The organism is Yersinia aldovae ATCC 35236, assembly GCF_000173735.1.
Classification (GTDB): domain Bacteria; phylum Pseudomonadota; class Gammaproteobacteria; order Enterobacterales; family Enterobacteriaceae; genus Yersinia; species Yersinia aldovae.
This window is the reverse complement of the sequence record NZ_ACCB01000013.1, coordinates 1-57,671: the sequence shown is the minus strand read 5'-3', so window position 1 is coordinate 57,671 and position 57,671 is coordinate 1. Positions and strand designations below refer to the sequence as shown.

Below are 57,671 nucleotides of genomic sequence, written 5' to 3'. Positions count from 1 at the left end.
CAATTAAAAATGGAATGATAATCAATAATATCCCAACAGACTTAGGATATTCATGGCGACCAGATAAAAAACATTTTTTCCCTAATGGTAGCCCGACATCTCATTATCCAGGCTGGATGAACGTCAACTCAATTAAGTCTGCCTGGCAAAATGATACCGACCATGAGAATAGATTGATGGATATCAAACACAAGGTTGCCAAGTATGACTCATTGAGTAAGAGTGAAATAGAAGATGTTAAAGAAGATATTATTGCAGTTGCTGATTTTTATGAATCATACTTTCTTAATTGGTTTGAAGAGAACGCTATTGATTGGGTCTTTGCTTTAAATATAACCATTTCCGATGCTGTCCCGGTGAGTCTGGCGCTTCATCGTGCAGCAAAGAAATTCTGGGGTAATAAAAATCATGGAGGGATCATTTTTTGGGATCATGACCTGTTTGGCAGTTATGGCATTTATGAGAGAAAAGAAAGGCTCTACCCGAAAGTGCCTAATACATTGACGCCAATACCACAGGAGAATCACTATACTAAATGGATCGTTGCATCCGATATCTTAGCAAATGAAACCAAAAATTACCCCACTAAGCTTATCGCTAATATGATCCCGAATATATTACCTTCGATTGATATGTTGGACTTCAATGAAACCCATAGTTCTTTTTTGACGCAACACGGAATACCTGCTGGCTCCTCTATCGTACTTGTACCTGTAAGAGTATTTAGAGTGAAAGGGATAGAGATAGCTATCAATGTCTTTCATACACTACTAAATATCTACAAAGAAAAAAGTTAAATACACCTAAACTACTTATTTTTGGTAATATGCATGAAGATCCTGAGTATGCTCACGAATTAAAAGAACAGGTGAAAAATCTTAACTTAGAAATAGATGTCATATTTCTAGATGAGGTTCCATTAAAAACATATAGAAATGAAAGCAATCAATGGTGTTTAGATGAAATAGATCTACTCGTCATTTGCTATGCGTTATCCGGGGCGATTTTATTTACTCCAAGTGTCGAAAATGTCGAAAGTGTCGGTTTGGGGCCTGCGCTGGCAGCGATTGCCGGCCTGCCTTGCGCAGTCACCCAATATTCAGCATTTACCGAGTTCTATGGTGATGAATATCATCATATAAAAGTAACACCTGAACGCCCTACTGAAGCTGCACAGGAGCTATTTGAGTGGATGCGGCTTCATGCCCTGGGAGATGCGGAAATAAGAATGCTATTAGCTAATAATAAGTTATTTATTCAATCAAAATTCCCCAAAGAACCTTGGCAGAATTTTATATGTAAGTTGCAATAAATATTTACACATCCCATAAATAACAATTTTTTAGTTACATATAAGTATTATCAGAGGGTACAAAAATGAATGTACTGAATAATAACACCACTAAGAAAATGAGCGAGTTACCTTCTCAGATTCATATTTTAATATTGGGGGGCGGCATGTCAGGTTTGGAGCTAGCCAAACATTTAGACTATAGGGATATTAACAATATTGTGGTGATGGAAGCTGGCCCAGCTGATGACTGTCGCCATATAAATGCGGGAGACGAATATCAACATGCCGATAAGTTATGGAAGAATGAAGAGACTGACAAATTCGCTTACCGCTCATGGCATTCATTGACTGAACCCCATTTTTCAAACGGAAGCTGTATACGCCGCAGGTTGGGTGGCCGGTCACTCTATTGGCACGGCGTTATTCTGCCTATTGAAACAGAAATCCTTAAAGAGTGGCCCGTAAGCATTGCTCGTGACCTTGAAGAAAGCTGGTTAGGCGGCCCATCACTCTACACTCTTGTACAATCTGAAATATTAGCATGGGCAAAAAAAAGACGATGAAAGTGATTACTCTTTCACACTTGCCAATTTAAATTTTAAAATAGCACCTCAAGTCGTCAAAGATATTGATTCAGCAGGTCGCTGGGAAGCCTACTCACCATTATCCTATTGGAAAGAGGATAACCAGTCACACACAGATACCACATTTATTATTGGATATGAAGCTATAGCACTTATTATTAAAAATGGAGAATGCATCGGGGTAAAGGTAAAGAATACACAATCAAATGAAGTTTTCCCGATATTTGCAGATATTTGTGTTCTGGCGTTAGGGACTATTGAGAATACACGGCTGGCGGCCCAAGCACTTTATGACACCGGCTACCTGGTAGAAAAAAGGCTCTATGGCCTTGTCGACCATATTGTACAAGGGTTTAATGTAACGCTTGAGTACGACAAAGTGCCTGAAATAATTATTCAGTTAATGAAAAATAAACCTAATACTATTTTCTACTGTGGCAGCCAATCTGGTGAGAGATTTAATCTATTCTTTATTGTCAGTTCCTCTGATGTTGGTATTGAACTGGAGGCTTGGGCTATGGGGGAACAGATCCCATCGGATAAAGGATATATTGCGCTAAGCGCAGATGATGAAAATATGCCGTTACAGCTTGCGTGCAGCTTCACTCATATTGACAAGATATTAGTCCAACAAGAACAATACGAATTAAATGATTTCTGGCAGCACATATGCCTCAGTATGGGGATCACATTTTCGCCTTTAACTTTTGACGATGGGTTTACTGTACATGCCAGAACAATGAGCGATGTTTATAGTGAGTTTCATTCTCCATCAAGAATGGTGAACTATAATACCCCGGTGACATGGATAAGTCCTCTTGGTACCGAGAATCATGAAAGTAGTACACTCCCTCTGGGGGGGATATTGAATGATAATCAGGAATTTGTTCATATAAATAACTTATTTTCTGTTGGCCCGAGTACATTCCCACGGCCTGGAGCGGCTAATCCATCGTTAACAACACTCGCATTATCTCGTCGACTTGCTTATATTCTGAATTAAGAACGTAATAGATTAATAAGGATATTAACTATGCAAAAACCTACTTATATTTTAGGTACTGCTTTATCACATGATGGTTCGACCAGCCTAATGAAAGATGGGCGAATTATAGTTTCGATAGAAAAAGAGAGACTTTCACGTATTAAACATGATGGTTTCAATGATAACGAAACCATTCAGTATTGCTTAGATACCGCTGACATTAAATATAGTGATCTTGCATTAATCGTTGAACAATGCTCTTATAATCCATTACTAAAAGAACAATTAGATTATCGAAAGAACAGAGTGTTACCACCCCTGGTACCTATTATTACGCTATCACATCACTTAGCCCATGCTTACAGTGCTATAGGTACCTCGCCGTTTGATGAGATGGGCGTAGTGGTTATTGATGGACACGGCGATAGCTTCGATAATTGTCATGACATTACCGGTAATGTGTTGGTACCAAGCATCCACAACAATAACAGGTACCGTTACTGGGAGACGTGTAGTTATTATATTTTTCAAAATGGTCAGTTAAAACCGATATTGAAAGACTTTTCCCGATGGGTTAACCATAAAAATAGAGATGATTATCCCGCATCAACTTGGGAAATAGAGAACTCTATTGGCGAGTTTTATGAAGGTATCGCGTTGTATATTTTTGGCGAACTGGACTGTGCTGGCAAGTTGATGGGGCTAGCCCCCTATGGAATACCCCATGTTATTGATTGGCAACCTTTCTTTTTCGATGCTGGTAGAGTGATCCTGCGTAATGACTGGTGGGCAAATATTGATCCACTGCGGGATGCCCGCCATGTAAAATTTAAAGATAACTTTCAATATTATTCAGATTTAGCTTATTGGGCACAAACCAAGCTTGAACAAGCCCTTATTTACCTCTTTAATTATTATTATCAGCTTCATCCAATGAAGGATTTTGCTTATGTGGGAGGTGTCGCATTGAATGCCACGGCAAATGAAAAACTCCTCAAAGAGTGTGAGTTTGATAACCTCTACATTCAACCCGCAGCGGGTGACAATGGGCTGTCTATCGGTTGTTGCTACTATGGTTGGTTGGAGGTGCTTAAAAAAGAAAGAGTAAAACACAATGGTTCAACCTATTTTGGCAAAGTCTATGATGATATTTTGATTATCGAAGAATTGGAGAAAAATAGCGATAAGATTGAGTTTACTTACTATGACGATATCGAAATGGTAGCGGCTAAATCAATTGCTCAGGGTAATGTCATTGCCTGGTTCCAAGGAGCGTCAGAATTTGGTCCGCGAGCTTTAGGGAATAGAAGCATTCTGGCTGATCCTCGTCGTCAGCAAATGAAAGATCACATTAATGCTAATGTTAAATATCGTGAAGATTTTCGGCCTTTCGCTCCCGCCGTTTTGTATGAAAAAGCATATGACTATTTCGATTTAAATCATGATAGTGATTACATGTTATTTATTGCTCCCGTAAAAGAGCAATTCCGCGCGGAGCTTCCAGCCGTTGTTCATATCGATGGTACCGCCAGAGTACAAACAGTTAAAAAAGATATCAATAAAAAATTCCATAAACTGATCATGGCCTTTGACCATGAGACATCAATACCTATTCTGTTAAATACATCATTAAACACCAAAGGTATGCCGATAGTCGAAACCCCCAATGATGCGATCCATTTATTTCTGAGTTGCGGTTTAGACTTGCTTTTCATCAATAATTATAAAATTTCCAAGAAATAAATAAACTGAGAAATACAAACAGATGATCTAATAAAAAATCCTGAGAGGTCTTATGAGAGATAAAATAATACCTGACAATACTAAAAAAAACCTGAAGATTGCCATTATTCATTTAGCAGCAGAAGGGGTTAAAATTTTTGCCGGTGGTGTAGGCTCCTATATAAGAGGTCAAATTCAGACGTTACCCGAAATAATTCATTTTTTATTTGATAATGATATTATTCTTGAACCTCACTTTATTGAGATTTCTTACAGTAAAGAAAATCCTTACTTTGATGCTGAGGGTTATTCTCACTATATGAATCAGATTAATATGATGGGTGGCACATATTCTGCCGTCCCCGATATGACATTAGGTAAAGGAGCAAAATGCTCCTGGCCGCATGGCGACATTTTTCTTGGCAATTTGCAAAACTGGCAAATATCATCCGCAGCCAGTGCCGCAAGAGTTATCGAACTGAGCAAAAACTATGACATTACCCTCGCCTTCTGCCATGAACTGCCCTTCTCATTAGTGCCGTTAATTACCAGCCTCCATACTTCTATTGAGAAGAGTAATTTGAAAGTCATCTATACTTCTCATGGCACCGCGTTTAATCATGAAATGCCGTTACCTAACCCCGACCGCCTTATGGCTGAATCATTACCGATTCACTGGGCCAAGATTGATCCCAATATTAAACTCGGCACCATAAGCCACTTTCTGGCTCATCATTTAATGACACAATACGGTGCAGATCCAAATACATTTATCCCCGTTCCTGCTGGCATAAATATTAATGACCCTTGGTTTAGAATTCGCAGTGATCAAGAAATTAGTAGCATGTTGTCCTTACACGGTATTCCATTAGAACAACCGTTAGCAATCACTCTTGGCCGGGGAGCCAGCTATAAACGCCATGATCTGTTACTCAAAGCGGCAAGCTATCTGGGCGGGGTAATCCACCCGGTTATTATCAGCGAACCTGCAATACCAGAGTTAAACGCATTAACGCGTCAGCTAAATATTAAGGCATCGATTATACATTCGTTCGATAGAGAACTGATGGCATGTCTTATTCAGTGGCGTAATACTCGTGTTTGTGTGCTCTCTGCTGAAAATGAACCTAATGGGTTGATTCCTATGGAGTCACGTTGGCTGGCAAGGCAACAAGGTGCATTGTTGATCGTCGCAGATTCAGGCGGGCTAGCTGAACAAGTCAATCACGGTATTGATGGATTCTTACATATACCTGGGGATCCGGCTGATCTGGCTGCCATTATTAATGAGGTAAATCAACTGACTCACAATGAAATCGTTAAAATACGGCAGGCGGGGGCGACATTAATCAAAGAGCATTATCAATGGAGAAACCAGATTCTGTCTCCACTTGGCGCTTTAATTCCTAAGATAGCAGCCCTTATTTAACGCCGGGCTGCTCATTTAAGCCGTCTGTCTATTTAGTTAGATAAGTCATTAGTGCAAATATAGCGTACCTATTGCGGTATCTATCACAGCTATTTGCCCATTGTGACTGGCTTCCAAACAGCCTGTGGCATTGACCAACATCGGGATATCCAATGCCTTGGCCAGAATGGCGCTATGAGACAGAATATGCCCCTGACTCAGGCAGATTGCTTTAATCTGCTGTGAAGATAACCCTACCATCTGTGAAGGAAATAACTCTTGCGCCAGTAATATGATGTCGCTGCTGAGAGAAAGCGGAACAGGTGGTAATCCGGTCAAATGGCCCAGCGTGCGGTTGAGAATATCGCGAATATCCAGTTCGCGAACTCGCAGATACTCATCATCTAGCGCCAGATAATCGGCCACCATCGCCATCAGTTCATCTTGCAAAGCAGATTCTGCGCAGATGAGCTGACGCTGGATGCGTTCAGCTATCGATTGCTGCAATTCTTCATCGTCAGTCAACATCATATGAGCGCTGAAAATAGCTGCGGCTTCGGCCCCCATCTGTTGCTCAGCCTTTTCTGCCAATCGCTGTAAGTCAGCGATCGTTTGGGCCACGGCCTGCCGTAAACGCTGTTGCTCTTCAGGCACCTGTCCTGGGCTAATTGCTCGCGGCAAAAAGACCGGAATAGCCGGTAACCACTGCAATACAGGTGCGCTAATCTTCCCACGGGGTACCATCACCCCAGAAAATCCGCTATCACTGACATTACTAACTGATTCACCGAAATGTTGTTGAGCCAATTGCATAAAAGCATCCAGCGCTTCACCGGCTTGCTGACCGCTGGCGAGCAAACGGATGGTATCGCCTTTGCGAACCTGCAAAATGGCTAACTGATTGAGACTGCGCGGATTAATGCATTGACCATTTTTTTCCAACAATAAATCTGCGGCGAACGGTGACAAAACCTCAACCAGTTTAGCCGCAGGCCGTACATGTAACCCATTCGGATTACGCACCACCCAACTGACACTTTGTGCATCAGGAGCGACTCTAGTCACAACATGACTGGCAGGAACGGGGGCATCCTCACCGAGCTGACTGGCTTTTGCCATCAGTGCGCCCATCGCTTCAGCACGTACCTCCGCCAGAGAAGCGCCGGATGAGGCGGCCACCACTGCGGCCAGCGTCCCTTCGACCAGCGGAGCCGCACACAGTTGTACGTTCTGCGCCATGTCGGGGTCCAATAGCTCCAAGGCGGTTTCAGCACTGAGTAATGCACTGCCTAAATCCATCAATACCAGAACACCGGATGGACAATAAACCGATTCAATGGCTGCCATCACTTTAATGGCATCCGTGCCAATAGGATGATCCACATCGTCCACGCCGGCGGCAACCGCGAGCTGGCAGCCCCCTTGTGTCATTTGCTGTGCCAGTTCGGCCACACCCTGAGCCAGCAGCGCGCTATGAGAAACTACAACGAGATTGACCATCTTCACTCCTGATATTCTTTCCTGTTCGGCCAGATTAGTGGCTAACAACCTGCCACAACGCCTGCATCATCAGCATTGCCGATGTCGCCCCTGGATCCTGATGGCCAATACTGCGCTCACCCAGATAACTGGCCCGGCCTTTACGGGCCTGCATGGTAATGGTTCCTGCCAGTGCCTGCTGCGCACGTTCTACTGTTTGCTGCAACGCCTCGTTCAGCGGCACATTTTGCTGGGTTGCCAGTTCAAGTTGTGCAACCACGGCCCACCATACATCGCACATGGTTTTATCACCGGGTTCAGCCTTGCCGCGCATCACCACCCCCTCCACGCCGTCTTTAAACATCTGACAGACTGCGGCCAGATCCAGACTTTGTTTAGCATTGGTACTTTGTGCCGCGCGAATGAAGAACGTGCCAAACAGTGGCCCACTGGCCCCACCGACACTGGATAGCAAGGTCATACCGGTGTTTTTCAGGATGAAACCAATATCTTTGTCGGCGAATGTCGGTAACTTCTCGACCACCTTATTAAAGCCACGATTCATATTCAGGCCGTGGTCGCCATCACCGATTTCAGTATCCAACTGCGTCAGGAAATCCCTCTGTTCGCTGAAAATTTCAGCACAGAGCTGTAACCAACTGACAATTTGCTGTTTGGTGAGTCCCATGATCTTCTCCGGTTTTATTATTTTTTAAACAACGCAGGGGTACTGACTGGCGCATCCCACAATTTCAGCAGCTCGTCATCCACTTTCAATACTGTGATAGACATGCCTTGCATATCCAGCGAGGTGCAATAAGAACCAATCAGTTTACGTTCAACTATCAAACCAAATTCAGCGCAACGGGCAGCCAGACAATGCCAAACACCGTACAGTTCAGAAAGTGGGGTTGCGCCTAAATTGTTGACTAAAACAATCACTCGATCGCCCTTCGTCAGTGGCTGCTTACTTTGACGTAGCTCGCGCCAGTCGCCAATTTGTCGATCCCAATGACGCAAAGTGCGTTCATAATGACCGTGATCGATCAGCGTCTGGAACATGGCCTCAACCGTGTTATCCAGCGAGGTAAATGACCGACGCTCAATACCCGGTTCACCATGAATACCCACGCCGAATTCCATCTCGTTCTCAGCCAAAGTAAACGACGGCTTACCCGCCGCAGGCACCGTACAAGCCCCCAGTGCGATACCAATTGAGTGCCCTTGATTGTTAATTTTCTGCCCAAGCGCTACACATTGATCCAGTGAATCACCACGCACCGCAGCAGCACCCAGCAACTTCTCAATCAATACGGTATTCGCCACTCCGCGCCGCCCGGCAGTATATAAGCTATCTTTTACGGCAACATCATCATCGATCACCAATGTCGCTACTGCCGTACCACCGGCATGGAGCAACTCGGCGGCAGTCTCAAAATTAAGAATGTCACCGGTGTAATTCTTGATAAGCATTAGCACGCCCTGCCCGCCGTCAATGGCCTGACCGCACTCATACATTTGATCTGGGGTTGGCGAGGTAAAAATCTCGCCAGGGCAAGCGCCGTCCAGCATACCTTCACCGATAAAACCGCAATGCATCGGCTCGTGACCACTGCCACCACCGGACAGTAGCGCCACCTTCCCCTTCACCGGCGCATCCGCTCGGGTGATAAAAAGCGGCTCCTGATGCAATACCAGCTCAGAATGGGCCTCAACCAGCCCCTGAATTTGTTCCTGTAAAACACGTTCAACGCTGTTAATTAACTTTTTCATCTTGGCTCCGAGAACGGGAATAGCTGACCAACAGAGCTGCCGATAATGAATGCATCGGCAGGCTCAATCGGTTGTCTGTTAAATCGATTAGTTTAGAAACGCCTGACCCAAGCGGTCTGCCACGATAATAGCGGCGTAAACGCTATCCGCTGTAACCTTAAACGGCATGTTGTGGATGGTTTCACCCTCGGCACAACTCGCTTGTGCTACTGCACGGATTTTACATTCGAGATCTTGCGTGACCCCCATTTCCGCCAATGTGATCGGTAAACCCAATTGCTGGCAGAATGAGAGCACCGTTTCAATCTCTTCCATGCTGCTATTTTGCAGTACAAGCTGTGTCAGAGTGCCGAATGCCACTTTCTCGCCGTGATACAGATGATGACACTCTTCCAGTACGGTAAAACCGTTATGGATCGCATGAGCGGCAGCCAGGCCACTACTTTCGAATCCAATACCACTTAGATAAGTATTAGCTTCAATGATACGTTCCACCGCCTCGGTAACGACCCCCGCCTCCACCGCCAGTTTAGCTTTGTAGCCCTCTGCCAGCAGCGTTTCGTAACACAAGCGCGCCAGCGTGATAGCTGCCAATGTTGATGCTCCCCCCGCCATACTGATAGCTTTGGCATCAAAACAGGCTTGAGCTTCAAAGTAAGTCGATAGCGCATCCCCCATCCCCGCCACCAATAAACGTACCGGCGCTTTAGCGATGATTGTGGTATCCATCAGTACGATATCGGGGTTTTTCGGGTAAATCAGGTATTCGGCGAACTCGCCCTGTTCAGTATAAATCACCGACAATGCGCTGGTCGGCGCATCAGTAGAGGCGATAGTTGGCACCACAACAACCGGTATATGTTGATAGTGAGCAATTGCTTTGGCGGTATCGAGTGTTTTACCACCACCAATACCGATCACACCATTACAACCGTATTTCTTCAGCTCAACCGTTAGGCGCTCAATTTCCTGGCGTGAACATTCCCCATTAAAACGGCTGAAATGGCTTTTCAATTCACAAGTTTGTAGGCTGGTACCTACTGTGTCGGCAGTCAGCTTCATAACGAAATCATCAGCAATAATAAAATAGTTATTTGCCAGTAACTTAGCAAACTCACCGATAGATTGTAGCGCGTTAGCACCTTGAATATATTTGGACGGAGATTGAATGACTTTCAGCATATCTTGCTCCTGTAGCGTAAGAGATAACGTAAGAGTGAATAGTTTTTAGGATTAATTTAGTGAAACTGGAACCACTATAAGCGCAAAAAACAGACTGAGAACGAGCAGCAAAAACGTTTCATAATGGAACGTAGATATCCAATAAGCGTTCCATAATGGAACGTCATGATGATTATAAAGCTACGCTAAGGGAGGTGGCGCACAGTTTGTTTTCGGGAAGATCCCTTTTTATGCTAGTGCTCAGCGATAATAGTGTTCAGTCGTGCGAAAAATTATTTTTCTATTTTTAATATTATGTTGAATAAAAAACTTAAAAATAGAGATAACTAAAAGAAAGTCTTAAAACACAAATATCACATTGAATAAATTTATTTTATTACCTAATCTACTTGAGTCATTTTCTTAAGATGACTAATACCGTTTATTAATTAAATTTAACCTAATAAAATGAGGAGATATTATTTATGAAAAAGATATCTATAGAGCCAACTCTATCATATCAATCTAATGATGCTTATACTGGCCCCGTCAATCCTGTTTAACTATTATATTATTTTTCATATCAATAGGCAGTCAGCCTTGCTGACTGCCTCAAATACAGACAAATGGAATTGGCAATGAAGATAATTGATCCTTTTATTTTTATAACACTCATTAATGGAAAGTTAATTCCATGGGATTATAGAAACCATAATCAATATGAGATAGACGATGACTATATGAAAAGAATTAAAGATCTTGTTAATGGTGATAAGTTTACAGATTCACTGATAGATAAAACCATTATAGATAGTGGAATATTAGATTGCGATGATAGAAATATGTGCAGTTGGGGATGGGACTGCTTATCAAAAATATTTCATATTGGGACCCAAGTCGTTTTGGATAAAAATATGAGTTTACCAATTGATGATAGCTATGAAGGCTATGTAAATTATTGTGCCTCAATAGTAAAGGATATTCCTGATCTAGATTACCAGCATTCAGGGGAGAAATTTAACTTACCCAAGCCCAACAAGCATTTTTTAGCTAAAAGTAAATTTATTGATACTTTATTTGCGCATAAAACAAGCAGAGAATTCAAGATAGAAGCCGTTTCACTGCAAGAAGTGGCCGAGGTTTTATATTGGACGTTTGGTACACCTCATGGCTCAACGCGAACAGAAATGGAAGCTGCTGGGCTAAGATCTGTAGGTTATCGTCGAACCTCCCCATCAGGTGGTTCTCTACAGACCAGCGAGGCTTATCTAGTCGCTTTAAATGTCACTGGGTTAGTATCCGGTATATATCACTACCATTCTCAAAAACATAAATTAACACTCGTCAGCACTGACATTAACGGTGAGAAACTGGGAAGCCTCTTATGTGCTCAGATGTTTGCCAAGGACTTGGCTTTTGGTATTTTTATCACCTCATGTTTTAAAAAATGTGGTGGAAGTATCCTCACTCCAGAGCATATCACGTAGCCTTATTTGATATTGGTTGTTTAATTCAAACATTTCAGCTAATTACTACAGCTATGCAATTAGGATCTTGGCCAACAGGCTACTTTTTGGATCGAGAAATAAATAAGTTACTCGACGTAAATGAAGCAGAAGAGGCTGTTTTATTTTTTCTCGGTGCAGAACCAAGCTCTGGTTCCCCTTTTGCACCTAATTTACTGAAAACTATAAAGCGAAAAATAAATAATAAAGGAAATAATAAATGAAAATATTATCGTTTAAGCCAGGGCATGATGGCAGTATTTGTTATATTAAAAATAATAAATTAATCTTCTGCCATGAGGCGGAAAAAGACTCTGGAACTCATTATTCTCCTGTCACAACTGAATGCACCATTGAGGCCCTAACAACTCTAAATGATGCTCCAGATATAATTGCTCTCAGCGGCTGGTCATCAGGCAATAACCCACATGGAAGTAATATTGGTGCCGGTTATTTTGGATTAGAAATAACCGAACCGGTGAGGAGAGGTTTTCTACAAAATAATGTGTTTTTTTTCATCTCATCTCATGAGCGTTCTCATTTATTATGTGCTTATGGGATGTCACCTTTTCTTCAGGGAAAACCCTGTTATGTTATGCTCTGCTATGGGAAGGACATATCGGTTACTTCTATCATATTGACCAACAGCTAAATATTAACAAACTTGCTGATATCATGCCTGATGTAGGTGTACGCTATGCATTTTCATATGGTATTGCTGATAAAACCTTTCCATTTGTGAGAGGCCAGGTAAGGTTGGGTGATGCGGGTAAAATTATGGCTTTGGCTGCCTACTGTAATAGAGATAAAAAACAATACAAGATGAGGAACTAATATCCCGTCTAATGTGTATACCCTTAGATCATCAAAACCTATGTAAAACTCAATTTTCACAATCACACTTATATAATATTGGAGTAGATAGTGATGCTTTTAAGCAGTTCGCAGGACACTTTACTGATGCAATATTTAAAAATTTTATCGTGAAGTTAAAAAATACGTTAAGCAGAAACTGCCATTACTGATAAGCGGTGGCTGTGATTTAAATTGTGATTGGAATAGTAAGTGGCTAAATTGTGGTTTATTCGATGATACTTTTATTTCTCCGTGTGTAAATGACTCAGGTTCTGCAATCGGAACGGCTATTGATGCACAGTATTATTTTACAGGTAATGCAAAAATAGATTGGGATGTTTACTGCGGCCAAAACTTCAATGATGATATTATTGATATTTATGGCCTGAAATATGAGAAACTAAACTATTATAATATCGCATCTGCTCTTGCCAGTGGAGATATTATCGGATGGGCCAATGGTGAAGCGGAGCTAGGCCCCAGAGCGTTAGGTAACCGTTCAATATTAGCAGCACCTTTTAATAAGGCCACATTGACACGTTTAAATACCCTAAAAAATCGGGGATCCTTTAGACCCATAGCCCCAATCTGTTTACAAAGCGATGCACCTGATATTTTTGATATAAATAATCCTAGCCCTTACATGCTATTTTTTGCTCATGTTTTAGATAAAAACCTTTAAGCTATCACTCATATTGATGGTTCATCCCGTCCACAGACTATTAATAATTTTCAAAATAGCAACATTTATCGGTTACTATTAATATTTAAGGAAATAACAGGCTATGGCGTACTATGTAATACTTCACTAAATTTTAATGGGAAAGGTTTTATTAATCGAACGAGTGACTTAGCAAACTATATGCTGCAACACGGTCTTGATGGTTTTGTTGTAATGACCGTTTTTATACAAAAAACACTTCACATTAATCGAACGAGAAAAAATCTTAATGTTAAGCCTCTTTAAAATAGCTGGGTACCTTTCTCTATTTGCATCTAGAATATTCAATTCCATTGCTGTTTGGATCGACTTCACACTTATCTTTACTGTAATGAGTTTTCATTTTAATGCTTCTGCTTATCTGTTAGGGATAGCGGCAGCACTATATGGTTTCCCCGGATTATTATTAGGCCCATTTATTGGCCAAATGGCCGACAGACATTCACCAGCAGTTATATTACTCACAAGTGCTTATGGTCGATTTATAGCCTCGATATGGCTTGCCGTCTCCACTCATCATGAATTATTTTTACTTGGGGTTTTTCTTAAAATGATCAGTAATTTAGGCATGATTCCTGCCGAACAAATATTAATTAGGGAGTAATTAAATAAAGAACAAATATTGCTAACCATCACACTAACAAATATTATTGATCAGCTTATTAAAATAACATCTCCATTAATCGCTGCTTTCCTCTCGACAATAACAAATTCGCAAGGTGGATTTTACTTAACAGCATTATTGGCATTGATAACATCGCTACTAACCATAAAAATTGGTTTCACGACCAGATGGATTAAAAAAACTGCTAACGTAACAACCATGCTGCCTGATTTTAGGGTGGTATATAATATTATCCATAATAATCATGTGCTATTTTCTTCTTTTTTAGTAGTTCTAGCCGCCTCACTGACACTTGGATTATACGATTCAATTCTTTCTATTTTATTAAGAGTTATGGGATTTAGTGCTAATGCATTTGGTATCATTGTCAGTAGCACTGCCACCGGTGCTATTTTATGCAGCTTCTTATTTAAGAAAATATTTTTATTATTTAGTCACCAACAGTTGATGATTTGTGGAATTATTGGTTTCAGTTTAACTATCCTTATTGCTGGTATCCTCTGTTTGGCTTTTAATAACCTTCATCTTTATATTTTCTGCATCATTCGGTTTATCAATGGATTTTGTTATGCCTGTATCGTAATGTCATTCAGTATTGTTTTACAAAATGAAGCACCAACCAACATGTTAGGTGTCATTTCAACCAGTTGTCGCAGCTTACAGTTAGCAACACTGGTCGCAGGCCCTGTTATCGGGTCAGGTCTGGCTCATTATGTTGGCATCCCTATAACATTTGTCATTGCTGGTAGTACCGGTGTTGTTATTACCGGATATCTATTATTCATGCCACCGAAAAAACTTAACCCATAAAGAGCTGCCCCGATAAAGGAGCAGCTTTCATCATGCTCGGTAGTGATAACGCTACGCTAACCGTTATTCGCTAACTGGCTCGCCGCTCACCTTTTCTTTAGGTTCTGGGTTCATACAGCTATAAATCACTGGCAGAACCAGCAAGGTCAATACCGTTGCGAAGCCCAGACCGAACATGATGACCACAGCCATGCTTTGGAAGAAGGCATCACTGAGCAGCGGTGCCAGCCCCAGTACGGTGGTAAATGCCGTCAGCATGATGGGCCGTAGACGAGCGGTAGAAGCATCGATAATGGCCTGCCGCAGTGGTTTTTCCTGGCGCTGAAGGCCAATCTCCTCCACCAGTACAATACCGTTACGGATCAACATTCCACTTAGGCTTAGCAGCCCGAGCAGGGCCATAAAGCCGAATGGAATACCCGTCAACAGGAAGCCGACAGTGACCCCAATTAATGCCAGCGGCACCGTCAGCCAGATAGCAACCGCGTTACGCACCGAGCTGAACATCAATACCGTCACGATAAACATAATCAGAAACGCGATGGGTAAACTGATGAAAATACCACGTTGTGCTTCCTTGGTACTTTCATAGTCACCGCCCCACTCCAGTTCATAACCACGCGGTAACTGAATAGCTTCCACACCCGGTTTGATGCGGCGTAACAGCTCGGCTGAAGTTTCCCCTCCCTGCTGGGTAGGATCGGTTTGCACCGTGAGCGTCCGCTTACGATCCAGACGCATAATGAGCGGATCTTCCCATTCGGTCTCAAAACTGGTGACCACGTTATCAATCGGGATAAAGGCCTGGCGCGCCTGACTCCAGACCATGACATCATTTAGCCGTTCGGCATTGAGCCGCTCTGAATCTGGCGTTCTCAGTACGATCGGCATGGTGCGAGTGCCATCGCGGTATAAACCGACCGGCAAACCACCAAAACTCATGCGTAATGTGCCATCCACCTCACGTTTATCCACACCTAGCTCACGGCCCAGATAATCGGAGAATTGTGGGCGGATCATTTTGCTGCGCCCCTGCCAGTCATGCCTTGTGCCATCGGCCATTGGATCAGCAATAATGGCTTTTTCCGCTTGCGCTGCCAGTGTTCGCAACACATCGGGGTCTGGGCCAACAAAACGGGCTTCGATAGAACTGTCGTTAGACGGCCCGAACATGATGCGCTTCATTTGTGCATCTACTTGCGGGTATTCGTCGTGCATGTACGATTCTATCTCATCAATCAAGCCCGGTATTTGCCCCAATTGCTCAGTGCGAACCATCACCTGTGCATAGTTAGGATAATGGCGCTGGGCATTGTAGGTCAGCATAAAGCGCATCGCGCCCTGACCAATTGTTGCCATCGTATCTGCCACCCCGTTTTGCTCTTTGATATGCTGCTCGACTTTGGCGGCAACCTGTTCGGTATAGCCAATGTCCGTCCCATAGGGCAGCCAGATATCAACAAAGAAGATAGGTGTGTTGGACGGCGGGAAGAAGCTCTGTCGCACATTACTAAAGCCGACAACGGATGCCACTAACAGGGCGGCCAGAACGACTAATGTAATGCTGCGGTGTTGCAGTAACTGACTCAGAATCACCCGATAATAGCGAAACAGCCAGCCATCGTAGGGTTGTTTGGCCGGTTTATCCGCATCTACCTTCGGCTCTTTCTGGTTCTGGAACGCCCACTTCGCGAATACCGGTGTTAAAGTCAGCGCGGTGAACCAACTCAACATCAGTGAGATCAGCAGCACCTCGAATAGCGAACGGCAATACTCCCCGGTTGCATCATTAGACAAACCAATAGGTGCAAAGGCCAGGATAGCAATTATCGTCGCCCCTAACAGGGGCATCATAGAGCGCTTCACCACATTGCTGATAGCCGTGAAAATGCTTTCACCGCGCTGGCGGCCCACCACAATCCCTTCCACCACCACGATGGCGTTATCCACTAACATGCTGAGCGCGATAATCAGTGCCCCTAGCGATACTCGCTGTAGCTCAATGTTAAACAGCCACATAATGAGCAACGTCCCGAGTACGTTAAGTGCCAGCGAGATGGCAATAACCACGCCACTGCGCACCCCCATGAAGATAAGCAGGGTGACGACAACAATTAATAAGGCCAGCAGGAAGTTAAGAATAAAGCCATTCACTGCACCTTCTACTTCGTGAGACTGGTCGTAGAAAACATTGATATGCATACCTGACGGACGCTCACCTTCAAGCTGCGCCAGTCGGGCTTTAATCGCATTACCGACGTTCACCACGTTAACATTCGGGGCAAATGAGATCCCTAATGCCAGTGCTGGCTTTCCGTTGGCGCGATAAATATTGGTCGGTGAGTGGCCAAAGCCCTGTGTAACGGTCGCGATATCACGTAAGTACACGCTTTTCGGGCTACCGGGCTGACTGACCAGTAAATTCCCCAGCTCCTGGACACTTTGGAATTCACCGGTTGGATGCAAGCGAATTGACTCACTGCCAACTTGCAACTGGCCTGCATCAGACACCACGTTCTGCCGGGCAAGTAAATCAGATAACTGTTGCGGCGTAATACCCGCGGCGGTCATCTGGGCACGAGAGATCTCTACCTGCACTTCTTCCGGCAAAATCCCAACGATACCCACTTTACCCACACCCGGCACCAGAACCAACTCACGCCGCAGTTGCTCGGCGAAATTACGTAAGTCCTGATTGCTGTATCCGTCACCGGTCAGTGAGAAGAAGAAACCGTAAACATCGCCGAAATCATCATTCACCCTTGGCGCACTCGCCCCAGGAGGCAAACGCACACTGCTATCGTTGATTTTCCGCCGCAATTCATCCCAGATTTGCGGTAACTCATTTGCACCATATTGTGCGCGGATATTGATGGTTATCTGCGATAAACCAGCACTAGAAATAGAGGTCACATCATCCACAGAAGAGAGTTCCTGAATGGCATTCTCCAGTGGCAACGTCACTTCTTCCTCTACCTGCTGTGCTGATGCGCCATCATAGCGGGTGACAACTACCGCCGTTTTGATGGTGAAAGCCGGATCTTCCAGCCTGCCGATATTGAGATAGGCAATAACACCGCCAATACCCAGCAACAAAATCGTTAGCCAGATACGGGTACTATTATTAATAAAATTATCAGTCAGCTTCATCAGAGACCCCGCTCACGAACCCAAGCCCGTACAACCTGATTTGGACGAAGTTCGCCAGTGCCTGCGGCGACGATTTGCTCACCGTCGGCCAGGCCTGAGATCACTTGGATGCCATTTGCGGTAAGCTGACCGACCTGGACTTTGCGCGCTTCTACGTGCATTTGCCCATCATCATTCTTGATGACCCAGACTCTGGCATCATTCAACTGAGCGCTATCAGGGTTAAACACCGCTTCTACCGGCACTATGATGGTCGGATGATCGTTGCCAGACAGATTACCGGAGTTAATTCTTACCCGGCCACTGATACCTGAAAGCAATGGCATATCTGCCGGGCGCTTCATGGTCAGTGTCACCTGGAAAGTCTGTGAGGCAGAGGTCGTCGAGGTAGTATGTTCTTTATATTCCGCAATAAATTCGCGCCCCGGCATATGGTTAAGTAATACCGTTGGCTTGTATGTGCGGTTACTGATTTCCAGTGTAGTAAACAGGCGTTCCGGCACGCTGAACACGACATCCAACGTATCTAACGCACTTAACGTCGCGACCGGCTGACCGGCAGCCATCACCTGATGGTTACGCACGTTAACATTGGCAATAATGCCATCAAAAGGCGCAGTAATGGTTGCATCACTGAGTTCTTTTTGTGCAATTTCCAAGGCCGCACGCGCAGACTCCATCTCAGCACGGCGCACATCTAGCTCGGCACGGGAGACCGCCCGTTGACCTTGCAAGGTATTAAAAACGGTTAAACTGATCTCGGGCCAAATTAAAGGTGGACTGACGATCCCTGACACGTAAGTTCAAATCTGTGTCATTCAGCCTGGCGATGACCTGACCCTTTTTCACCTGCTCACCTTCACGCACCAGCAACTGTTGCAGTTGCCCGCCGCGTTTAAAGGAAAGTTGAGTTTCATCACCCGCTTGCAACCGGGCTGGGAAATAGCGAGTACCATTTTGTCCGCTGTCTTCGACAGTAAATACTTTTACCGGACGCACACTTTCTACGACTTCAGGGGGAGTTCTGTCGCAAGCAGCGAGAAGAAGCGTTAATAGCAGAGTGACTACAGTTTTTATCTTCACTATAAGATCTCGTTGAGTCAGGTGTTAAAATTTATTATCCAGATTAGTCATTCACACTTTTTCCTGTGACAGACGGTGCACTAGCGCTCTTATCAGTGTGATCAACAACCCCCCGGTAAACATGCCTAAAAAATAGATCAGCACAATTAACACTGAAATGGGTAGTGTTATTTGTGTGGCAAGTAAAGATAGGTTCACCGAACCGCTGTTTTGGAACGCAAAAAGCGTTGTCAGGCCCACTATCAGCAAGAAGCACACCCAATAAACGTATTTCACTTGATCATCCTTTTCATTTCAGCTTATTTCGGCATTAAAAGTTGAATACTGCGTCTTCTTGCCAAATACAAATGCCTTACCTTTGAAACAGAGATAGCCAATAGAGAAATAGCGCTGATCTGCTACTCACTATCGGCTATTTTTTTAAGAGCAACTGCGTTATACCTAAAATAATTCGAGTTGCAGGAAGGCGACAATTGAGCGAATCCCCAGTCACTTACTCAGGTAAGTGACTGGGGTGAACGAAAGCAGCCAACACCCATGCAACTTGAAGTATGACGGGTATTAGTAGTCGACGGCATCCCGGATGATTGGACACGTCATACAATGACCGCCCCCGCGCCCGCGCCCCAACTCACTACCGACAATCTCAATCACTTCCACCCCTTCTTTACGCAGTTGGGTGTTGGTTTTGGTATTACGGTCATAGGCCAGAACCACGCCTGGAGAGAGCGCAACCATGTTATTGCCACTATCCCACTGCTGACGTTCGGTGTCGTAATCGTTACCTTCGGTCTCAACCACACGCAGTTTTTTCAGGTTCAGCGCACTGGCAACCGCTTCAACAAAGGTGCCTTTATCACGGCTTAACTTAATACCGGTTGGGCCATTATCCGGGCGCAGTGAGAAGGTTTGAATCTGATTCACAATCGCCGGATATAAGGTCACCACATCACGGTCACAGAAGGTAAATACCGTATCGAGATGCATGGCGGCACGTAGTTTTGGCATCGCGGCAATCATCACGCGCTCGACCTGGCCTTCGCTCTTTTTAAACAGTGATTGTGCTAACTGAGTAATGGCCTGATGCGAAGTACGCTCACTCATGCCAATTAATACGGTTTTATTACCGATTGGCATTACGTCACCACCTTCCAGTGTTGCAGTACCGTGGTGCTGCGTCGGATCCCCCCACCAAACATTCACATTGGCATCGCCAAAGTCTGGATGGAACTTATAAATCGCGGTGGTGAGGATGGTCTCTTCATGACGAGCGGGCCAATACAACGGGTTTAACGTCACGCCGCCGTAGATCCAGCAGGTGGTATCACGGGTATACAAGGTGTTGGGTAACGGCGGTAACAGATATTCAGTGATCCCCACCGCTTCACGGATCAGTTTTAGTTCTTCTTTGTCGCACTTGCCGTCGTTATGCAGTTCAGTGGTCGATAAACCACCGATCAGCACTTCAGCTAACACACGCGGTTCCAGGCTTTCCAGATAGCTGCGAGTTTCTTGCAAAATGCCCAGTGAAACTTCATTTGGTACAATTTGCTGATCCAGAATCCACTTTTTCGCCGCCGGAATCGCCACGGTCTCGGCCAGCAGATTATGCATTTCAACCACATCAACACCACGTTCGCGCATTTTGGTCATAAAATCGAAGTGGTCACGCTTGGCTCTTTCCACCCACAGCACATCATCAAACAATAATTCATCACAATTACTGGGGGTCAGGCGGTTATGGGCACGCCCTGGAGCGCAAACCATCACTTTATGCAGTTTGCCGACTTCAGAGTGAACGCCAAACTTAGTCTTGCCATGCGTTTTCTTAGCTTTATCTGACATAAGAACTCCAATAAATTATATGGTAATAATTCCGGTGAAGATGCTGTAAAGCGCAATAACCGCAGCAACAATCAGAACAATAAACAGTATTCTTTCGTAGGTATTAAAGGCTTTTTGATGCTGTTCACGTTTGGCAATCAGATACAAAATCGTGCCTGGGCCGTAAATAATGGCCGACAGCAGCAGGTACTTCAGGCCGCCTGCATAAATCATCAGTGCAGAATAGAAGGTGGCAATAATGGCAAAGATGAGATCTTTTCTGTGACCACGTGCATTGGTTTCGTAAGTTTCACCCGTCCAGGCAAGTTTTAGTCCGTAAGCGCCCACCAACAGATAAGGGATCAGGGTTAATGAACTGGTTAATTCCAGCGCCAATTGGAAAGCATAATCAGTAAATAAGGTCAGAATTAAGAATATCTGTATAAATATATTGGTAAGCCAAACTGCGGCTGAAGGCACAGCATTGCTGTTTTCGGTCGCAAAGACTTTTGGCATACTTTTACTTTTCGCCGCCGAGAACAGCACTTCAGCCGCCAGCAGTGACCATGACAAGTAAGCACCTAACACGGAAATGATCAGGCCCACGCTGATAAAGATTGCCCCCCAGCGCCCCACAATGGCTTCCAGCACACCGGCCATTGATGGTTGACGTAAGGCGGCAAGGTCAGGGCGCAGTAACACACCGTAAGACAGCATGGTGATCAACACTAACAGACACAGCACACCAATAAAGCCCAGTACCGTGGCAATACCCACATGGCTACGTTCTTTGGCATAACGCGAATAAACACTCGCCCCCTCGATACCCAAGAATACGAATACCGTCACCAACATGGTGCTACGGACTTGAGAGAATAAGGATTCAGGTTCAACTGAAGTGGTAATTGTCGCCGCCGCATGGCCGACATAGCCATAATCATTCAGATGGGATAAATCAGCGCCTTTAACCACGTCTGGCGTGCCCCAGAAGTTCAGTGCAAAGACATCCCCTTTAAAGGCGAAAATTAGCACGATAACAAAAATAAAGATGGGAATTATTTTGGCAAAGGTCGCAATGGTATTAATCGCGGCGGCTTCTTTAACGCCGCGCAATATCAGGAAATGGAATCCCCACAAAATAACGGAGGCAACTAATACAGCGGGAATAGTATTACCATCACCGAATATAGGAAAGAAAGCCCCTAAGGTTGATTTGATAAGAACAAAATATGAAACATTACCAATACAAGTGCCGGCCCAGAACCCTAATGCGGAAGCGAATCCAAGATAGTCTCCGAAGCCCTCTTTCGCGTAAATAAATACACCAGAATCAAGATTAGGTTTGCGCTGCGCTAATGTTTGAAAAACAAAAGCCAGCATTAACATACCGCCACCCGCGATACACCAGGCGATAAGTGCGCCAAAACCACCGGTTGCTCGTCCGAAGGTCGCCGGTAAAGAAAATATACCAGCACCGATCATTGAACCGACCACCAAAGAGGTGAGAGCCGGTAAAGATAGTTTGTTCGTTGTTGAATTGGCCATGATGCTCTCAATGACGTTGGATAAATAAAGTTAAATGTCGATTCTGTTTATCCCGCAAACAGATTCACCAGACTCACCATTGATATAAATACATACTAATCATAGCTTCCTTTAAAATTATTGCATAATGACTGGAAAGTAGACGAGAGCTTGCAAAATGTAAATTTCTGAAAAAATTATTACATACATCAGAATCTTGTAATAGTGATCAAAATCATTATTCGACATACTCAGAAAATCCGCAGTCAGATTAATTCTCTGCGTTATGCACATATGATTAGCATAGATATCTGTTTTTCTCTGATGCATGATTTAAGATGATACCAGACAGCCTTAGCATTTATTTACCGGTCCCTAAATAGGAATGTATTGCATCTTGATCTCTGGTTATCAATGGTCTATTATTAAAGATTAGCCACCAAAGAGAATATAATATAACCCTTACATATCAATGCATTACAATGATGACTTTGAGCAATTAAATTAGCCAATATCGGATATAAATTTGTTGTTAATGTCTGGTTCTCACCTTAATCCGCCCCGGTTACCTTCGTTTTTTCATCAGAGAATCATATCGAATATAAGTCTCGTTCTAAATTTTATGAAATCAGTTAGAGGTTTTTTTTATAATGCCTGGCGGTGATTTTTGTCTGATGAAAGTTCATTAAATGGATTAAGCAATAATAATCATTCTGATTTCATTTATAATTCATTTAGTTTTCATTAACAGTTATTGCTCTTTTGTTAACTGTAAATTGTTACCCTCCATCCGGCCCCCTCTGTAACACCAACAACTCAACATACAGCAGCATTTTAGGTCATCCAGTGCGTATTTTGCAGGTTAAAATCCCGCAACCGCAGATTCACTCGACTAAAGAAGATCTCGTTCTCTCTAACATTACTGTTTAATACATTAGAATTTAATTACCAAATGGGTTATCTCTGACTGACATTAACAACTATTAAATGAACATTGCAGAGAATCATGCAGGAAACCACCGCCACAAAGGCATTACCATTTTTGATGGTTTGGCAGATAAATAACCCACGGAATAAGTATATTAATTAAAGAATACAAAAAAGGCTCCCGCAGGGTTGAAAGATTGGGAGCCGTTTTACCGTTCATCTACTGCGAATAAGAACTATTATATCTAATCGTTATTTTTAACTCGCTGAACACCACCAACCGAATAACCAGCCAGAATCGCCACGAAGATCATAAACAGATGACCTTCAGATGAATCCAGCAAGAATGAGTTAAAGAAGTTACACGCCATATAGCTGGTCAATACCGCCAGCAAGACATTACGCAGCGCGGGGGTTTGTTGCCAAATAACACGATAACAGCAGATAACCCACGCCAGGAAGATGGCTAAACCAATCACCCCGGACTGAATCGTTTCCAACAGATACTGGTTATGTGGGTTATTAATTTTATAATTTATTTGCGGATTTTCATAATAAAAACCACCAGCACCGTGGCCTAAAATCGGTGACTCTTTAATTAATCTTACCGCTTCAATGGCAAAGGCTGAACGTTGTCCCATTGATGAACTACATGCTTCATTAACATTCCCTGCGGATGCAGCCATACAGACTTTAACTTCATCCACTCCTTGAATAATACGATTCGTCGCATTATTGGGAATTAAAAGTAATGCCGCAAAAGCAATCGCGCCCAACAGCGCCAATGCCCAGCGTTGGCGGCTTTCCAGAGAGAAGAATAGCCACATTCCCAGCCCTACCACCAAGGCAACATAGCCGGTTCTACCCAGAACCAAAAATAGAATACTGTAACTGGCAGCCACGACTAACACGCCATAACCCCAACGTTTCCAGCCATGACTTTTAAACGCCAGCGTAAGCCAGAATAAAGCGGCCAAAGCCATAAAGAAGTTTTGCGTAATTTGCAGTTTAAAAATAGTTGGATTAGCCGCGTCCACGCCGCTAAGCGGAATGTGTAAAACACCCACAGCTATTGTTCCCGTCAATGCGACTGCATTAGCGAGTAAGAACCCCATACAGAACAGTTTTATCCGCTGCGGCTGGTTGATAAAGAACAGGGCCAGCGGTAAAACATAAAGGAACTTCTTATACTTGCTGACCATTTCCGGGCCGTAACTGTTGTGATGAAATAATAACGACAGTGCCAATAACGCAAACATAGCCGCTGGCAGGTAAACCAATGGATTAGTGAGTAAAGGTTTAAAATGCAATGTTTTATAATTAACAATCAAACTAATCAGGATCAAAACCAGCGATATGTTGATAAGCGGATTGGATGTCGGTAAGGAGATTCCGAGCAGCAAGGCGGCGGCACTACTCAGCAGTTCAATACGACGGTTAGCCGGATAAGTAGCCGACGATAAGGTCGATGGGATTGTCATAATTCTCTTAGCTTAAGCTGGTTGAGGAACAGGTTGCCGGTACAGACTTAATATCGGCAAATTACAGATGTTGAGTGCGCCAAACATCAACGGCATTAATAACCTCGTTTACCGGAATAGCATTCAGATAACGGTCGGTTGTATCGGTATCAATCTCATTAGGCTGTGGCAAAGTGCGATAATGTCCGGCCCATAAAAGGGTATGCGGAGCTTGCCATGGGTGCCATTGGTTAAGATTACTGGGGCCAAATAGCACGACAGCCGGCGTTTGAAGGGCCGCAGCCATATGCATGGCAACAGAATCCACACCAATAAATAGCTTAGCGTTATCTATCAAGACGGCCAGTTCCGGCAGTGCCAAAAGGCCGGATAAATTGATAACTTTTCCGGGTTGTGCGCAACCAGTGATAATCTTAGCAATATAGTCCAGTTCCGCTTTATCTTTCCCTCCCGTAAGCAGCACCGTTTCGCCTTGTTCGGTAAGGTGGTTTATCAATTGGCTGAATGATTCACTGGCCCAAGTTTTAAACTTCCAGCGCGCAGAAGGTTGAATCAGGATGTAATCCGCAATATTACGTTGCTGGCACAGTTGTTTTACTCGCTCAATATCGTGCGGGCCATAAGCCATAGTGACTTCGGTGCTGATATCCGTCAGTTGCAATGGCGCGAGGATATCTAAATTATTGAGAACCGTATGCCGTTCGGCTGCATTGGGGATATCGACCAAGGTGGAGTGGCAGTAGCGCCATAACCAGGTATCGCGTTTTGGGTAATGGAAACCGATGCTGAAGCCCGGTTTTAATAAACGGCAATAAGCGGCGGCTCGCCATTGATCAGATAAATTGAGGATCAGATCATAATGGTGCTCTTTCAATGCATTAAATAACACTTTTTCGCCGCTGATTTGTGCTGTTAAGCCCGCATGTTTTAGGCCGCGGTCGACAATAAATGCATGATTAACCGTTTTGTTCTCTCGCAGCATATCTTGCGTGCCGCCATACAGCAGCACATCGATTTTGGCCTGAGGATAATTGGCTTTTAACGTGTTGAGTAAAGGTGTGGTGAGGAGAACATCACCGAAATGGCGTAATTTAATGACCAAAATGCGTTTAACATTGTCTTTCTCTCGCAGTAAGGCCGGTAAATTAACGGCACTGATGCGAGCAGGAGCAGAAAGTTGCCCGGCAGGTGATTCTGTCTTATTTGATGTATTCATCATAGGATGCGCCATCATCGGCAACGAAAGAGGGGCAATAATGCTATCCAAGTGTTCACTGCATGGCAATCGTTTTAGCGCCCCCATATGCCAATAATAGATAATGATAACTGTTTTGTAATGTGTAGAGTTATTCGCAGAGAGAACAGACTGATCGTAAAGACGCCGTAAACCCCTCCCTGGGGGCTCGAGCCGCGCCCTCCCTGGCGCGGACGCTTTACTCTTCAATCTGTCCTCACCGCTTGAAACGTGTTGCCTGTAATAATTTAATTGACGTCATCGGCGCAGGCAGTTTGGACGCGACCAGCGCACAGCCAACGGAGCGTACACGTAGTACGTGACGGCGGCGAGCACTGCTCACGTTCAAAATGGCAAGTAAGATAGTCAATTAGCAGTCAATTTTAAAGGCCGGGGGCTTTCCATAAAGAAGTCGTCAGCCCACTGTCTACTAACGTCAACTGATCGGTATACACTGCTTGCCAGTTGGTTTTGGCCGCTTGATATAGCGCTTTATGTTCAATATTGGGTTGGTATTCTCGCTCCCAGCGCACCAGCCGCTCTCCGGTTTTATCGAGCGCTTCATATAGCCCGACGCCGACACCTGCTGCAATCGCACAGCCTAAAGCGGTGGCCTCTTTCACTACCGGTACGCGAACCGGAATACCCGTCACATCTGCCAGAATCTGACTCCATAGTTTGCCTTTTGCACCGCCGCCAGCAAATACCACTGACGAGGCTTTGACACCGGAGAATTCCGCAATTTGTGCCAAATTACAAGCCGAAACGATTGCTGCGTTCTCTTCCAAGGCACGGAATAAAGTGGCTTTGTTGCATTTTTCGGGGTCGATCGACAGGTTAATAAAGGAAGGTGCGGCGTGATACCAGGATTTAAAGCGCATCACATCAGAGAAAATGGGCATCACCCCGTAAGCACCAGCAGGCACCCGCGCCGCCATATCTTCCAGCAAACTATAAGTATCAATCCCTAACCGCTGAGCGAGTAATTTCTCTTCGGCACAGAATGCATCACGGAACCAGCGCATGGTCAGGCCGGTAAAGAAGCTGATGGATTCTGCTTGCACCATGCCGGGAATGACGTGAGGGTTAATACGTGTGTTCATATTGGGATCAGTAATCGGTTTGGGTAGGTTAACCACCTGCTGCCAGAAAGTGCCCCCCAACACCGCTGTCTGCCCCGGTTGTACCACTCCTAACCCTAAGCAGCCGAGTTGTACGTCACCGCCGCCCATCACGACTGGCGTTCCAGCCAACAAGCCACACTCTTGTGCGGCCTCTGCCGTGACATGCCCGAGCAAAGTGCCCGTCTCTTTGACTGGCGATAGGATATCAGCGCGTAATCCGGCCATTTCCAGTAAGTTCGGCTGCCAGTTGCGCGTGACTAAATCCAGCATTCCGGTAGTGCCCGCATTGGAGGGGTCCACCGCCAGTTCGCCACTGAGCATATTCGCCAGCCAGTCGCTTATCATGGTTAATGTCCCGGCCTGACGATAAATATCCGGGCGGTAATGTGCCAGCCACAGTAACCGAGGCATTGCACTCAACGCCAGTGTCTGACCAGAGCACTGATAGACTTCAAGCTCAAAGCCATTATTGTGCAACTCTTTCAATTCACTGACTTCACGGCTGGCGCGGGCATCCACATTGGCACAAGCCCAAATAGGTTTACCGCTGCGGTCATAGAGCACAATTCCTTCGCGCATTGAGCAGGCCGCAACCGCACGGATAGCACTGGCGGGCAAATTGGCCTGATGCAATGCCTGACGGATGCATTGACAGGTCAGTTCCCAGTTGGTGGTTAAATCAAACTCCATCGACCCAGGGACATCAGGTACTGGCAAATGTCGCCATTCAGCCTGTCCGGCTGCTATCTGATTTCCATTAAGATCAAATATTACTGCCCGGACACTACCAGTACCCGCATCCAAAGCCATCAGATATTCAGCCGATGAGAGTTGATTCATTGTTCGATCCTCAGCTTCAATGTGTTTTTATATAAATTCGTGTATAAATCCGTCCTCTACTGCCTTTTCTCGAAAAAACAAAAACTATTGGAGGTTAATGGCAAACCCAGTATCAAGCCAGGTGCGTGAAGGAGCGACTGTCCCTAGGGGCACTTCGGTCGCTTACGCGACGACGACCCCAACGGAACATTTCCCCTTCAATCGACTTTGTCAGCAATCTGACTATTGGCGTAATTGTCGCAGTCAGATTAGGTGCGCCCAGCGCGGAAAAACCGGAGCGTACACGTAGTACGTGAGGATTTTACTCGCTTCGCTCACCCTCTGGGCCGCTCTAAAGAGCGTTCAAAATGCCAGCATTTTGTGAGCACTGCGAAAGCCTAAGCTGGCAAGTAAAATAGCTAATTAAATCAGTTTGATGATTGATCTTGCGGTCAACTCATCAGTTACCAAAGCATTCACATACTTGCCTTTTAGCGCAGCTACAATGGCTTCAGATTTCTCCACCCCGCCCGCCACACCAATCACCGTAGGAATGTTGGTCAAATCAGCCAGTGAAACGCCGATTAATTCCTGGTGAATCTGCATATCTGCGGCGAGCGCGCCATCGGCCTGCATAAAGTAACCGAGGATATCGCCGACCGCGCCTTTGCGGCTAAACATCAGCTGTTCACCTTCGCTGATATAGCCAGAGCGCAAAATAGTGGCTTCTTTTTGTTGATTGACCGAACCAATCCCTACGACAGCAACATCAGCCGCACACGCTGCCAGCATCACATCGCGCACACTGTTTTCCTGGCGGAATGTTTCAGCGACTTTGGCACTGGAAGCACGCAATGGCGCAGGAATAATGCTGACCTGACAGGCCGCATCAAGCTGCCCAATCCCAGTCATATAAGAACCTACACCACCGGAAAGAGTCACCAAGCGCACCTGCTGCGGGGCAATAAAGCCACTTAAATGCTGCAAAACGCACATAGTGGTTTCACCAAAACCAACCGCCAATAGCTGCTGCGGTTGTATCAATGCCATCAATAGATGTGCTGCGCCAACACCCAACCGACTGCTGATACTAAGGTCAGCCAAAGAAGGTAAAATACGGATATGCTTCAGGCCGAAATGCTGTTGCAGCGCATTTTCCAGTTCCAGACACCCCTCATAGCGCGAATTAATCTGTACTCGAATAACCCCAGACTGACGGCCTTTCTCCAGCAATCTGGAGACCTTCAATCGGGTCAGCCCCAGCAGTTCGCCAATATCCCCTTGTGTTAAGCCATCGTGATAATAAAACCACGCAATGCGAGCGAGCAGTTCCTCTTCACTCATGCTATTACCCGGATATTTGTATTCATCGTTGGACGACATAAGTTTTTCTTTCATCATTAGCCGCGATCCCTATTGCCGCTTTTTCATTCTTCATTGATTCATCATCGATCAGAAATCCACGGTCTGAATTGATAACTACGCTAACAGCTTAAACCACATATTTGAACATATTTTCATTTAATTTTTTTTATTCACATAATTGTGATCTTGATTACGCCATTAATGGGATTATACGGCTATCTTTTTTGAACACTTTTAATTTTAAATTATTTTTGTTCATTACGGGGACGATAATGCCGCACACTAAAGCTTCACCGCCACCGCTGCTTCAAGTGCGCGGCATCAGCAAACAGTTTTCCGGCGTAGTGGTATTGAAAAGTATCGACTTTACTCTGCAACCGGGCCAGGTTCATGCGCTATTGGGGGGCAACGGGGCAGGTAAATCAACGCTGATGAAGATCATTGCCGGAGTGCTTCCCCCCGACAGCGGCACTATTGAAATAGATGGGCAACCCTGCCTTAACCTCACCCCAGCCAAGGCCCACCAGCGAGGTATTTATCTGGTGCCGCAGGAGCCAATGCTATTCGCTAATTTGTCGGTTCAGGAAAATATTCTATTCCGCTTGCCAAAGCATCAAGCAGACAAAAAGAAGATGGCGCAGTTGCTGCAAAGTTTAGGCTGTCACTTGGATTTGGCAGTCAATGCTGGTTCGCTGGATGTCGCTGACCAACAATTAGTCGAGATCATGCGTGGCCTGATGCGTGACTCGCGAATTTTGATTCTTGATGAACCCACCGCCTCACTAACACCAGCGGAAACCCATCGCTTATTCAGCCAAATAAAAATGTTATTACAACAAGGGGTTGGGGTGGTGTTTATCTCCCACAAACTCCCTGAAATTCGCCAACTAGCCGATTGGGTCAGCGTGATGCGCGATGGCGGCATTGCGCTCAATGGTGCCACTAACGACTTCGCAACTGACACCATTATTCAGGCAATTACCCCACAAGCCAAAAACAGTGAGCTAACGGATACCCAGAAGTTATGGCTAGAGTTGCCGGGCAATCGCCGTTCTCAGGCTCGGGCGCAGTCTAATCAACCGGTGATACAAGTGTGCGACCTGAGTGGCGAAGGTTTTGCTCATATCTCTTTTGAGGTACGCGCCGGTGAAATTCTTGGCCTGGCGGGAGTGGTTGGCGCGGGCAGAACAGAATTAGCCGAAACGCTCTATGGTTTGCGCCCCGTCAGCGGGGGCAAAGTCATGTTGGAAGAGAGCGACATCACCGCGATGAAAACCGTCAATCGACTGGCTACCGGCCTGGTTTATTTGCCAGAAGACCGTCAGGCCTCCGGCCTTTATCTCGACGCCCCATTGAGCTGGAATGTCTGTTCGCTCACTCAAGGTAACCAAGGAATATGGACTCATCCGGCACAGGAAGCCGCCATTTTAGAGCGCTATCGCCGCGCGTTAAACATCAAATTTAGTCACCTCGAACAGCCGGTTCGCACCTTATCCGGTGGTAATCAACAAAAGCTGCTGATTGCCAAGTGTCTGGAGGCTAACCCGCTACTACTGATTATTGATGAACCGACCCGTGGCGTGGATGTCTCTGCCCGCAGCGATATTTATCAATTGATCCGCAGCATCGCGGCTCAGCATGTGGCGATCATTTTTATCTCATCTGATCTGGAAGAAGTGGTGCAAATGGCGGATCGCGTATTGGTTATGCACCAGGGGGAAATCAGTGGCGCGCTGGAGGGCAGTGCCATGAATGTCGACACCATTATGCATTTGGCTTTTGGTGAACATCATACCGACGCCCATCAGTGTGCTGAAAATGAGGGCGCATCATGTTGAAATTTATTCAAAGTTATCAATTTATTCAAAATAATCGCGAAGGCACCGCTCTGCTGGCGATCCTCGCCTTATTTGCCCTGCTCGGCGTGATCGACCGTAATTACTTCAATTTGCAAACTTTCACCATGATCTTTAGCAGTGCGCAGATCCTGATCCTGCTGGCGATCGGGGCCACGATGGTGATGCTAACCCGCAATATTGACGTCTCTGTGGGTTCGATCACCGGCTTATGTGCGGTGACGGTCGGCATGGCGCTCAATGCCGGTTTCGGGCTGGCGCTATCCTGCCTGTTTGCGCTATTGGTTGGCATGGGGGCGGGCTTCTTTAATGGCATTCTGGTGACCTGGCTGCGCATTCCGGCCATTGTCGCCACACTCGGTACGCTGGGGTTGTATCGCGGCTTGATGCTGTTGCTAACCGGTGGCAAATGGATCGAAGGGTTACCCGCGGATCTGAAAAGTTTATCAACGCCAATTCTGTTTTCTATCTCGCCCATTGGCTGGCTGATTATGTTGCTGATTGTCGCCATGGCCTTGCTGCTGGGTAAAACCGCCTTTGGCCGCAGCTTCTATGCCACCGGTGATAACTTGCAGGGCGCACGCCAATTGGGAATTCGCACCGATAGCATCCGTATTTTTGCTTTCTCGATGAATGGCGTGATGGCGGCGCTGGCCGGGATAGTCTTTGCCTCACAAATTGGTTTTATCCCCAATCAGACCGGCAGCGGCCTGGAAATGAAAGCCATTGCCGCTTGTGTGCTCGGCGGAATCAGCTTGCTCGGCGGCACCGGCACCATTATCGGCGCGATCCTCGGGGCTTATTTACTGACACAAATCGACAGCGTGCTGGTGCTGCTGCGTCTACCGGCATGGTGGAATGATTTTATCGCCGGTTTGGTGTTACTGGGTGTACTGGTGTTCGATGGCCGCCTGCGTTGTGCCGTCGAGCGCAATATCCGCCAGCAAAAATATGCTCGCTTTACAACTCGTCCGGTAGCGAGTGATAAAAAATCCGCCGCCGCCCCGTCAAAGACACCTGATAGCAAAGCGCCTAATGGCAAGTCATTCACTAAGAAAGAGGTGGCGCGATGAATATTTATAAGCGTTATGGATGGGAACTGGCTCTGGCTGCATTGTTGGTGCTAGAGATCGGCCTGTTTGGTTTATCCAACTCGCGCATGTTGGATATCAATGTGCTGCTGTTCAGCACCAGTGATTTTATCTGCATCGGTATCGTCGCTCTGCCGTTAACGATGGTGATTGTCAGTGGTGGTATCGATATCTCATTTGGTTCCACCATTGGGTTGTGCTCAATATTCCTTGGCGTGATGTTTCAGGCGGGCGTACCAATGAGCATCGCCATCCCGCTGACCCTACTGGTTGGCGCACTGTGTGGGCTGATTAATGCCGGGCTGATTCTGTATACCGGCGTCAACCCGCTGGTCATCACCCTCGGCACCATGTACCTGTTTGGCGGCAGTGCGCTGTTGTTATCCGGCATTTCCGGCGCAACCGGTTATGAAGGGATTGGTGGCTTCCCAACCGCTTTTACCGATTTTGCCAACCAAACCCTCTTCGGCCTGCCGGTGCCGCTGGTGATCTTTATGGTCTGCGTGTTGCTGTTCTGGTTGCTGATGCACCGCACCCACAGCGGCCGTAACGTCTTTCTTATCGGGCAAAACAGCCGAGTGGCACGATACAGCGCCCTGCCCGTCGCCCGCACCTTATGCCTCTTGTATGCCTTGACCGGCATGGCCTCCGCCATTGCCGCCGTCCTGCTGGTTTCTTACTTTGGCTCGGCACGATCGGACTTAGGAGCATCATTCCTGATGCCCGCTATCACCGCCGTGGTATTGGGAGGGGCCAATATTTATGGTGGCTCCGGCTCCATTCTCGGTACGGCTCTGGCAGTTCTACTGGTGGGTTACTTGCAACAAGGCCTGCAAATGATTGGTACACCAAACCAGATATCCAGCGCGCTGTCTGGTGCCTTACTGATTCTGGTGGTGGTCGGGCGTTCCATCAGCCTGCACCGGCATTTGATTTATGAATGGCTGCAACGTCGCAGAAATACCGTGGTTTAACCTGCTCTTTTTTATAAAAAATTGCCAACACCTCTCTACCCCTATCGGAGATAGCCATGAAAACACCAAGATTAAAAAAACTGGCGCTGGTTTGTGCCCTCGGATTTGCCTGTATCACTTTTAGCGCTATAAATGCCGTGCAAGCGGCGGAACGCATCGCGTTTATCCCGAAATTAGTCGGGGTTGGCTTCTTCACCAGTGGCGGCAAAGGTGCCGTCGATGCCGGTAAAGAGCTGGGGGTGGATGTCACCTATGATGGCCCAACCGAGCCAAGTGTTTCCGGCCAGGTGCAGTTAATCAATAACTTCGTCAATCAGGGCTATAACGCCATTGTGGTCTCTGCGGTTTCGCCTGATGGCCTGTGCCCGGCACTGAAACGTGCTATGCAGCGAGGCGTCAAAATTCTGACGTGGGACTCTGACACCAAACCTGAATGCCGCTCGGTGTATATCAACCAGGGAACCCCGAATCAATTGGGGTCAATGCTGGTCGATATGGCAGCAAATCAGGTGAAAAAAGACAAAGCCAAAGTGGCGTTCTTCTATTCCAGCCCGACGGTGACCGACCAGAATCAATGGGTGAATGAAGCCAAGAAAAAAAATCCAGCAAGAGCACCCCGGCTGGGAAATTGTCACCACCCAATTTGGCTATAACGACGCCACTAAATCACTGCAAACCGCTGAAGGTATCCTGAAAGCTTATAGCGATCTCGATGCGATTATTGCCCCAGATGCCAACGCCCTGCCCGCTGCGGCACAGGCAGCGGAAAACCTCAAACGCGACAATGTGGCTATCGTCGGTTTCAGCACCCCGAATGTGATGCGCCCCTATGTTGAGCGCGGCACGGTCAAAGAGTTCGGCCTGTGGGATGTGGTTAACCAAGGCAAGATCTCAGTCTATGTCGCCAATGAAATGCTGAAAAAAGGCGACCTGAATGTCGGCGATAAAATTGACATCCCGAACATAGGCGTGGTCGAAGTCGCACCAAACAGTGTTCAGGGCTATGAGCATGAAGCTAAAGGCAGCGGCATTGTGTTACTGCCACAGCGGGTCATTTTCACCAAAGAAAACATCGATAAATACGATTTCTAATCTCGGCGGCCCGTCTCACTGGCGGGCTGGTACAGACCTAAGGGAGTTATGACAGATGGCTGATTTAGACGATATCAAAGACGGTAAAGATTTCGGTATTGGCATACCACAGCAGAACCCTGCATTTACACTTAAAGGCTGCGGTTCGCTGGATTGGGGGATGCAATCGCGTCTGGCGCGGATTTTTAATCCAAAAACCAACCGCACGGTAATGCTGGCATTTGACCACGGCTATTTTCAGGGGCCGACCACCGGTTTGGAGCGAATTGATATCAACATCGCCCCGCTGTTTGAATATGCCGATGTCTTAATGTGTACCCGTGGTATTTTGCGCAGCATCGTGCCCGCCGCCGCCAATCGCCCAGTGGTACTGCGCGCATCTGGGGCAAACTCAATTCTGACTGATTTATCCAACGAGGCGGTGGCGGTGGCGATGGAAGATGCCCTGCGGCTCAACGCCTGCGCCGTCGCGGCCCAGGTCTATATCGGTACCGAACACGAGCATCAATCCATTAAGAATATCATCCAGTTGGTCGATCAGGGGGTTCGCTACGGCATGCCAACTATGGCGGTAACTGGCGTAGGTAAAGATATGGCGCGCGACCAGCGTTACTTCTCACTGGCGACCCGAATTGCGGCTGAAATGGGCGCTCAGGTGATCAAAACCTATTATGTCGACAGTGGTTTTGAACGTATTGCTGCCGGTTGCCCGGTGCCAATCGTGATTGCCGGTGGCAAAAAACTCCCGGAAAGGGATGCGCTGGAAATGTGCTATCAAGCCATTGATCAAGGCGCATCCGGGGTGGATATGGGGCGCAATATCTTCCAATCAGAAGCCCCGATTGCCATGTTGAAAGCGGTTCATGCCGTGGTACATAAAAATGAGAATGCAGAAACGGCGTATAAGCTGTTTTTACATGAAAAAGGCTGAGTCAACTGACCGTTGACTGACCCGCTATGACAAGGAGACCTTCTGTGATAAGGAGAACGGTATGCATGTCACCCTCGTCGAAATTAATGTAAAAGAAGACAAAGTTGAGCAGTTTATTGCGGTTTTCCGCGCTAATCATCAGGGATCTATCCTGGAGCCGGGGAATTTACGCTTTGATGTTTTGCAGGATGAATCGATCCCAACACGCTTTTATATCTATGAAGCCTATGTTGATGAAGCCGCAGTCGCGGCGCATAAGAAAACGCCTCATTACCTGAAATGTGTGGAACAACTGGAGGCGTTAATGAGCGGCCCACGTAAGAAAACCGTGTTTATCGGGCTGATGCCTTAACCGATATGGGCAGTTGATATTGTATCGCTGCCCACACGGTTTCCCCTCAATACCTTTCTGCGATGCCATTCCCCCATGACTGACGCCATGATTTTTAATCATCCAGCAGCAAATGATTAATGAAAATGCCAATAACGTTTTTGGCCTTAACTATAATGAAGGTAAATAAGATTCAACCAAGACAAATTGCGAGGCAAATTTATGTCAGAAAAAATCGCCGTCGGTATCAGCGCGTGCCTGTTGGGTGAAAAAGTCCGTTTCGATGGCGGTCATAAGCGTCTGACATTTGCGGCGGACGAGTTAGCCCCTTTTGTCCATTTTGAGCCAGTCTGCCCTGAGATGGCTCTGGGCCTGCCGTCTCCTCGCCCAGCACTCCGGTTGGTTAAAGCAGGCGACGATCACGTTCGTATCAGCTTTAGCAACCAGCCAGAAACCGATCTGACCACCGCCATGCAAGCGTTCTCCGCCCAAAAAATTGCCGGACTGCAACATCTAAGCGGCTATGTGGTTTGCGCCAAATCCCCCAGTTGTGGCATGGAGCGAGTGCGGGTGTATGAAGCGGATGGTAAAAATAATCGCAAGAGTGGCACCGGTATCTTTACTCAAGAGTTAATGCGCCAATTGCCGTGGCTCCCTATTGAGGAAGATGGTCGCCTGTGTGATGCGGAATTGAAAGAGAACTTTGTCGCGCGAATTTACGCTTTACACGAGTTTAATCAGCTATGGCAGCAAGGCATGAGCCGTGCCAGCCTGATCGCTTTTCATAGCCGCTATAAGTTGTTATTGCTGGCTCATTCACAACCTGCATACCGAGAACTCGGGCGTTTTGTCGCAGCGATCGACCAATGGAACTCCATCAATGATTGTGCATTTGAATACCGTAATCGGTTGATGGCTCTGATGAGCCAGCACTCCTCGCGCCGTGGCCACACCAATGTATTGCAACATGTCCAAGGCTATTTCAGTCGTCAACTCAGCCCACGGCAACGCAACGAACTGGCACAACTTATCCTGCGTTATCGTCATGGTAGCCAACCACTATTGGCCCCGATCACGCTGTTAAAACATTATTTAGCTGAATACCCCGACAGCTACCTTTCCCAACAGCGCTATTTTGATCCTTACCCAGAAATCTTGCGACTAAGGTATGGACACTAAATAATATGAAACCAGCGGCAATTGAGCGAATGGGTTCTTTGCACACCCGGTTATCAGACAACACCTATCATAAAAATGTATCATTTGAGCTATTCTTGCCACAAAGATAATGATTGGCAGCTTTTCTGGCGGTATCACGCCCTATTAGTGTTGATCCCCATGCTAAAACAGGAGTTTCTATGAAAACCACTCATCGTCTGACAATAACGCTGGCATTGTCCACCATGCTACTGGCGGGTGCAGCTAACGCAAATAGTCTATTGGACTCCGTCAAAAGCGCGGCAGACCAATACAATAAATCGGGCGATAGCACATCGTCGCTAAGCAGTTTACTTGATGGCGGCGATAAAGCCCTGAGCGCCAGCACCATGACCAATGCCGCCGGTATATTGCAATATTGTGTTCAAAATAATGTGTTATCGGCGAATGGCACGGCTGCGGTCAAAGACCAATTGATGAGTAAACTGGGCATCACCAGTACTGAAAATGCCAAAAACCAGGACTATCAAGAGGGTTTGGGCGGATTACTGAAAACCGGCGAAGGCAAAAGTCTTAATCTGAACGATCTGGGCAGTGAGCAAGTTACTGAAAAAATTAAAACCAAAGCCTGCGATTTAGTGCTGAAACAGGGTAAGTCATTCTTATTGAAATAACGCGACAGATAATAGCAGGGCGTGGCTTGAAGCTGCGCTTTTTTGCGGCTTATTTTATAAAAATATTCTGACGGTGATAACTCATCTGCCCCTCATCGGGGAAAAACTGAACCGGTAGCCGCAGTTTCCGCCCTTCATATTTAGCAAAGTTCTCTTCACTGATACTGCTTTTAAGTTTTTTGATCTGCACAGATAGCACCATTTCCAGATGTTCGTTAAAGGTGATCAATCCCTGATCAAAGGCACGGTCATGCAAGCTGGAAAGGCACAGACCATTACTGGGATTAAGCCGATGATCCGCGCCGTGACTCCAAGGGCGGATATGGCTGGCAACTAATAATGTCGGTTCTTCCAATTCGGTAATGCAGCAGCGATTTTCATAAACGTGCAATACGTTTTTACGAAATAGTTGCTGCCCGACTCTGGCCTTAATAATAGTAGTCCGTTCTCCACCACTAAAATCTTTCATGCCACTATCAAATAGTTTGGTCGCAGGCTTTTCTAACAGACTCATCGCCTGCTGACATTGCAGCTCAAAACCTTCGGTATTCTCATTCATCTCCAACCACAATGCACGATCAGCCTTAGAAGCTCCGCTTAATCCTTTGCGGCCCGAATCGATAATAAATGGATCCAGACTGGCGAAATTAACTAATTTCATCGCCAACGCTGACGGCGTTCGACCAATTAACGCGGCGTAATGAATAATATCAGGATTTTTGGAATGCAATTTGCCAAAGGGGATTTGGCTATACAGCATAAATGCAACTAACAGTTGATCCCGCGTCCAATAATTTGCCGCCATGCATCGCCATCCAAAATTAGTAAACTGCCTTATTGAATGGGTTAACTATGCCAGGTAAGGGGGAATGGGTACAACTTCAAATTTTCTGGAGATGCCCGCTAGACGGAACTCAGGTTGTAAACCTAATAGTTCATTAAAGGCAGAAAAAGTCACTGACCCAAAAAATTATCACCATGAAGATGGTGAATAAGTTGCAGATCTATCCCCGAGAGCAGGGCTGTCTGACCACATCATATATGGAAAAAAGAAAATCTCAGTGCGGCATTGGCTGTTACCAATATTACGTAGAGTACATTTAAATCACGCCCATTAGTGAATATGTTGACCCATATTACGCAATTCGGGAATATGGGGAATCTTAGGAAGATTGTTAAATCGCTTTTTCCGATTCGACTGGCTTTTGATTGCGATTAACTGCCACTTTGCATAGCCAATATATCAAGCTGGCGGCAAGCAACGAATTGATGGTGGGAATACCCCACTCAACCATTACTCCGACAATACTGCCGACAATACTGGTAATAATAGCAACCCAACCAATAACTGGAGTTTGGGTTTCATCAGGCAGTTTCCCTTCCAGCCGACTCATATCAAGAATTTTACGATGAGAGCGCAATACATAATAGTCCGTCAACATGATACCGATAATCGGTGGAAGCACTATCCCCATCACAGTCAGGAAATCAACAAATCTATCCAGAATACCCAGCACGGAAAGCGTAGTTCCCAGCCCACCAATAACCAGCGTAGTTGAGAGATATTTTAGTTTCTTACCGGTGAGTCCTTCAACCACATTGACAATACCCAGTGATGAACAGTACAGGTTGAGATCATTGACCTTCAAGGTAGAGAACACCACCACCAGCAGGCCCGTGACCCCCACAGCTTGAGACATAATGCTAACAACATCTGCCGTACCCAGTGTCTTAGCAATCAGAATAGCCAAGCCGTTGACTGCACACTTCCCAACGATGATGCCAATAAATATCACCCCCAAAACATGTTTCCCATTTTTGGAATAACGCGTCAGGTCAGGGGTCACTAAGCTCGCCATGATGGCTCCTCCCATCACAATAGTGATACCGGCACTGGTAGACAGAGTGTCACCTGCTGCTGTCAACTGACTGATATCAGACATATTATGTCCAGTTAGAATTTTAAAAGAGATATAAGCCACCAGTAAAATAAACATTGGTACAGCAATTCTCGCCGCTATGCGCAATGCCTTGAAACCAAAGGCGACCAATATCGTCAGCAAGCTACCGGATAAAATTGCAGCCAAGTTAAAGCCCAATTTCTGCCCCAAAGCGAAATCCAAAGATTTGGCGAAAATAGCATTCTGTATACCAAACCAACCGAGCAGGCTCACTGCGACCACAACCCCGACCAGCGCCGCGCCCAAGCGCCCAAAACCACACCAACGCGCCAGCAGACTGCCAGAAACCCCTTCACGCATCCCCGCCATCCCAAGGCCGTAGGTCACCACACAAAATATTATGCTGGCGACAAAAAGCGCGGTGAAAGCATCGGTTAACGTCATGGAATTGCCTAGCACAGCACCAAGCATAAATTGATCCAGCGAGGTCAGCGCACCCATATAAACGATAGCAACACTGAAAAATGAAACTCTTTTATCCTGTGGCACGCGACTTAATGGATAGTCTTCTGTTTTGATCATAATCATATGTCCCTTTGTTATTCAGATAAATTAAATTCCTTTTACTACTAATCGATAAGTTATATAAAAAACAGCCTTACCCAACATGTAATCCCGCATGGTAATTAAACGTACCATCATAATTATTTATTATATTCTTGATGATCAAGCATAAGTTCAAACCCTATCAATTCAACACTTAAGTTATATATTTATATTATAATACTTAGTTACTACTGAGTTACCTATTGCAATAGGAATACCACTCACATTACTGCTCAAGCATATGAATTAATTTTATACTTATTGTAAATAAACACCCGAAAATTAATAATTAAGATTTCAATCAGATTAACAATCCATCGAATTCCCTCTATCCTAATATCACCTTTAATAAAGTGTTACAAGGTGATCTTTTCAATCAACCATATAATTAGGTTAAGAACTTATATTTATTACAGCAGAGATGAAGCATATGGATTGATATTGTGAATTCCATATAGTAATCAGGTTATTTCTATCAGTGCTTACTTAGCCTTATCAAGAGCAGACATCAGTGACATTATCCACTGAAGGCGATAAAAAACCGCCTTGCATTTAATATACAGCGAAATGATAATAATAAATCAACTTTATGCCCACTCCTCTCAGATCGAGAAGTGAGCAATTCGGAATAATATTAAACCGTTTTTTCCGACTCTACTGATTTCTTATTGCGACTGACTGCCACTTTAAATAACCAATATATCAGACTGGCGGCAAACAACGAATTGATAGTTGGAATTCCCCACTCGGTCACTAAGCCAATAATACTGCCGACAATACTGGCGACAATAGCAACCCAACCAATCGTGGGAGTTTGTGTTTCATCAGGTAATTTCCCTTCTAACCGGCTCTTATCCAGGATTTTACGATGAGATCGCAACACATAGTAATCCACCAGCATGATGCCAATAATCGGTGGAAATACCACGCCCAGTACGGTGAGAAAATCAACAAACCGGTCTAAAATACCCAATACAGAAAGCGTGGTTCCCAGAATACCAATAACCAACGTAGTTGAAATATATTTCAGCTTCTTACCGGTAAACCCTTCGACCGCATTGACGATACCCAGTGAAGAAGAGTAGAGGTTAAGGTCGTTAACCCTTAATGTTGAAAACACGACGACTAACAGCCCCGCTCCCCCCGCAGCCTGAGCCATAATGGTGACAACATCTGCGGTACCGAGTGTTTTAGCAATCAGGATAGCCAACCCGTTAACCACAAACTCCCCGGCAACAATGGTAAAAATGGTCACGCCCAGTACATGTTTACCATTTTTGGAATAACGTGTTAGGTCAGGAGTCATCAGGCTTGCCACAATCGCTCCCCCCACGACGATAGTGATACCGGCGCTAATAGAAAGAGGGTCGCCAGGGGGTAATAACTGCATGATTTCAGGAAGGTTATGACCAGATAAAGTACTAATGGAGATATAAGCCACCAGTATAATAAACATGGGTACGGCTATCCTGGCAGCAATACGCAATGCCTTGAAACCAAACGCGACCAGTACCGTCAAAAAGCCGCCTGACAAGGCCGCTGCCCAGCCAAAGCCGAGCGTGTGGCCCAAAGCGAAATCCAGGGATTTAGCGAAAATGGCATTTTGTATACCAAACCAGCCCAGCAGACTCACGGCCACCACAATCCCGATCAGCACCGACCCCAAACGTCCAAAGCCGCACCAACGCGCCAACAGACTGCCGGAGATCCCTTCGCGCATTCCCGCCAGCCCAAGGCCGTAGGTGACCACGCCAAAGATGATGCTGCCGATGAGAATCGCGGTAAATGCGTCAACCAGAGTCATAGAATTACCGAGTACAGCACCAAGCATAAATTGATCAAGTGCGGTCAACATGCCCATATGAACGATAGCAACGCTTAAAAATGAAACCCTTTTATCCTGTGGCACTCGGCTCAATGGATAATCTTCAATTTTAATCACAATGCAGTATTCCTTGTTATTCAGATAAACTGGATTCCTTTTGCCACCAGGCGGTCAGGAATATAATTATCCAAGTGCGCAAATTTGCAAAACTCCTCAAACTGCTGCAACGTGTGGACATCAGATTTTTGGTAAATTGTATATATTCTGTTTTCTATTGTTTTAGTACTGATATTATATATTTTCGCAATTTCTTTAACGGAAAGCCTTTGTAGCATTAAAAATATAACGTCAAGTTCAGCACGGGTAAATGTCTTACTATTAATTTCAGTTGTCAGGATGCTGGGTTTTTGTTGGTTGATATATTTAAGCGGGGATAAACTATTCAGTGGTTTGGCGCTCCACATAACGCCGATAACTTCTTTTTTATCGTTATAAATAGGCAGTTTTTCACTGATAAAAGGCTGTAGCGTGTCTTTACCATACCAATAATGTGTCTCTATTACTGTAACGCGATCCTGAGACTCCTCGGTTCTTTTATCATGCTCGATAAACTCAGGGGAGAATTCAGCCCAGTGGGCGGGAAACTCATCATCCATCTTACCTTCGATGTCAAAACTCAGCGGCGTATTGGTATAAAGGTAAGCAGCCTTATTCATATAAATATGGCGGGAATACAGATCTTTTATGCCCCACGGCTCACTTAAGTGCTCCATCATGGCAATAAGGCCCTTGAAATAAATTTCATTATTTTTATCGGGCAAATCCATTACAACCTCGCCGCTCAAGAATAGGTTAGATTTCTTTCGCCAAATAGTGTCGTGTATGCTTTTTGGCATATCCGCCTAAATTGCCATAAATGCGATAACCTAATTTTTCATAAAAGCCTCTGGCCTGAAAATCGAAGGTATCGACATAAGCCATATGGCAGCCGCGTTTCAGGGCTTCTTCTTCAGCTTTTTCCATTAAGTGGCGGCCATAGCCACTTTTACGATATTCGTCACTTACCCAAAGATATTGAACTTCAAGGCCACCCCACCAGGTTCTGGCGACTAATCCTGCCACGATTTTCCCATCATCGCCTGTAACCGTTAAGAATAACGGATGAATGTCCACGACTTCTGTTTTATTATTATGAGCCCAGAGGCTGTCAATCACGAACTCTTCATCTTGCGGGTTAGGCGCATCTGTCACATTAATGTTCATTCTGAAATATACCCTTGCATGTAAATAATTAAGGTTGCAACTAAATTAATTAAACCAAACCATTTGTAATATCACTTTTCTTAAAGTGTTACAAGAGTGGTTTTCACCCGTTCCAGTTATGGTGCTGAGTGTCTATATTGATTGTGACAGAGTTAAAAAATACCAACTTATCTCGTGAATGTTATCTGTTTGTACCGCTCTGTCTGCAAATGTTGATTTCGCCTCACCAGGGCAACATCGGGGAAACCCATCTATAATTTACGGCTCCACCTGTAGAGCAAGGTCAACTTGCCAAAGGGGAGCCGCTCATCAGCGCCATAACTCATAAATCTTATTACTCAATAAGCCCATTCGCTATCATCATCACTCCGCTCGATAAGAATCTGTAGTGCTATTTTTTTTACCATTAATTATGGGCACCAAATTGAGACAGATTTTATTTTCCAAATAGTTGTAAGTGCCGTTAATATTCCTATCTGGCAGTGTCCTGGGATAGCGATGTAATGAAGAGTGAACTCAATAGCATACCTGTATTTGTCACGGTCGCCGAAGCAGGCAGTTTTTCACGCGCGGCAGAGAAATTGCATCTGACGCGATCCGCAGTTACTAAAATAATCGCGCGACTTGAAGCAAAATTGGGCGTGGCACTGTTTCACCGGACAACTCGCAGCCTGAGTATGACGGATGAAGGTACGCTATATCACGAATACTGCCAGAGAGCGCTGAATGAAATCTGCCTTGTCGAAGAGATTCTTAACGATGGGAAGTTTGAGGTCTGTGGGCGGCTACGTGTTTCAGTACCGGTGCTATTCGGCCATCTCTGTATAGCACCACTGCTTACACTATTTGCTGATACACATCCCAAGCTTAAACTTGAAATCTCTTTCAGCGATCGGGCTGTTGATCTGGTCGAGGAAGGGTTTGATTTGGCAATTCGAATTGGGGCTTTACCTGATAGCAGCAGCTTAATCGCGAGAAAACTGTCTGAACACAGAATGATTTACTGTGCCGCACCTGATTACCTCAACCGATGTGGCGAACCACAAACCGCAGAGGAACTGAATCTTCATGCGGCAGTGGCCTATATTAGATCAAGGAAAGTTCAACGATGGCAGTTCAGGGATAAGACGGGCACCAAAAAGGAATTCATTCCAAATGCAAAACTGATGATGGATGACATGCAGGCGGTGACTAATGCCGCAGTTTCTGGTGCGGGGATTGCCTGGCTCCCTTACTGGCTGGTACGCGAGCTGTTAGTTGACGGGCGTTTAAAACAGATCCAAAGCATCACCTCCGACGATATCTGGCCAATCTATGCAATATGGCCCAGGACACCGCACTTGCCGCTGAAAGTCAGGCTTGCCGTGGACAAGTTGGTAAGCGACTTGCCAGAGCGTATGGCGGTGGTGGAAGCGCCAACTCATCCCCTGAAGTGATGTTTACGCCGCCAACAGGGGGCTATCCCACAAGAGATGCTATTCTGATGCGAGCATCAGCAAGTCCTTTCGCACGGCCATAAGGCCGCATATCCATACCTTCTGCGTATACAAACTCTACATCTGTGATACCTATCAGACCCAGCACAGCTTGCAAATAAGGTGTCACTGCATCAGTTTTCTGATTAACATGAATGCCCCCGCTGGAACTTATAATCACGGCACTTACCCCCTCAATCAACCCTATAGGATAAGATTCGGTATATTTAAAGGTGATGTCTGCGCGGGCGATCAGATCAAACCAGTTTTTTAGTTGTGTTGGAACATTTAAGTTATACATAGGCGCACCAATAACCACCATATCACTCTCCTTTAGCTCAACAATTAATGAATCAGAGAGAGCGACCACGCTACGTAAATGTTCATTCAAGTTATTCCCAGCCCGCAGCGCAGTAAAAATTTCGCTATTCAGCACCGGTAGATCCATCGTTGTAAGATCATGTTCAGTAATCGTATCGACAAAACCATTATCCTGTCGCGACACCAGAAAAGTGTCTATCAGCATGTTAGTTTGTGAGTTATCACCCATAATGCTGGATTTAAGTACCAGAATATTGCTCATGATATTTCCTGATATCCAAAGTTGTATGACCCATACATCTGCTGTGTACGAATCTTGTCATACGGAAAATCCTAACAGGAATAATCGGTCAATATTATTGAATTAATTCTCCACTATTGGTTCCAATAAGGAACCAATAGCGACATGATGTGTTTTCTGAAAAAACAATTGTAATAACCCTAACCAAGCAGAGCTTATTGCTGTGTGTTATGCCAACAGCCCCATACACAACGGAAACCGGTTAACCCGGCTTATTGCGAAAAAATAAATTCGACATTATTTATCAAGAATAATCTTGATTTAAGTCAAGACTATTCTTGCGCACATTAAACTTGCTTTATTACTTGTCAAAAACCACCAAGAAAATACCTTTAATCTTATGATTGCTAACGGTTTAACTGTGCTACTCTCAACATGCTAAAAAATACACATTAATATTTCTCTAGCGGAGTAAATAACCCTAGATATTCTACCGCATTGAGTATCGGGGTATTTATTCAAAAAATATCACCGCTGATAAACATGAATATCAAACCGTGTCAACGGCGGTTCGTCTCTTTTTGCAATGAGTGATATGACATCATTTCATTACATTTAATCTTTTGAGGTTTTATGGACAAAACATTATTGGCCGGAGCAATTAGTCTGTCTTTGGTCACATTACCTGTTCAGGTATTGGCATTTACGCCAATTGTAGAGGGAATAACCGTCAACAATGAAGTCATCAATACTGGCGGGCAAATTGTGCGTAACGGTGGCGTCATTAATAATGGCTGGGTTTATGGCTCCACCAATAATGGAATAATGATGAGAGCCGCAATTACTGTCACCAACGGGAGCAGTGCCGGGACAGCCAATAATACCACCGTGGATGATAGCGGTTGGTTGCAGGTTACCAATGCTTTTGCAACCGGAACCATTGTTAATCAGGGCGGGTTACTTGAGGTTAAAACAGCAGGGGTCGTGACAAATAACCAAATTAATGATGGCGGTTATATGACTCTGGGACTCAATAGCCAGTCGAAAGGTTATCTCAATATCGCGGCGGGTGCAGAACTTTTTATTACCAATAACGATTTATATACCAGTGATGTGACCACCCACAATCCCGCCCTACCCGCCAATGTCACCATCGAAAATATCAATGTAGCTGGCCTGGTCGAGATTGGCCCTTCCTGGGTAGGCACGACTGTGGTGCCTGTTTCCCCACCGGCAACCTTGGGGCCAGTGCTGGTTACCCGAATCAACAATGTGACTATGCAAGGGGGGGGTATCAACCTGATGCCCTATTCTGCTGGCGGGCAATTTAACCGACTGGAGATAGAGAACCTGTCAGGTCAGGGTAACTTTAAGATGACAACCCAACTTGCCAGCAGTACCGGGGATTTTATTACGGTGTCTCAGCAAGCCACCGGCCACTTTGGTATTACCGTTGAGGACAGCGGTAAAGAGCCGCTATCCGCCAACAGCCTGGCATTAGTGCATGTTAATAGCGGTAATGCCCAATTTCGCTTACTTAATGCAGGCGGAGTGGTAGATTTAGGCGTTTACCAATATGGGCTATATGGCCAGGAAACCAAGGGTAGCACCGACTGGTATTTAGCCACCAACACCGCGGGTCTTCCCGGAACAACACTGAATCTGGCGGTTCCCGTGCTCAGCTCTGCGGCGCAAGGTGTGCTGAATATGGCAGCAGCACCACGGCATATCCTGAATGCGGAATTAAGTACCTTGCGCCAGCGCCAGGGCGAGTTGAAAACCGATGCTGATGGCACCGTCGGCGTTTGGGCGCGTTATCTTACCGATGACAGCCGGTTGTCTGACAATAAAAATATTTCTTTCAAGAATACCTTGAGCGGCATGGAGATCGGAGCAGATAAGCAATTGGGGTTGAGCCGGGGTAATATACTGATCGGAGCATTTACCGGCTACAGTTCATCCGATGTCAAAGCCACTCACAGCGCAGGAACCAATGGTGATATTCGCAGTTACAGTGGCGGCCTCTACCTAACCTATTTGGATCAAAGTGGGTTCTATGTCGATACCGTATTGAAAGCTAACCGTTTTAATAATGAGCTGAGTACGCAAAGCGCGCGGGCGGAATACAGCCAGAATGCGTTTACCGGCTCACTAGAAAGTGGTTATCAATTACCTGTTTATGCCAATCTGGTACTGGAACCGTATGGTAAAGTGAGTTATTCACGTATTGGCAGCGCAGATTATACTCTCAGTAACGGCATGGCTGCGGACGTGGCGAAAGCAGACAGTGTGCAAGGTGAGTTAGGGACAATATTGGCGGCCTCTTATACTCTGAATCAAATGGCGATCAAACCATATATTAAACTGGCTATTGCTCGTGAATTTATCAAAACTAATACCGTTGCAATTAACGATATTGGCTTCGATAATAATTTCTCCGGTAATGTCGGTAAATATGGCGTGGGCGTTGATGCCTCTGTTGCCAGTAATACTGCCATTTTTGCCGAAGTGGATTATCTCAATGGTTCAAAAATTGAAACACCGGTAACGGCTAATATTGGTTTCCGTCTGCGGTTCTAATTTTGTCAGCCTCTCCTCTGAGGGGCTTTTATTTTGGGTGCTATCTTTTTATTTCCATATTGGCCTCAAAAACAATTGCAATAAACAAGACATCGCTCACGAATTTTAATTTAATTGTAGGCTTATTCCTACAATAGTGAGTGGCATTTCCTGTATTTTCCTACAAATTTAAGAAAACCATTGTAAGCGGTTAATTTAAAGGCATACTGCTGAAAAATTATTTTACACTTTAATATCCAAAATATTGGAGAAGGGCTTTTTGCGTGCTGCGTTCTTATTATTTCATATTAATAGCTGGCATATTATCGTCAGCATTGACTATTCCGTTATCCAGTATTGGCGCGGAATTAGCCCCTGTTCAACAGAGTATCCACCAACAGGAACGGCAACGAGCCTTGGAAGAGCGTTTGGCTGCGTCGACACCGGATGTACGCTTATCTGCGCCTTCAGCCTCCTTTGGCCGGCTTTCCTTCCCCGTTGAAAAACCCTGCTTTGTTATTGATCGTATAACAATCAGTGGCACTGAACCATTACCCCGCTGGTTGCCCCTGCAACGGCTCGCTGATCAGGCGCAAGGCCAGTGTTTGGGGGCAAAAGGCATTAACCTGTTGATGAGCCAGTTACAAAATCGCCTGGTGGATCACGGTTATGTCACCACCCGCGTGCTGGCCCCGCAGCAGGATTTGAACAGCGGCACACTGGCATTACACGTCGTGCCCGGCACAATACGCCATGTTGAGCTGACGCCCGGCAGTGACCGTTATGTCACGCTGTTCAGCGCCTTCCCCGCCCGCCCCGGTAACTTGTTAGATTTACGTGATATTGAACAAGGGCTGGAGAACCTACAGCGCGTCCCTACGGTGCAAGCCAGCATGGAGTTGATCCCCGGATCTGCCCCTGGAGAGACCGATATCGCCCTGAAATGGCAACAGAGCAAAATGTGGCGGCTGGCGGCCTCACTGGATGACTCTGGCACCCGCAGCACTGGCCGTTATCAAGGCGGCGCAACCCTGTTTCTCGATAATCCGCTTTCACTGAGTGACCTGTTTTATGTCTCTGCCGGTGGCTCACTAAAAAATCGCGGCGAGAAAGGCACCAATAACCTGACCGGCCACTACTCGCTGCCATTGGGTTACTGGACAGCAGGCATCACCGCCAGCAGCTATGACTACCACCAGACGGTGGCGGGCCTGAATGGTGACTACAGCTACCGGGGTGACAGTGAAAATGTCACGCTGCAACTCAGCCGCCTGTTACACCGCAATGCCAGCCAAAAAACCACCTTTACCTACGATGTGCTGACCCGCTCGTCGAAAAACTATGTCAATGACACCGAAGTGGAAGTGCAACGCCGCCGCACCTCGGCCTGGCGTCTTGGGCTACAACATCGCCACTTTATCTCGCAGGCGACACTGGATGCGGGTATCAGCTACCAGCGCGGTACCCGCTGGTTCGGTGCCATGCCCGCGCAGGAAGAATATATCGGTGACGCCACCGCCCTGAGCAAAATTCTGCGGCTGAATGCGCAACTGGATATCCCGTTTAAGATTCTGGCGCAAAACCTCCATTACAACCTGCAATACCAGCGCCAAAGCACCAATACGCCACTGACACCACAGGATCAGTTCGCCATCGGCGGCCGCTGGTCGGTACGCGGTTTTGACGGCGAACGCACACTAAATGCCGATCGCGGCTGGACGGTGCGCAATGATCTCGGCTGGTACACCCCGCTGCCGGGGCATGAACTGTATGTCGGCGTGGATTACGGTGAGGTCGGCGGGCGCAGTGACCCTTATCTGCTCGGCCACCATCTGGCGGGCAGTGTCGTCGGTGTGCGCGGCAACGTGCTCCGTACCCGCTATGACCTGTTTGCCGGCAAACCGCTGTCCAAGCCCGATGGCTTCAAAACCGATGCGGTAACGCTGGGCTTTAACCTGAACTGGCAATACTGATGCGCCCGATTAGCGCCTTACTCTCTGGGATGAGTCATGAATAAGAATCTGTACCGTATCGTGTTCAACAAAGCGCGTGGCCTGTTGATGGTAGTCGCGGATATCGCCGCCTCCGGCCGTGCCGCCTCGTCGCCATCGTCAGGTATCGGCCATACCCAGCACCGCCGTATCAGTGCATTATCGCCGCTGAGTTTTAGTCTGTTACTGGCGCTGGGCTGCGTCTCACTATCCGCTCAGGCCACTATTGTCGCCGATGGCAGTGCGCCGGGAAATCAGCAGCCGACCATCATCAACAGCGCCAACGGCACGCCACAGGTGAATATCCAGACACCGGGCAGTGGCGGCGTTTCACGCAACGTTTACAGCCAGTTCGATGTCGATAATCGCGGCGTGATCCTCAATAACGGTCAGGGTATCAACCAGACCCAGCTCGGCGGTTTTGTTAACGGTAACCCATCGCTGGCGCGCGGTGAAGCCAGTATTATCCTCAACGAAGTCAACAGCCGTGACCCAAGTCAGCTTAACGGCTATATCGAAGTGGCTGGTCGCCAGGCGCAGGTGGTGATTGCCAACCCGGCCGGCATTACCTGTGAGGGCTGCGGCTTTATCAACGCCAACCGCGCGACCTTAACCACCGGTCAGGCACAGCTCAATAACGGCCAGCTCACCGGCTTTGATGTGGATCGGGGTGAGATTGTTATTCAGGGCAAAGGTCTGGACAGCAGCCGTCAGGATCATACCGACCTGATCGCCCGTTCGGTTAAAGTGAATGCCGGTATCTGGGCTAATGACCTGAAAGTCACCGCCGGACGCAATCAGGTGGATGCCGCGCACCAGAACATTAACGCCAAAGCCGCCGATGGCAGCGTCCACCCGGGCCTGGCCGTGGATGTGGCGAGTTTGGGTGGTATGTACGCCGGTAAAATCCGCCTGATTGGCACTGAAAGCGGTGTCGGGGTGCGCAACGCAGGCGAGATAGGCGCTTCAGCGGGCGAGATAACCCTCACCGCCAGCGGTATGCTGATAAACAGCGGCCAGATCAACAGTGCGACACACCTGGCGGTGAATACCGCCTCTGACATCGACAACTCGGGTGTGCTTTATGCGAAGGATAATACCCAGCTCTCCACGGCAGGTAAGCTCAGTAACAGTGGCACAATCGCGGCTGCGGGTGACACCACGATCCGCGCGGCGGAGGTAAACAGCAGCCGCAACTCGGTGTTGGGCGCGGGCGTTAAGACCGATAACAGCGCCATTAGCAGTGGCACACTGCGCATTGATGCCAGTGGGCAGTTAATCGCCCACGGGAAAAATGTCAGTGGTACGGCGCAGAATCTCAACGCGCACAGCATCGATCTGGGAGGCAGCCAAACTCAAAGCCGTGATCTGACACTCACCGCGCAAGGTGGGGCTATCGATCTGAGCGGCGCGACCCTGTCTGCCAGTGAGCGTTTATCTGCTTCTACCGCTTCGGCGTTACGTACCGATAACGCCAATCTGGTTGCGGATCAAGTCACGCTTAGCGCACAGTCGCTCTCCAATGTTGGCGGCGTGATAGCCCAAACCGGCACCACAGATTTCAACCTGAATCTGCCGGGTTATCTGGATAACCGGGGCGGTACCCTGCTGTCTAAAGGCAATGTGGCGGTGCAGGCCGAGCGCCTTGATAGCGACAGCGGCAGTCTGCTCGGCGCGGGTGTACAACGTGATGGCAAACTGGCCCCGAGTGGAGAGCTTAATGTCGCTACGCGGCAAGCCTTGATAGCTCAGGGGCAGAATGTGGCCGTGGGCGCCATGACGCTCACCGGCAGCCGTGTTGACCTCACCGGCAGCCAGACTCGCGCCAGCACTATCACCCTCACGGCACGCGACGGTGATGTATCAACCCGTGGGGCGACCGTGCTCACCCCCGGCAAGCTCTCGATTACTGCGGCGGCTAACCCGGAACAAACCCTGAATAACCGCGGCGGCAAATTACATGCCGATAATATCCAGCTCAATCTGGCCAAACTGGATAACAGCCAGGGGGAGATTGCAGCAGCAACTGACCTGCGGATACGCCTGCAAAGTGATGTCACTCATCAGGCCGGTGCGCGTTTAACGGCGGGGCGCGATCTGGTGTTCAACTCTACTGGCGCACTGATTAACCAGTATAAACTGGAAGCCGGGCGGGATATGCAGCTCACCGCGCTCAGTATCAGCAATAGCGGAAGCAGCAGCGCCCTGCTGGCTGGACGGGATGTGTCCTTGAGCACCGATAACCTGTTTAACAGCGGCACGCTCTATGCCACCGGTACTGGGCAATTCACTGTTAACGGCAATGCTGAGAACCACGGTGAAATTTACACCGAACAGCAACTGACGTTCACCACCACCGGCAATCTGGCGAACCACGGTGTGATGCAAACGCGCGGGGATATGCTGTTATCAACGCAGGGCGAGCTTAACAACAGTGGCACGCTGTACGCGGCCGGTGACCAGATGCAGTTGTCCATCAACGGTAATCTAACCAACCAGGGCAAGCTGTACGCTGCCAATGGCAACGTCCACCTGCGGGCAGAAGGTTATCTGGATAACAGCGGCAGCCTGTATAGCGCAGGCAACAGCGAACTGATTACGCACGGCAACGCGGTTAACAGCGGCTCGGTTTATAGCCAAGGCGCACTACAGTGGCAGTCTGGCGGGAGTGTCGTTAACAGTGGCTCCATTGCCGCACTTGGCAACCTCCAACTGAGTGCCAACGACTTACTCAGCAGCACTCCATCTCTGATAGCGGCGGGTTTGAAAGCCGATGGTAGTCGAAGCAGCCACGGTGATTTGACGGTCAGCACCCAGCACGCCTTGATAGCGCAAGGGCAAAATATCGCGGCGGGTGCATTGGCGCTGTCAGGTAGCCTGCTTGATTTAACCGCTAGCCAGACTCAGGCCAATGCCATCACCTTGGTGGCGAAATCGGGGGATATCACCTTAACGCAGGCGGTGGTTAAAGCAGTGACTCAGTTGTCTGCCAGTACAACCGCCCTGCTGCGCAGCGATAAGGCCAGCCTGATTGCTGAGCAGATAACGCTCACCGCACAGGCACTCTCCAATCTCGGCGGGGTGATAGCACAAACCGGTATCACCGATTTCACCCTCAATCTGGCCGGCTATCTGGATAACCGCGCAGGCACCCTGCTCTCCAAAGGTAACGTGGCCATACAAGCGCAGCGCCTTGATAGCGACAGCGGCAGTCTATTAGCGGCTGGCGTACAGAGTAATGGCCGTCTGACGGATACCGGTGACCTGAGGGTGGTAACCGGTCAGGATTTGAATGCGCAAGGGCAAACCCTCGCCGCCGGTGCCATGACGTTAACCGGCAGCCGGGTTGATCTGACGGGCAGCCACACGCAAGCCCGCGAGATGAACATCACCGCCCACAGTGGCGATGTCAGCACACAGCGCGCCAATATCATCTCCCTTGGCACCCTTACCATTAATGCCGGTGCAAACGCCGGGCAAACGCTCAATAACCAGGGCGGCGCACTGACGGCGAATAATATCGCGTTGCACCTTGGTCGGTTTGACAGCAGCGCAGGCAAAATTACCGCCAGTCAGGATCTGGCCATTGGTTTACAGAGTGATTTCAGTAACCAGGCCGGATCGACACTTCAGGCCGGGCGTGATTTAACCTTGAGCACTGACGGCGCGTTAACCAACGACGGGCAATTAGTGGCGGGCGGCAAACTCAGCACCCACTCGGCCAGTTTACTGAATAACGGCAATATCAGTGCAACGCAAGCCCGCCTCACTGCGGCGGGTGCGCTGCTTAACCGTGGCGAAATTTTAACCCGCGGTCGGCTTGATACCGACTCCCACACGCTATTCAACACCGGCACCCTCATTGGGGCTGACGCCACACTTAAGGCGCGAGAACGCATCACCAATTCGGGGCCGAAAGCCCTGATCGGGGCGACAGATGAAAACGGCACCTTAACCTTACTGGCACCGGTAATTGAAAACAGTGATACCGTCACCCGCACAGATACCGCCCCAAGCACCACCCTTTTAGGCATGGGCAAGATTATCCTGGCAGGCGCGTTGGACAACAGCGGCAATTACCTGGCCGCCGCTCAGGTGCTTAACATTTCCGGCCTGATTGAATCCGGCAAAGATATGTTGATTTACGCCACGACACTGACTAATCGCCGTCATATTCTCACCGCCAATAGCGATTTTGTTGTGGCTAACACTGTGAATGGCACCGCTTACTGGACGGCAGACAAACCCGACATTCCAGGCGGGCGCTACCATGAACCCGATCATGGCGGGGCAAATAATAGCGATTATATCGGCACAAGTTATACGTCGACGCTTGCCTATAACAGCATCGACCAAATCAGCCCGGAAGCACAACTGCTGGCTGGCGGGAACCTAACCCCGCAGGTGGGCACGCTGGAAAACTTCTGGAGCAAAGTGAGTGCGCAAGGCGAGATTGACCTCACAGGTGTTACGCTGAACCAGGATGGCTGGGGCAGCGCACAACGGCTGATCGAACGCACCACCTCTACGGGCCTGTGGAATTACCGTAACTATAAAGGTGGCTTGTGGAACAAAGGTTGGGGGCCTGAAGTCAAGGAGCGCACGACCAACCAATACGCCTCGAGTCTCAACGCAAAAACCGTCAGTGGCAGTGGCACGATTATTCACAATGGCGCCAACCCCGGTGCCATCGCCCCACCGAGTGGAAACGACAGTACCGGGAAAGACATCGCCGTCGAGTTTAACGGTATCTCCCTGACACTCCCCAGCGGAGGGCTATATCAGCTCAACACTGACCAAGGCCACTACGCGGCAAATCCAGCAGGCGAGCTTTCCCTCGACAGCATCAAGACCCCGTCCACCACCGTGGATCGCACCGGTCTCTCCGCTCCTGAACGTGCGGTAAGCGGCGGCTATCTGGTGGAAACCCATCCTGCATTTGCCAATCTGAATAACTGGCGTGGCTCAGACTACGTGCTCCAGCAGCTCAATAACGACCCGGATGTGATATTCAAACGCCTGGGGGATAACGCCTATGAACAGCGTCTGGTAAGGGATCAGGTGCTGGCGTTGACCGGTAAAACCGTTTCCAGTGATTACCGCAGCGCCCAAGAGCAGTTTGAGCAACTGTTTGCAGCAGGGCTTGAGTACAGCAAGGCGTTCAATCTTGCCCTTGGCACCCATCTCAGTGCCGGGCAGATGGCGGCATTGACCAGTAACATCGTGCTGATGGAAAGCCGTGTCGTCGCCGGGCAAACCGTGTTGGTACCGGTGGTCTATCTGGCGGGCGTGAAACCGGGCGACTTGCGTGCCAACGGCGCATTGATTGCGGCGAATAATATCGAATTAACCAATGTGCAGGGTTTCACCAATCAGGGCGCGATCACCGCGACCAATAACCTGCACATCAGTATGGCGCAAGACATCACGCTCAATAACCGTGGCGGCTTACTGGACGCGGGCAATAACCTGCAACTCAGTACGCTCAACAGTGATATTGACCTGACCGGCGCGCGGCTAAACGCCACTAACCTGCAACTGGACAGCGGCCGTGATGTGATCCTGCGCACCGACACTGAACAACTCAGTAGCAGCAATGGCTCAGTGCTGCGTAACCAGACCCTGCTGGGGCCACTGGCGAGTATCAATGTCAGTAACAACGCGGTTATCAATACCGCCCGCGACTTTATCCAGCAAGGCGCGGGGGTGAATGTCGGTCAGGATCTTCAGGTCAATACCGGCGGCGACTGGCTGCTCAATACCGTCGAGCGCAGCGACCAGATAAGCACCAGTGATGGCCGTAGCAGTTCGACCAGCGAGCATATTCGCCATCTGGGTAGCGAGGTCAACGTGGGTGGTGCGCTGACGGCCAACGTCAACAATCTGACTGCGGTCGGGGCCAACATTAATGCGAACACCATTGATGTGCAGGCGCAGAATATTACGCTCAGCGCGGCCACCGACAGCCTGCACGTCACCGGCGAATCCTCCAGCAAGCGCCATACCAGTTCCGTGGATCTCTATGATGAAACCCTGCTCGGCAGCCAGTTGAACGCCAAAGGCGATATTAACCTTAAGGCGGCAAAAGACATCACCCTCAGCGCCAGTACGGTACAAACTGACGGTGCGCTAAAGCTGGCGGCAGGCGGCGATGTCACACTCACCACCCAGACTGAACAACATGACGCGCAGCGCAATCATACCGGCGTCAGCAAAGGTCTGGCCTCCAGCACCACCCTGCGCACCGAAGACAGTATGAGCCAGACGCTGGCGGTCGGCTCCATGCTGTCAGCGGGTTCTATCGATGTCAGCGGCAAAAATATCGCGGTCATCGGCAGTAATGTGGTGGCCGATAACGATATTAACCTGCGTGCAAAAGAGAACATCACCGTCGGCACCGCGCAGCAGAGCGAGAGCGAGTCTCACCTGTTCGAGCAGACAAAATCCGGCCTGATGGGCACCGGTGGGATTGGTGTCACGGTGGGGAGTAATAGCCAGAAAACGACTGACAAAACGCAGACTCTGAGCAACGTCGGCAGCACGGTGGGCAGTGTGCTGGGTAATGTCAGTATGACCGCCGGTGAAGACCTGACGGTGCAAGGCTCTGAGGTGTTAGCCGGTAAAGACATCAGTCTGACCGGTAAAAACGTCGCTATTTTGGCGGCGGAGAATCAAAGCAGCCAGACCCATACCGTTGAGCAAAAACAGAGCGGCCTGACGCTGGCACTGTCCGGCACGGTTGGCAGCGCCGCCAATACCGCCGTCACCACCGCCAAAGCCGCCAGCGAAGAGAGCAATGGCCGGTTGGCTGCGCTGCAAGGTGTGAAAGCGGCACTCAGTGGTGTGCAAGCGGTACAAGCAGGTCAGTTGGTGCAGGCGCAAGGGGGCGATACTGCCAGCATGTTCGGCATCAGCGCCTCATTAGGCTCACAAAAATCGGCCTCGCAGCAACATCAGGAACAGACCAATGTGACGGGCTCGACCCTGACGGCGGGCAACAACCTGACCATCAATGCCACCGGTGATGGCAGCTCGGCGAACAGCGGCGATATTGTGGTGCAAGGCAGCCAGCTCAAAGCCGGTGGCGATACCACCCTGGATGCGGCGCGTGATGTGCTGTTGCTCGGTGCCGCCAACACGCAGAAAACCGACGGCAGCAACAGCAGCAGCGGCGGAAGCGTGGGTGTCAGTCTGGGGTTCGGTAGCGCTGGCGGTGGCCTGAGTATCTTTGCCAATGCCAACAAGGGTCAGGGCAATGAGCACGGCGACGGCACCTTCTGGACTGAAACGCAGATTGACACAGGCGGCACACTGTCGCTCAGCAGCGGGCGTGACACTTCGCTGATAGGCGCGCAAGCCAGCGGTGAAACCGTCAAAGTGGATGTCGGCCGTGACCTGTTACTGCAAAGCCAGCAAGACAGCGATAACTATGATGCGAAGCAGACCAGTACCAGCGGCGGTGTCAGCATGGCGGTGGTCGGCGGCGGTGGCTCTGCCAACCTGAGCATCAGTAAAGATAAGCTGCACAGCAATTATGACTCAGTACAGGAGCAGACCGGTATTTTTGCAGGCTCTGGCGGCTTTGATATCACGGTCGGCGAACACACTCAGCTCGATGGCGCAGTGATTGCCAGCACCGCGGACCAGAGCAAAAACAGTCTGGATACCGGCACGCTCGGCTTCAGTGACATTGAAAATAAAGCCGATTTTAAAGCGGAACATCAGGGCGGTAGCCTGAGCACTGGCGGGCCGGTGGGGTCTGACCTGCTGAGCAATCTGGGCGGCGTGGTGCTGTCGGGGCTGGGCAATGACGGCCATGCCGAGGGCACCACTCAGGCAGCGGTCTCGGAGGGCAACATCACCATCCGCGATACCGATAAACAACAGCAGAATGTTGATGACCTGAGCCGCGACACCGACAATGCCAAC

36 protein-coding genes and 5 pseudogenes (1 of these 41 running past the window's edge) are annotated in these 57,671 nt (G+C 47.5%); 22 read left to right on the top strand and 19 right to left on the bottom strand.

Features of this window, described 5'->3' with window-relative positions; genetic code table 11:
* The 4 genes and pseudogenes from YALDO0001_RS08145 to YALDO0001_RS08130 form a co-directional block, all read left to right on the top strand.
* A pseudogene (locus YALDO0001_RS08145) lies at positions 1 to 1,312 on the top strand (glycosyltransferase); it begins 88 nt to the left of the window's first position.
* 65 nt (positions 1,313 to 1,377) lie between these two features.
* Positions 1,378 to 2,881 (top strand): annotated as a pseudogene (locus YALDO0001_RS08140) (GMC oxidoreductase).
* Positions 2,882 to 2,911: 30 nt separating this feature from the next.
* Complete coding sequence (locus tag YALDO0001_RS08135) at positions 2,912 to 4,606, top strand: carbamoyltransferase family protein (protein ID WP_004701857.1); 1,695 nt, start codon at positions 2,912 to 2,914, stop codon at positions 4,604 to 4,606.
* Positions 4,607 to 4,658: 52 nt separating this feature from the next.
* Entirely contained in the window at positions 4,659 to 6,014 is a 1,356-nt protein-coding gene (locus tag YALDO0001_RS08130; RefSeq protein WP_004701854.1) for a glycosyltransferase family 4 protein, read from the top strand.
* Between the two features lie 48 nt (positions 6,015 to 6,062).
* Here YALDO0001_RS08130 and dhaM read toward each other — a convergent pair whose 3' ends face one another.
* The 4 genes from dhaM to YALDO0001_RS08110 all read right to left on the bottom strand — a co-directional run bounded on the left by dhaM (position 6,063) and on the right by YALDO0001_RS08110 (position 10,427).
* Complete coding sequence (gene dhaM / locus YALDO0001_RS08125) at positions 6,063 to 7,493, bottom strand: dihydroxyacetone kinase phosphoryl donor subunit DhaM (RefSeq protein ID WP_004701851.1); 1,431 nt, start codon at positions 7,491 to 7,493, stop codon at positions 6,063 to 6,065.
* A gap of 34 nt (positions 7,494 to 7,527) precedes the next feature.
* Complete coding sequence (gene dhaL, locus YALDO0001_RS08120) at positions 7,528 to 8,160, bottom strand: dihydroxyacetone kinase subunit DhaL (RefSeq protein WP_004701850.1); 633 nt, start codon at positions 8,158 to 8,160, stop codon at positions 7,528 to 7,530.
* Between the two features lie 17 nt (positions 8,161 to 8,177).
* Positions 8,178 to 9,245 carry a dihydroxyacetone kinase subunit DhaK gene (gene dhaK / locus YALDO0001_RS08115; RefSeq protein ID WP_004701847.1) on the bottom strand — a complete coding sequence of 356 codons (1,068 nt, stop codon included), beginning with the start codon at positions 9,243 to 9,245 and terminating at the stop codon, positions 8,178 to 8,180.
* A gap of 87 nt (positions 9,246 to 9,332) precedes the next feature.
* On the bottom strand, positions 9,333 to 10,427 hold the full coding sequence (locus tag YALDO0001_RS08110) for a glycerol dehydrogenase (RefSeq protein ID WP_004701845.1): 1,095 nt from the start codon (positions 10,425 to 10,427) through the stop codon (positions 9,333 to 9,335).
* 617 nt (positions 10,428 to 11,044) lie between these two features.
* Here YALDO0001_RS08110 and YALDO0001_RS08105 point away from each other — a divergent pair.
* The 6 genes and pseudogenes from YALDO0001_RS08105 (at position 11,045) to YALDO0001_RS08090 (ending at position 14,922) form a co-directional block, all read left to right on the top strand.
* Positions 11,045 to 11,893, top strand: coding sequence for a nitroreductase family protein (locus tag YALDO0001_RS08105; RefSeq protein WP_197082829.1), 849 nt, complete (start codon positions 11,045 to 11,047; stop codon positions 11,891 to 11,893).
* Positions 11,854 to 12,135 (top strand): nitroreductase family protein, encoded by a 282-nt coding sequence (locus tag YALDO0001_RS21600; RefSeq protein WP_197082828.1) that lies wholly within the window; start codon positions 11,854 to 11,856, stop codon positions 12,133 to 12,135. The genes YALDO0001_RS08105 and YALDO0001_RS21600 overlap by 40 nt, the downstream gene beginning before the upstream one ends.
* On the top strand, positions 12,132 to 12,563 hold the full coding sequence (locus tag YALDO0001_RS21595; RefSeq protein ID WP_197082827.1) for a hypothetical protein: 432 nt from the start codon (positions 12,132 to 12,134) through the stop codon (positions 12,561 to 12,563). The genes YALDO0001_RS21600 and YALDO0001_RS21595 overlap by 4 nt, the downstream gene beginning before the upstream one ends.
* A 360-nt stretch (positions 12,564 to 12,923) precedes the next feature.
* Positions 12,924 to 13,733 (top strand): annotated as a pseudogene (locus YALDO0001_RS22345) (carbamoyltransferase C-terminal domain-containing protein).
* Complete coding sequence (locus YALDO0001_RS08095) at positions 13,717 to 14,091, top strand: MFS transporter (RefSeq protein WP_042839580.1); 375 nt, start codon at positions 13,717 to 13,719, stop codon at positions 14,089 to 14,091. Before YALDO0001_RS22345 ends, YALDO0001_RS08095 begins: the two are co-directional and overlap by 17 nt.
* Before the next feature lie 18 nt (positions 14,092 to 14,109).
* Complete coding sequence (locus YALDO0001_RS08090; protein WP_145521482.1) at positions 14,110 to 14,922, top strand: MFS transporter; 813 nt, start codon at positions 14,110 to 14,112, stop codon at positions 14,920 to 14,922.
* A 63-nt stretch (positions 14,923 to 14,985) separates the two neighbouring features.
* Here the strand turns inward: YALDO0001_RS08090 and YALDO0001_RS08085 are convergent, their stop codons facing one another.
* The 9 genes and pseudogenes from YALDO0001_RS08085 to lsrR form a co-directional block, all read right to left on the bottom strand.
* Positions 14,986 to 18,072 carry an efflux RND transporter permease subunit gene (locus tag YALDO0001_RS08085; protein ID WP_004701834.1) on the bottom strand — a complete coding sequence of 1,029 codons (3,087 nt, stop codon included), beginning with the start codon at positions 18,070 to 18,072 and terminating at the stop codon, positions 14,986 to 14,988.
* Positions 18,072 to 19,155 (bottom strand): annotated as a pseudogene (locus YALDO0001_RS08080) (efflux RND transporter periplasmic adaptor subunit). The gene YALDO0001_RS08085 and the pseudogene YALDO0001_RS08080 overlap by 1 nt, the downstream one beginning before the upstream one ends.
* 51 nt (positions 19,156 to 19,206) lie before the next feature.
* Positions 19,207 to 19,431, bottom strand: coding sequence for a lipopolysaccharide assembly protein LapA domain-containing protein (locus YALDO0001_RS08075; RefSeq protein WP_042547704.1), 225 nt, complete (start codon positions 19,429 to 19,431; stop codon positions 19,207 to 19,209).
* Positions 19,432 to 19,716: 285 nt separating this feature from the next.
* Positions 19,717 to 21,000 (bottom strand): arginine deiminase, encoded by a 1,284-nt coding sequence (gene arcA, locus YALDO0001_RS08070; RefSeq protein WP_004701828.1) that lies wholly within the window; start codon positions 20,998 to 21,000, stop codon positions 19,717 to 19,719.
* A 15-nt stretch (positions 21,001 to 21,015) separates the two neighbouring features.
* Positions 21,016 to 22,524 (bottom strand): amino acid permease, encoded by a 1,509-nt coding sequence (locus tag YALDO0001_RS08065; protein WP_004701827.1) that lies wholly within the window; start codon positions 22,522 to 22,524, stop codon positions 21,016 to 21,018.
* 1,151 nt (positions 22,525 to 23,675) lie between these two features.
* On the bottom strand, positions 23,676 to 24,911 hold the full coding sequence (gene waaL-ps / locus YALDO0001_RS08055) for an O-antigen polysaccharide ligase WaaL-ps (RefSeq protein WP_004701823.1): 1,236 nt from the start codon (positions 24,909 to 24,911) through the stop codon (positions 23,676 to 23,678).
* A gap of 61 nt (positions 24,912 to 24,972) precedes the next feature.
* A complete protein-coding gene (gene rfaQ, locus YALDO0001_RS08050) occupies positions 24,973 to 26,130 on the bottom strand; it encodes a putative lipopolysaccharide heptosyltransferase III (protein WP_042839577.1) in 1,158 nt (385 codons plus the stop codon).
* A 398-nt stretch (positions 26,131 to 26,528) separates the two neighbouring features.
* Positions 26,529 to 28,109 carry an autoinducer-2 kinase gene (gene lsrK, locus YALDO0001_RS08045; RefSeq protein WP_004701820.1) on the bottom strand — a complete coding sequence of 527 codons (1,581 nt, stop codon included), beginning with the start codon at positions 28,107 to 28,109 and terminating at the stop codon, positions 26,529 to 26,531.
* Positions 28,110 to 28,511: 402 nt separating this feature from the next.
* Complete coding sequence (gene lsrR / locus YALDO0001_RS08040) at positions 28,512 to 29,489, bottom strand: transcriptional regulator LsrR (RefSeq protein ID WP_004701817.1); 978 nt, start codon at positions 29,487 to 29,489, stop codon at positions 28,512 to 28,514.
* A 236-nt stretch (positions 29,490 to 29,725) separates the two neighbouring features.
* Between lsrR and lsrA the strand changes: the two genes are divergently transcribed.
* The 8 genes and pseudogenes from lsrA (at position 29,726) to YALDO0001_RS08000 (ending at position 37,560) form a co-directional block, all read left to right on the top strand.
* A complete protein-coding gene (gene lsrA, locus YALDO0001_RS08035; RefSeq protein WP_004701814.1) occupies positions 29,726 to 31,291 on the top strand; it encodes an autoinducer 2 ABC transporter ATP-binding protein LsrA in 1,566 nt (521 codons plus the stop codon).
* A complete protein-coding gene (lsrC, locus tag YALDO0001_RS08030) occupies positions 31,285 to 32,382 on the top strand; it encodes an autoinducer 2 ABC transporter permease LsrC (protein ID WP_042839576.1) in 1,098 nt (365 codons plus the stop codon). Before lsrA ends, lsrC begins: the two co-directional genes overlap by 7 nt.
* On the top strand, positions 32,379 to 33,374 hold the full coding sequence (gene lsrD, locus YALDO0001_RS08025; protein WP_019080625.1) for an autoinducer 2 ABC transporter permease LsrD: 996 nt from the start codon (positions 32,379 to 32,381) through the stop codon (positions 33,372 to 33,374). The genes lsrC and lsrD overlap by 4 nt, the downstream gene beginning before the upstream one ends.
* A gap of 56 nt (positions 33,375 to 33,430) precedes the next feature.
* Positions 33,431 to 34,466: pseudogene (gene lsrB / locus YALDO0001_RS08020) on the top strand (autoinducer 2 ABC transporter substrate-binding protein LsrB).
* Between the two features lie 55 nt (positions 34,467 to 34,521).
* Complete coding sequence (gene lsrF, locus YALDO0001_RS08015; RefSeq protein ID WP_004701806.1) at positions 34,522 to 35,397, top strand: 3-hydroxy-5-phosphonooxypentane-2,4-dione thiolase; 876 nt, start codon at positions 34,522 to 34,524, stop codon at positions 35,395 to 35,397.
* A gap of 61 nt (positions 35,398 to 35,458) precedes the next feature.
* Positions 35,459 to 35,749 carry a (4S)-4-hydroxy-5-phosphonooxypentane-2,3-dione isomerase gene (gene lsrG / locus YALDO0001_RS08010; protein WP_004701804.1) on the top strand — a complete coding sequence of 97 codons (291 nt, stop codon included), beginning with the start codon at positions 35,459 to 35,461 and terminating at the stop codon, positions 35,747 to 35,749.
* A gap of 201 nt (positions 35,750 to 35,950) precedes the next feature.
* The gene (locus tag YALDO0001_RS08005) at positions 35,951 to 36,907 is read left to right on the top strand and encodes a YbgA family protein (protein ID WP_004701800.1); all 957 of its coding nucleotides are present in this window, start codon (positions 35,951 to 35,953) and stop codon (positions 36,905 to 36,907) included.
* A 179-nt stretch (positions 36,908 to 37,086) separates the two neighbouring features.
* The gene (locus tag YALDO0001_RS08000; RefSeq protein ID WP_042839575.1) at positions 37,087 to 37,560 is read left to right on the top strand and encodes a YjjA family protein; all 474 of its coding nucleotides are present in this window, start codon (positions 37,087 to 37,089) and stop codon (positions 37,558 to 37,560) included.
* A gap of 49 nt (positions 37,561 to 37,609) precedes the next feature.
* Here the strand turns inward: YALDO0001_RS08000 and YALDO0001_RS07995 are convergent, their stop codons facing one another.
* From YALDO0001_RS07995 to YALDO0001_RS07975, 5 genes are all read right to left on the bottom strand, one after another.
* Positions 37,610 to 38,365 carry an HNH endonuclease gene (locus tag YALDO0001_RS07995; protein WP_004701796.1) on the bottom strand — a complete coding sequence of 252 codons (756 nt, stop codon included), beginning with the start codon at positions 38,363 to 38,365 and terminating at the stop codon, positions 37,610 to 37,612.
* Between the two features lie 370 nt (positions 38,366 to 38,735).
* On the bottom strand, positions 38,736 to 40,043 hold the full coding sequence (locus tag YALDO0001_RS07990) for a cytosine permease (RefSeq protein ID WP_004701793.1): 1,308 nt from the start codon (positions 40,041 to 40,043) through the stop codon (positions 38,736 to 38,738).
* Positions 40,044 to 40,701: 658 nt separating this feature from the next.
* Entirely contained in the window at positions 40,702 to 42,009 is a 1,308-nt protein-coding gene (locus YALDO0001_RS07985; protein WP_004701791.1) for a cytosine permease, read from the bottom strand.
* A gap of 20 nt (positions 42,010 to 42,029) precedes the next feature.
* Positions 42,030 to 42,719 carry a helix-turn-helix transcriptional regulator gene (locus YALDO0001_RS07980; RefSeq protein ID WP_004701788.1) on the bottom strand — a complete coding sequence of 230 codons (690 nt, stop codon included), beginning with the start codon at positions 42,717 to 42,719 and terminating at the stop codon, positions 42,030 to 42,032.
* A 25-nt stretch (positions 42,720 to 42,744) separates the two neighbouring features.
* Entirely contained in the window at positions 42,745 to 43,155 is a 411-nt protein-coding gene (locus tag YALDO0001_RS07975; protein ID WP_004701786.1) for a GNAT family N-acetyltransferase, read from the bottom strand.
* Between the two features lie 503 nt (positions 43,156 to 43,658).
* On the opposite strand from YALDO0001_RS07975, the gene YALDO0001_RS07970 reads away from it, so the two are divergent.
* The gene (locus YALDO0001_RS07970) at positions 43,659 to 44,591 is read left to right on the top strand and encodes a LysR family transcriptional regulator (RefSeq protein WP_042839574.1); all 933 of its coding nucleotides are present in this window, start codon (positions 43,659 to 43,661) and stop codon (positions 44,589 to 44,591) included.
* 22 nt (positions 44,592 to 44,613) lie between these two features.
* Here the strand turns inward: YALDO0001_RS07970 and YALDO0001_RS07965 are convergent, their stop codons facing one another.
* Complete coding sequence (locus YALDO0001_RS07965; protein ID WP_004701782.1) at positions 44,614 to 45,213, bottom strand: NAD(P)H-dependent oxidoreductase; 600 nt, start codon at positions 45,211 to 45,213, stop codon at positions 44,614 to 44,616.
* 612 nt (positions 45,214 to 45,825) lie between these two features.
* Between YALDO0001_RS07965 and YALDO0001_RS07960 the strand changes: the two genes are divergently transcribed.
* The 3 genes from YALDO0001_RS07960 to YALDO0001_RS07950 all read left to right on the top strand — a co-directional run.
* Entirely contained in the window at positions 45,826 to 47,772 is a 1,947-nt protein-coding gene (locus YALDO0001_RS07960; RefSeq protein ID WP_004701780.1) for an autotransporter outer membrane beta-barrel domain-containing protein, read from the top strand.
* A gap of 263 nt (positions 47,773 to 48,035) precedes the next feature.
* Entirely contained in the window at positions 48,036 to 49,724 is a 1,689-nt protein-coding gene (locus YALDO0001_RS07955) for a ShlB/FhaC/HecB family hemolysin secretion/activation protein (RefSeq protein WP_004701777.1), read from the top strand.
* Positions 49,725 to 49,760: 36 nt separating this feature from the next.
* Positions 49,761 to 57,671: hemagglutinin repeat-containing protein (locus YALDO0001_RS07950; protein WP_004701776.1), on the top strand; the 7,911-nt coding region annotated here is incomplete at its 3' end.

Excerpts from the sequence above, each read along its gene's own strand:
- YALDO0001_RS08135 (WP_004701857.1), top strand. The coding sequence starts at position 2,912 with ATGCAAAAACCTACTTATATTTTAGGTACTGCTTTATCACATGATGGT.
- YALDO0001_RS08130 (WP_004701854.1), top strand. The coding sequence starts at position 4,659 with ATGAGAGATAAAATAATACCTGACAATACTAAAAAAAACCTGAAGATT.
- dhaM (WP_004701851.1), bottom strand. The coding sequence starts at position 7,493 with ATGGTCAATCTCGTTGTAGTTTCTCATAGCGCGCTGCTGGCTCAGGGT.
- dhaL (WP_004701850.1), bottom strand. The coding sequence starts at position 8,160 with ATGGGACTCACCAAACAGCAAATTGTCAGTTGGTTACAGCTCTGTGCT.
- dhaK (WP_004701847.1), bottom strand. The coding sequence starts at position 9,245 with ATGAAAAAGTTAATTAACAGCGTTGAACGTGTTTTACAGGAACAAATT.
- YALDO0001_RS08110 (WP_004701845.1), bottom strand. The coding sequence starts at position 10,427 with ATGCTGAAAGTCATTCAATCTCCGTCCAAATATATTCAAGGTGCTAAC.
- YALDO0001_RS08105 (WP_197082829.1), top strand. The coding sequence starts at position 11,045 with ATGAAGATAATTGATCCTTTTATTTTTATAACACTCATTAATGGAAAG.
- YALDO0001_RS21600 (WP_197082828.1), top strand. The coding sequence starts at position 11,854 with ATGTGGTGGAAGTATCCTCACTCCAGAGCATATCACGTAGCCTTATTT.
- YALDO0001_RS21595 (WP_197082827.1), top strand. The coding sequence starts at position 12,132 with ATGAAAATATTATCGTTTAAGCCAGGGCATGATGGCAGTATTTGTTAT.
- YALDO0001_RS08095 (WP_042839580.1), top strand. The coding sequence starts at position 13,717 with ATGTTAAGCCTCTTTAAAATAGCTGGGTACCTTTCTCTATTTGCATCT.
- YALDO0001_RS08085 (WP_004701834.1), bottom strand. The coding sequence starts at position 18,072 with ATGAAGCTGACTGATAATTTTATTAATAATAGTACCCGTATCTGGCTA.
- arcA (WP_004701828.1), bottom strand. The coding sequence starts at position 21,000 with ATGTCAGATAAAGCTAAGAAAACGCATGGCAAGACTAAGTTTGGCGTT.
- YALDO0001_RS08065 (WP_004701827.1), bottom strand. The coding sequence starts at position 22,524 with ATGGCCAATTCAACAACGAACAAACTATCTTTACCGGCTCTCACCTCT.
- waaL-ps (WP_004701823.1), bottom strand. The coding sequence starts at position 24,911 with ATGACAATCCCATCGACCTTATCGTCGGCTACTTATCCGGCTAACCGT.
- rfaQ (WP_042839577.1), bottom strand. The coding sequence starts at position 26,130 with ATGATGAATACATCAAATAAGACAGAATCACCTGCCGGGCAACTTTCT.
- lsrK (WP_004701820.1), bottom strand. The coding sequence starts at position 28,109 with ATGAATCAACTCTCATCGGCTGAATATCTGATGGCTTTGGATGCGGGT.
- lsrR (WP_004701817.1), bottom strand. The coding sequence starts at position 29,489 with ATGATGAAAGAAAAACTTATGTCGTCCAACGATGAATACAAATATCCG.
- lsrA (WP_004701814.1), top strand. The coding sequence starts at position 29,726 with ATGCCGCACACTAAAGCTTCACCGCCACCGCTGCTTCAAGTGCGCGGC.
- lsrC (WP_042839576.1), top strand. The coding sequence starts at position 31,285 with ATGTTGAAATTTATTCAAAGTTATCAATTTATTCAAAATAATCGCGAA.
- lsrD (WP_019080625.1), top strand. The coding sequence starts at position 32,379 with ATGAATATTTATAAGCGTTATGGATGGGAACTGGCTCTGGCTGCATTG.
- lsrF (WP_004701806.1), top strand. The coding sequence starts at position 34,522 with ATGGCTGATTTAGACGATATCAAAGACGGTAAAGATTTCGGTATTGGC.
- lsrG (WP_004701804.1), top strand. The coding sequence starts at position 35,459 with ATGCATGTCACCCTCGTCGAAATTAATGTAAAAGAAGACAAAGTTGAG.
- YALDO0001_RS08005 (WP_004701800.1), top strand. The coding sequence starts at position 35,951 with ATGTCAGAAAAAATCGCCGTCGGTATCAGCGCGTGCCTGTTGGGTGAA.
- YALDO0001_RS08000 (WP_042839575.1), top strand. The coding sequence starts at position 37,087 with ATGAAAACCACTCATCGTCTGACAATAACGCTGGCATTGTCCACCATG.
- YALDO0001_RS07995 (WP_004701796.1), bottom strand. The coding sequence starts at position 38,365 with ATGGCGGCAAATTATTGGACGCGGGATCAACTGTTAGTTGCATTTATG.
- YALDO0001_RS07990 (WP_004701793.1), bottom strand. The coding sequence starts at position 40,043 with ATGATCAAAACAGAAGACTATCCATTAAGTCGCGTGCCACAGGATAAA.
- YALDO0001_RS07980 (WP_004701788.1), bottom strand. The coding sequence starts at position 42,719 with ATGGATTTGCCCGATAAAAATAATGAAATTTATTTCAAGGGCCTTATT.
- YALDO0001_RS07975 (WP_004701786.1), bottom strand. The coding sequence starts at position 43,155 with ATGAACATTAATGTGACAGATGCGCCTAACCCGCAAGATGAAGAGTTC.
- YALDO0001_RS07970 (WP_042839574.1), top strand. The coding sequence starts at position 43,659 with ATGAAGAGTGAACTCAATAGCATACCTGTATTTGTCACGGTCGCCGAA.
- YALDO0001_RS07965 (WP_004701782.1), bottom strand. The coding sequence starts at position 45,213 with ATGAGCAATATTCTGGTACTTAAATCCAGCATTATGGGTGATAACTCA.
- YALDO0001_RS07960 (WP_004701780.1), top strand. The coding sequence starts at position 45,826 with ATGGACAAAACATTATTGGCCGGAGCAATTAGTCTGTCTTTGGTCACA.